Source organism: Pseudomonas neuropathica (genome assembly GCF_015461835.1).
GTDB lineage: Bacteria > Pseudomonadota > Gammaproteobacteria > Pseudomonadales > Pseudomonadaceae > Aquipseudomonas > Aquipseudomonas neuropathica.
In genome coordinates this window covers 1-57,671 of the sequence record NZ_JACOPX010000018.1, presented here as the reverse complement: position 1 = coordinate 57,671, position 57,671 = coordinate 1, and the positions used below count along the sequence as shown (strand labels likewise).

Annotated in this window: 43 protein-coding genes and 2 pseudogenes (1 of these 45 running past the window's edge); 20 read left to right on the top strand and 25 right to left on the bottom strand. The window is 60.8% G+C overall.

Annotated features, from left to right (window positions below):
• Nucleotides 1-76, bottom strand: the 5' end (the start) of a protein-coding gene (locus H8F23_RS29400; protein WP_371857720.1) for a methyl-accepting chemotaxis protein. Its footprint begins 680 nt before the window's first position; 76 of the gene's 756 nt are visible here — the first part of the coding sequence; its start codon is at nt 74-76; the stop codon falls past the left edge of the window.
• 102 nt (nt 77-178) lie between these two features.
• Nucleotides 179-325: pseudogene (locus H8F23_RS29395) on the bottom strand (HAMP domain-containing protein); the annotation flags it as partial.
• Nucleotides 326-1,723: 1,398 nt separating this feature from the next.
• Between H8F23_RS29395 and H8F23_RS24015 the strand changes: the two are divergent.
• The 3 genes and pseudogenes from H8F23_RS24015 (at nt 1,724) to H8F23_RS29385 (ending at nt 4,921) form a co-directional block, all read left to right on the top strand.
• Nucleotides 1,724-3,040 carry a Na+/H+ antiporter family protein gene (locus H8F23_RS24015; protein ID WP_194936034.1) on the top strand — a complete coding sequence of 439 codons (1,317 nt, stop codon included), beginning with the start codon at nt 1,724-1,726 and terminating at the stop codon, nt 3,038-3,040.
• 198 nt (nt 3,041-3,238) lie between these two features.
• Nucleotides 3,239-4,015, top strand: a pseudogene (locus H8F23_RS29390) (cache domain-containing protein); the annotation flags it as partial.
• Nucleotides 4,016-4,099: 84 nt separating this feature from the next.
• On the top strand, nt 4,100-4,921 hold the full coding sequence (locus H8F23_RS29385; RefSeq protein WP_371748313.1) for a methyl-accepting chemotaxis protein: 822 nt from the start codon (nt 4,100-4,102) through the stop codon (nt 4,919-4,921).
• Between the two features lie 208 nt (nt 4,922-5,129).
• Here H8F23_RS29385 and H8F23_RS24005 read toward each other — a convergent pair whose 3' ends face one another.
• The gene (locus H8F23_RS24005; protein ID WP_127929071.1) at nt 5,130-6,065 is read right to left on the bottom strand and encodes a LysR family transcriptional regulator; all 936 of its coding nucleotides are present in this window, start codon (nt 6,063-6,065) and stop codon (nt 5,130-5,132) included.
• Between the two features lie 113 nt (nt 6,066-6,178).
• Here H8F23_RS24005 and H8F23_RS24000 point away from each other — a divergent pair, with 113 nt between their 5' ends.
• The 3 genes from H8F23_RS24000 to H8F23_RS23990 all read left to right on the top strand — a co-directional run bounded on the left by H8F23_RS24000 (nt 6,179) and on the right by H8F23_RS23990 (nt 8,335).
• Nucleotides 6,179-6,664 (top strand): DMT family transporter, encoded by a 486-nt coding sequence (locus H8F23_RS24000; RefSeq protein ID WP_095051024.1) that lies wholly within the window; start codon nt 6,179-6,181, stop codon nt 6,662-6,664.
• A 3-nt stretch (nt 6,665-6,667) separates the two neighbouring features.
• A complete protein-coding gene (locus H8F23_RS23995; RefSeq protein ID WP_194936030.1) occupies nt 6,668-7,120 on the top strand; it encodes a DMT family transporter in 453 nt (150 codons plus the stop codon).
• Nucleotides 7,121-8,167: 1,047 nt separating this feature from the next.
• Nucleotides 8,168-8,335 carry a metallothionein gene (locus tag H8F23_RS23990; RefSeq protein WP_194936029.1) on the top strand — a complete coding sequence of 56 codons (168 nt, stop codon included), beginning with the start codon at nt 8,168-8,170 and terminating at the stop codon, nt 8,333-8,335.
• A 23-nt stretch (nt 8,336-8,358) separates the two neighbouring features.
• Here the strand turns inward: H8F23_RS23990 and H8F23_RS23985 are convergent, their stop codons facing one another.
• Together H8F23_RS23985 and H8F23_RS23980 are read right to left on the bottom strand one after the other, a co-directional pair.
• A complete protein-coding gene (locus tag H8F23_RS23985) occupies nt 8,359-8,631 on the bottom strand; it encodes a hypothetical protein (RefSeq protein ID WP_194936028.1) in 273 nt (90 codons plus the stop codon).
• A gap of 39 nt (nt 8,632-8,670) precedes the next feature.
• Nucleotides 8,671-8,898, bottom strand: a complete 228-nt coding sequence (locus H8F23_RS23980) for a DUF6555 family protein (RefSeq protein WP_093433873.1) — start codon at nt 8,896-8,898, stop codon at nt 8,671-8,673.
• A 136-nt stretch (nt 8,899-9,034) separates the two neighbouring features.
• On the opposite strand from H8F23_RS23980, the gene H8F23_RS23975 reads away from it, so the two are divergent.
• The 3 genes from H8F23_RS23975 (at nt 9,035) to H8F23_RS23965 (ending at nt 11,198) form a co-directional block, all read left to right on the top strand.
• The gene (locus H8F23_RS23975; protein WP_194936027.1) at nt 9,035-9,817 is read left to right on the top strand and encodes an AraC family transcriptional regulator; all 783 of its coding nucleotides are present in this window, start codon (nt 9,035-9,037) and stop codon (nt 9,815-9,817) included.
• 221 nt (nt 9,818-10,038) lie between these two features.
• Nucleotides 10,039-10,212, top strand: coding sequence for a DUF1427 family protein (locus tag H8F23_RS23970; RefSeq protein ID WP_093433877.1), 174 nt, complete (start codon nt 10,039-10,041; stop codon nt 10,210-10,212).
• Nucleotides 10,213-10,241: 29 nt separating this feature from the next.
• Entirely contained in the window at nt 10,242-11,198 is a 957-nt protein-coding gene (locus tag H8F23_RS23965) for a quinone oxidoreductase family protein (protein ID WP_194936025.1), read from the top strand.
• A 122-nt stretch (nt 11,199-11,320) separates the two neighbouring features.
• Here the strand turns inward: H8F23_RS23965 and H8F23_RS23960 are convergent, their stop codons facing one another.
• Together H8F23_RS23960 and H8F23_RS23955 are read right to left on the bottom strand one after the other, a co-directional pair.
• Nucleotides 11,321-12,343: a purine-nucleoside phosphorylase gene (locus H8F23_RS23960; RefSeq protein WP_093433881.1), complete on the bottom strand. Its 1,023-nt coding sequence runs from the start codon at nt 12,341-12,343 to the stop codon at nt 11,321-11,323.
• Between the two features lie 15 nt (nt 12,344-12,358).
• Nucleotides 12,359-13,318: a nucleoside-specific channel-forming protein Tsx gene (locus H8F23_RS23955; protein WP_194936024.1), complete on the bottom strand. Its 960-nt coding sequence runs from the start codon at nt 13,316-13,318 to the stop codon at nt 12,359-12,361.
• A 512-nt stretch (nt 13,319-13,830) separates the two neighbouring features.
• Between H8F23_RS23955 and H8F23_RS23950 the strand changes: the two genes are divergently transcribed.
• From H8F23_RS23950 to mnmH, 3 genes are all read left to right on the top strand, one after another.
• The gene (locus H8F23_RS23950; RefSeq protein WP_194936023.1) at nt 13,831-24,354 is read left to right on the top strand and encodes an autotransporter-associated beta strand repeat-containing protein; all 10,524 of its coding nucleotides are present in this window, start codon (nt 13,831-13,833) and stop codon (nt 24,352-24,354) included.
• A 233-nt stretch (nt 24,355-24,587) separates the two neighbouring features.
• Nucleotides 24,588-25,622 carry a selenide, water dikinase SelD gene (gene selD / locus H8F23_RS23945; RefSeq protein WP_007918229.1) on the top strand — a complete coding sequence of 345 codons (1,035 nt, stop codon included), beginning with the start codon at nt 24,588-24,590 and terminating at the stop codon, nt 25,620-25,622.
• Nucleotides 25,622-26,725 carry a tRNA 2-selenouridine(34) synthase MnmH gene (gene mnmH / locus H8F23_RS23940; protein WP_194936022.1) on the top strand — a complete coding sequence of 368 codons (1,104 nt, stop codon included), beginning with the start codon at nt 25,622-25,624 and terminating at the stop codon, nt 26,723-26,725. Before selD ends, mnmH begins: the two co-directional genes overlap by 1 nt.
• A 136-nt stretch (nt 26,726-26,861) precedes the next feature.
• Here the strand turns inward: mnmH and H8F23_RS23935 are convergent, their stop codons facing one another.
• On the bottom strand, nt 26,862-27,536 hold the full coding sequence (locus H8F23_RS23935; protein WP_093433895.1) for a histidine phosphatase family protein: 675 nt from the start codon (nt 27,534-27,536) through the stop codon (nt 26,862-26,864).
• Nucleotides 27,537-27,940: 404 nt separating this feature from the next.
• Here H8F23_RS23935 and H8F23_RS23930 point away from each other — a divergent pair, with 404 nt between their 5' ends.
• The 3 genes from H8F23_RS23930 (at nt 27,941) to hemB (ending at nt 31,353) form a co-directional block, all read left to right on the top strand.
• A complete protein-coding gene (locus H8F23_RS23930; protein ID WP_228759357.1) occupies nt 27,941-29,347 on the top strand; it encodes a hypothetical protein in 1,407 nt (468 codons plus the stop codon).
• Between the two features lie 84 nt (nt 29,348-29,431).
• Nucleotides 29,432-30,130, top strand: a complete 699-nt coding sequence (locus H8F23_RS23925; protein WP_194936021.1) for a glutathione binding-like protein — start codon at nt 29,432-29,434, stop codon at nt 30,128-30,130.
• A 248-nt stretch (nt 30,131-30,378) separates the two neighbouring features.
• Nucleotides 30,379-31,353, top strand: coding sequence for a porphobilinogen synthase (gene hemB, locus H8F23_RS23920; RefSeq protein ID WP_034154617.1), 975 nt, complete (start codon nt 30,379-30,381; stop codon nt 31,351-31,353).
• A gap of 125 nt (nt 31,354-31,478) precedes the next feature.
• On the opposite strand, the gene H8F23_RS23915 is transcribed toward hemB, so the two are convergent.
• Both H8F23_RS23915 and H8F23_RS23910 read right to left on the bottom strand, forming a co-directional pair.
• Entirely contained in the window at nt 31,479-33,014 is a 1,536-nt protein-coding gene (locus H8F23_RS23915) for an FAD-dependent oxidoreductase (protein ID WP_194936020.1), read from the bottom strand.
• A gap of 307 nt (nt 33,015-33,321) precedes the next feature.
• Nucleotides 33,322-35,526, bottom strand: coding sequence for a TonB-dependent receptor (locus H8F23_RS23910; RefSeq protein WP_194936019.1), 2,205 nt, complete (start codon nt 35,524-35,526; stop codon nt 33,322-33,324).
• A gap of 221 nt (nt 35,527-35,747) precedes the next feature.
• Between H8F23_RS23910 and H8F23_RS23905 the strand changes: the two genes are divergently transcribed.
• Nucleotides 35,748-36,839 (top strand): DUF1615 domain-containing protein, encoded by a 1,092-nt coding sequence (locus H8F23_RS23905; protein WP_194936018.1) that lies wholly within the window; start codon nt 35,748-35,750, stop codon nt 36,837-36,839.
• A 70-nt stretch (nt 36,840-36,909) separates the two neighbouring features.
• Here H8F23_RS23905 and H8F23_RS23900 read toward each other — a convergent pair whose 3' ends face one another.
• The 12 genes from H8F23_RS23900 to H8F23_RS23845 form a co-directional block, all read right to left on the bottom strand.
• A complete protein-coding gene (locus tag H8F23_RS23900; protein ID WP_194936017.1) occupies nt 36,910-37,389 on the bottom strand; it encodes a phage infection protein in 480 nt (159 codons plus the stop codon).
• A 132-nt stretch (nt 37,390-37,521) separates the two neighbouring features.
• A complete protein-coding gene (locus H8F23_RS23895) occupies nt 37,522-38,214 on the bottom strand; it encodes an anti-sigma factor (RefSeq protein ID WP_099756725.1) in 693 nt (230 codons plus the stop codon).
• Nucleotides 38,211-38,744: a sigma-70 family RNA polymerase sigma factor gene (locus tag H8F23_RS23890; RefSeq protein WP_194936016.1), complete on the bottom strand. Its 534-nt coding sequence runs from the start codon at nt 38,742-38,744 to the stop codon at nt 38,211-38,213. Before H8F23_RS23890 ends, H8F23_RS23895 begins: the two co-directional genes overlap by 4 nt.
• Nucleotides 38,745-38,907: 163 nt before the next feature.
• Nucleotides 38,908-39,429 (bottom strand): DUF3455 domain-containing protein, encoded by a 522-nt coding sequence (locus H8F23_RS23885; RefSeq protein WP_093433916.1) that lies wholly within the window; start codon nt 39,427-39,429, stop codon nt 38,908-38,910.
• 166 nt (nt 39,430-39,595) lie between these two features.
• Nucleotides 39,596-41,230, bottom strand: a complete 1,635-nt coding sequence (locus H8F23_RS23880) for an ABC transporter ATP-binding protein (protein ID WP_194936015.1) — start codon at nt 41,228-41,230, stop codon at nt 39,596-39,598.
• Nucleotide 41,231: 1 nt separating this feature from the next.
• Entirely contained in the window at nt 41,232-42,254 is a 1,023-nt protein-coding gene (locus H8F23_RS23875) for an ABC transporter permease (RefSeq protein WP_077573741.1), read from the bottom strand.
• Nucleotides 42,254-43,318 (bottom strand): microcin C ABC transporter permease YejB, encoded by a 1,065-nt coding sequence (locus tag H8F23_RS23870; protein ID WP_093433925.1) that lies wholly within the window; start codon nt 43,316-43,318, stop codon nt 42,254-42,256. Before H8F23_RS23870 ends, H8F23_RS23875 begins: the two co-directional genes overlap by 1 nt.
• 1 nt (nt 43,319) lies before the next feature.
• Entirely contained in the window at nt 43,320-45,185 is a 1,866-nt protein-coding gene (locus H8F23_RS23865; RefSeq protein WP_194936014.1) for an extracellular solute-binding protein, read from the bottom strand.
• 148 nt (nt 45,186-45,333) lie between these two features.
• Nucleotides 45,334-48,045 (bottom strand): TonB-dependent receptor, encoded by a 2,712-nt coding sequence (locus H8F23_RS23860; RefSeq protein WP_194936013.1) that lies wholly within the window; start codon nt 48,043-48,045, stop codon nt 45,334-45,336.
• Between the two features lie 208 nt (nt 48,046-48,253).
• Complete coding sequence (locus tag H8F23_RS23855) at nt 48,254-48,655, bottom strand: ExbD/TolR family protein (RefSeq protein ID WP_093433931.1); 402 nt, start codon at nt 48,653-48,655, stop codon at nt 48,254-48,256.
• Nucleotides 48,655-49,341 carry a MotA/TolQ/ExbB proton channel family protein gene (locus tag H8F23_RS23850; RefSeq protein WP_371748312.1) on the bottom strand — a complete coding sequence of 229 codons (687 nt, stop codon included), beginning with the start codon at nt 49,339-49,341 and terminating at the stop codon, nt 48,655-48,657. Before H8F23_RS23850 ends, H8F23_RS23855 begins: the two co-directional genes overlap by 1 nt.
• A gap of 67 nt (nt 49,342-49,408) precedes the next feature.
• Nucleotides 49,409-50,233 (bottom strand): energy transducer TonB, encoded by an 825-nt coding sequence (locus H8F23_RS23845; protein ID WP_194936012.1) that lies wholly within the window; start codon nt 50,231-50,233, stop codon nt 49,409-49,411.
• A 1,113-nt stretch (nt 50,234-51,346) separates the two neighbouring features.
• Between H8F23_RS23845 and H8F23_RS23840 the strand changes: the two genes are divergently transcribed.
• A complete protein-coding gene (locus tag H8F23_RS23840) occupies nt 51,347-51,970 on the top strand; it encodes a glutathione S-transferase (RefSeq protein ID WP_194936011.1) in 624 nt (207 codons plus the stop codon).
• Between the two features lie 156 nt (nt 51,971-52,126).
• Here H8F23_RS23840 and H8F23_RS23835 read toward each other — a convergent pair whose 3' ends face one another.
• Complete coding sequence (locus tag H8F23_RS23835; RefSeq protein ID WP_008084932.1) at nt 52,127-52,567, bottom strand: CBS domain-containing protein; 441 nt, start codon at nt 52,565-52,567, stop codon at nt 52,127-52,129.
• A gap of 198 nt (nt 52,568-52,765) precedes the next feature.
• On the opposite strand from H8F23_RS23835, the gene H8F23_RS23830 reads away from it, so the two are divergent.
• On the top strand, nt 52,766-55,126 hold the full coding sequence (locus tag H8F23_RS23830; RefSeq protein ID WP_194936010.1) for a DNA polymerase II: 2,361 nt from the start codon (nt 52,766-52,768) through the stop codon (nt 55,124-55,126).
• On the opposite strand, the gene H8F23_RS23825 is transcribed toward H8F23_RS23830, so the two are convergent.
• Together H8F23_RS23825 and H8F23_RS23820 are read right to left on the bottom strand one after the other, a co-directional pair.
• Nucleotides 55,091-55,561: a DUF1810 domain-containing protein gene (locus H8F23_RS23825; protein ID WP_194936009.1), complete on the bottom strand. Its 471-nt coding sequence runs from the start codon at nt 55,559-55,561 to the stop codon at nt 55,091-55,093. The two genes, H8F23_RS23830 and H8F23_RS23825, sit on opposite strands and share 36 nt — an antisense overlap.
• 25 nt (nt 55,562-55,586) lie before the next feature.
• The gene (locus H8F23_RS23820) at nt 55,587-56,408 is read right to left on the bottom strand and encodes an aldo/keto reductase (RefSeq protein ID WP_194936008.1); all 822 of its coding nucleotides are present in this window, start codon (nt 56,406-56,408) and stop codon (nt 55,587-55,589) included.
• Between the two features lie 478 nt (nt 56,409-56,886).
• On the opposite strand from H8F23_RS23820, the gene H8F23_RS23815 reads away from it, so the two are divergent.
• Together H8F23_RS23815 and H8F23_RS29380 are read left to right on the top strand one after the other, a co-directional pair.
• Complete coding sequence (locus H8F23_RS23815; RefSeq protein ID WP_007949952.1) at nt 56,887-57,402, top strand: Hcp family type VI secretion system effector; 516 nt, start codon at nt 56,887-56,889, stop codon at nt 57,400-57,402.
• Nucleotides 57,403-57,529: 127 nt separating this feature from the next.
• The coding region (locus H8F23_RS29380) for a hypothetical protein (RefSeq protein ID WP_194934177.1) at nt 57,530-57,671 on the top strand (142 nt) is incomplete at its 3' end.

The following is a 57,671-nucleotide window of genomic DNA, read 5'->3' as shown; positions in this document are numbered from 1 at the left end:
CGACGTCTTGTGCAGTGGCGCTCATCTCGTGGGACGCGGTGGCGACCTGATCGACCTGACGGTATTGCTGTTCCATGCCAGCACTGGTCTGGGTGGCGATGGCCGAGGACTGGTCCGCGGTGTTGCGCGCGTCCTGCACCGAGCGTTTTACTTCGGCGATGATCGGCTGCAACTTGTCGAGGAAGCGGTTGAACCAACCGGCCAATTGACCGAGTTCGTCCTTTTTGTCATAGGCCAGACGGCGGGTCAGATCACCTTCGCCGCTGGCGATGTCTTCAAGCATGTGCGCCACACCGAGGATCGGTCTGGTCACACTGCGTGCCATCAGCCACACCAGCAGCAGGCCGATCAACGCGGCCAGCACGCCGAGGCCCAACTCGATCAGCGTGCCCGAGTTGTTGCTCGCGTCCAGTTGTTGCTTGAGCGCTTCGGCACGGCTGACCAGGACTTTTTCCGGCACATCCAGCAGTACGCCCCACGACGGGCCGCCGGGAATCGGCTGGAACGGCGACAGCACTTTCAGCTGGCCGTTGCTGTGCAGGCTGCTGACGCTGGTGCTGGAAGCCAGTTTGCTCAGCAGTTCGGCGCCGCTGACCTTGTCCACGGCATCCAGGCGCTGGCTGAGTTTGCCGGCATCCGGGCTGTGACCGGCGAGCAGGCCGGCGGGGCTGATGATGCTCACGGCGGTCTGGCCGTCATAGAGCTTCTTGCTTGCACCTTGGCTGATCGCTTGCAGGCTGTTGAGGTTGATGTCGACCGACAGCGAGGCGATGACTTTGCCGTTGACCATCAGCGGGAAAACGATGCTGGTCATCAGCACGTTTTGCCCGTCGATCACATAGAAGTACGGTTCGATCACACACGGCTTGAGCGTGGCGCGCGGGCAGGTAAACCAGGCGTTGGCCGCTTGACCGCTGGGACCGGTGCTGGTGTCGGCCATGTCGCTTTCCGGCAGGGCCATCGAGGTGACTTTGCCCGGAGTCGGTTGCGACCAGTACAGGGCGAAACGGCCCTTGTCGTTGCTGCCGAGTTCAGCCTGACCGGCAAACAGTTCATCCTTGCCGTCCAGCGCGTTGGCTTCGAATACCAGCGACAGGCCGAGCAGGTCAGGGTTGGCTTGCAGCGCGGATTTGACCTGACGGGTCATGTCTTCGCGCAGGTCGAAGGCATCGAGGAAACGCTTCTCGGCCTGCTCGCGCAGAAACAGTACCTGCCGCGAGAAGCCGTGACCGTACTGATAGGCGTCCATGAACTGCTGGCGAATGCCGGCCGCCTGCACTTCCCCTTGCGATTCGATGCGCGCCTGCGCCGACTCGGTGAGCATTTCCATGCTCGAAGCTTTCACCAGTTCAGAACTGTGCTCCATGCGATACAGCGAAAGACCTACCAACAGGGTCACGATACCGGCCAGGCAGAGGCCGGCGAGCAGGGTGATTTTCCATTGGATGGAAAGTTGTCTGAGCGACATGGAGACGTCCTTATTCGATAAATATCTGAGACTTTGCACTGTAACGGCCGCAAATCGGCTTTCTTTATCGTTGAAACACAATATGACGGATTGCCGCACCCGAAATCGCCCGCTCGCTTTGACACTGCGGCCACTCTGCGGCACAGTGCGCGCCCTTCTAATAAGACCCTCTTTGCAAATCCGCCGGTATTCCGTTGGCGGACTCATTCTGTCTGGCGATGTGTTTTCCATCGCAGTGTTTTTCGAGGAAGTGAAATGAATGCAGTCATAGCGGCGGTTGGCGTCATGCTGATACTCAGCCTGTCCCGCGTGCACGTGGTGATCGCCCTGATCGTCGGCGCACTGGTCGGCGGCCTGACCGGTGGCCTGGGCATCGATGCCACGCTCAAGGCGTTCAACAGCGGTCTGGGTGGCGGCGCCACGGTGGCGTTGTCCTACGCGTTGCTCGGCGCTTTCGCCGTGGCGATTGCCAAGTCCGGCCTGGCCCACGCCTTGGCCGACAAAGCGCTGGCGATGGTTGACCGTCAACATGCGACCGGCGGTGGCAGCGTCAAATGGCTGCTGATTGGCCTGTTGTGGGTGGTGGCGATTGCCTCGCAGAACATTCTGCCGATCCACATTGCGTTCATTCCGCTCTTGGTGCCGCCGCTTCTTTATGTACTGACCAAGCTGCAACTCGACCGCCGCTTGATCGCCTGTGTCATGACATTCGGTTTGATCACGCCGTACATGTTCCTGCCGGTGGGCTTCGGCAACATCTTCCTCAATGAAATCCTGCTGGCCAACGTTGCCCGTAGCGGTGTCGACATCAGCGGTATCAATGTCACCCACGCCATGGGCATTCCGGCGCTGGGCATGGTCTTCGGCCTGGCGATGGCGTTCATCACGTATCGCAAACGGCGCGTGTACGACCTGGCGAAAATCGAGCAGGTCGAGCAGGTTGCGGTGCAGTACAACCCGTTGAGCCTGATGATTGCCCTCGTGGCGATTGCCGCAGCGTTCATCGTGCAACTGCTGCTGGACTCGATGATTATCGGGGCGCTGGTCGGTTTTCTGATCTTCTCGGTGTCGGGCATTGTGAAATGGCGCGAGACCGATGACCTCTTCACCGAGGGCATGAAGATGATGGCGATGATCGGCTTCATCATGATCGCCGCCTCCGGGTTTGCCGAGGTGATGAAGACTACCGGTGAGGTACAGACCCTGGTCGAGTCGTCGGCGTCGTGGATCAATCACAGCAAGGGCGTCGGCGCGTTGCTGATGTTGCTGGTCGGGTTGCTGGTAACCATGGGCATCGGTTCGTCGTTTTCCACGGTGCCGATTCTGGCGGCGATTTTCGTGCCGCTGTGCGTGCAACTGGGCTTCAGCCCGATCGCTATTGTCTGCATCGTCGGCACCGCCGGTGCGTTGGGCGACGCCGGTTCGCCAGCGTCGGATTCGACCCTCGGCCCGACCTCCGGCCTGAACATCGACGGCCAGCATCACCACATCTGGGACACCGTGGTGCCGACGTTCCTGCATTACAACCTGCCGTTGCTGGCGTTCGGCTGGGTGGCCGCGATGGTCCTCTGAATCTTGCCGATCTCCTGTGGGAGCGAGCTTGCTCGCGAAAGCGGTGTATCAGCGACTTAATGGTTGACTGACACGACGCCTTCGCGAGCAAGCTCGCTCCCACAGGGGAATGGGGTAATCCCTTTGCTCAACTTTTGTAATGACGTGCCGTTAAAGCCTTTAACCACGCCAATAAAACCAAAAGAGTGAGCCCCCACAATGCGCCTGAGCCTCAAGGCTAAAGTCCTCTCCCTCGCCGTTCTCCCGGTGTTGCTCTTTGCCCTGGTCATCAGCCTGACCACGCTGTTCATCCTCCAGGAGCAAGCGCACAAAGAGGTCGAACAGACCCGCGAGCGTCTGCTCGGCGATGCCAAAGCCACTCTGCAAAGCTACGTCGCCGTGGCCATGACCACGATCAAGCCGCTGTACGACGCGGCCGCGCCGGGTGACGTTGAGGCGCGGGCGCAGGCGATCAAGTTGCTTTCGGGGATTCGCTACGGCAAGGACGGCTACTTCTTCGGCTACGACTCCGAGACCGTGCGCCTGTTCAAAGCCAACGACCCCGAAGGCGTGGGCAAAAGCTTCAAGGACAACCGCGACCCGAATGGCGTTTACGTCAACCGTGGCCTGGTCAGTGTGGCGAAGGACGGCACGCACTATCTGCAATACAGCTCGCCGCTGCCGGGCAATGCGCAGGTGTTGGTGCCGAAACTCGGTTACACCGAATACCTCGCCAAGTGGGACATGGCCGTCGGTACGTCGGTCAACCTCGACGGCATCGAAGCGCAAGTGGCGCTGGTCGAAGCGCAGGTGCAGGAACGTATGCAAGGCGTGGTGCTGAGCATCGTCGGCGTGGCGGTGGTGGTGCTGTTGGTGATCGCGGCGGCGGGGATGCTGCTGGCCAATACCATTTTGCGTCCGTTGACCCTGATGAAAGCCAACCTTGACGACATTGCAGCGGGTGAGGGCGACCTTACGCGTCGCCTGAACATCACCAGCCAGGATGAACTTGGCGAACTGGCGGGCTCGTTCAACCGTTTCGTCGACAAGATTCATGGTCTGGTGCGGCAGATCACCGAGATGACCACGCAACTGACCGGTCTGGTGACGCAGGTGTCGGATCAGGCACAGCGTTCGGATCAGGCGATGGAGCGTCAGCGCCATGAGACCGATCAGGTTGCCACGGCGATCAACGAGATGTCTGCCGCCGCGCAGGAAGTGGCCAAGAGCGCGCAGAACGCCGCCGTCGCCGCTCAGCAGACCGACGAAGAAGGCCAGAGCGCCAAACGCGTGGTGGCCGGCAGCATCAAGCAGATTCATGCGCTGGTCGATGACATCCGCAGCAGCGGCGTGTCGCTGGACAGCCTGCAGCAAGACGTGACATCGATTGTCGGCGTACTCGGGGTGATTCGTTCGATCGCCGAGCAGACCAACCTGCTGGCGCTCAACGCCGCGATTGAAGCGGCGCGGGCTGGTGAGGCCGGACGTGGTTTTGCCGTGGTGGCGGATGAGGTGCGGGCGCTGGCCAGCCGTACGCAGATCAGCACGCAGGAAATTCAGGGGATGATCGATCGTTTGCAGGCAGGTACGCAGCAAGCGGTTGAAGCCATGCGTCGTTCCAGTGAGGCGGGCGACGGCACTTCACAGCAGGCCAATCAGGCCGGGGCTTCGCTGGATGCAATGGCCGAGTTGATCGCGACGATCAACTCGATGAACGCGCAGATTGCCAGTGCGGCGGAAGAGCAGACGGCGGTGGCGGAGGAGATCAACCGCAGCGTGCATCAGATTGCGGTGGCGGTGGACAGCGTGGCCGATGAAACGCAGTTGGGCGCGCAGACTTCGCGTAGTTTGGCGGAGCTGGGGCAGCGCCTGGGCAAACTGGTCGGGCAGTTCCGGATCTGACAGCCTGAAAAGCCCCTCACCCTAACCCTCTCCCGGAGGGAGAGGGGACTGATTGGGGGATGCTATGGAACTACGCCGACCTGAAACAGCTTTACTGAATCCATAATCGACTGAATCTTTCCGGTCGATGGATGACGCGAGACACCTCGGTCAGTCCCCTCTCCCTCCGGGAGAGGGCTAGGGTGAGGGGCTTTTGATCTTCAAAGACTCAAGGTCTATCCCAGTAGGGCACTTCACCAAAACATTCGACAAAGAAATCAATTACCGTGCGCACCTTCACCGACAACCTGCGGCTCCCCGGCCACAACACCGCAATCTGCTGCGGCTCCAGGCTGTTCGACACCTGATACTCCCCCAGCACCGGCACCAGCGTGCCGTCGCGCACCGCTTCGCCAATCAGCCATGACGGAAACATCACCAGCCCCAGGCCTTGCTCGGCGGCTTGGGTGAGGGTGTCAGCGTGGTTGCCAGTGATCGGGCCTTTCACCGAGTACGGCGTCCAGTCCTCACCATCACGACGGAAAAACCAGCGCTGTTGGCCGGTCGCGCCTTTGTAGGCAAGGCATTGGTGTTGCGCGAGATCTTCGGGTTTTTGCGGTGTGCCGTGGCGTTTGAGATACGCCGGGCTGGCCGCGACCTGAAAGCGGTGCGGCGCCAGGATCCGTGCCTGCATACTCGAATCGTGCAGCGGGCCGATGCGGAACAACAGGTCGGCGCCTTCTTGCAGCGGGTCGACGTAATGGTCGGTCTGCTGGATATCCAGTTGCAGCTTCGGATATCGCGCGCACAACTTCCCCAGCCACGGCGTCAGATGGCGCTGACCGAATACTACCGGGGCGTTGATGCGCACCAGGCCGGTGGGTTCGCTTTGCTGTTCCTGCAGCGCCTGTTCGGCTTCCTCCAGTTGCACCAGCACCAGTCGCGCATGGTGACCGAGCATGCGTCCGGCTTCGGTCGGCGTCACGGCGCGGGTGTGGCGGTAGAGCAATTGCTGATTCAGCGCCTGTTCCATCAACTGGATCTGCCGGGAAATCGAGGAGGGCGCCACGCCTTCGCGGCGGGCTACCTCGGAAAAACTGCCATGGTCGAGCACGGCCACAAACAACCGCAGTGCCTTGAATCCGAGTTCGTTGAGACCGTGCATGGATCATCCCGCTGTGCGAGTTACGCAAAAGTGTTGTCAGGATGCTCCCATTTATCGCACAGCTTCGCCAGTCGATAATCCGCGCCATCGTTTATGTGAGCGGGATTTGGTTTATGCAGACGTTGGATGAGGTGAGTGTCAGTGCACCGGCGACGAAATCAGGGTTGCGCTTGTTGCTGCTGCCGCTGGTAATTCTCGCGGGCATGGGGTTGTCGGTGGAGGCGGGGTTGCTCGGGCCGTTGGGTGTGCAGGTCGGGCATCTGTGGGCGACTTTGAGCATCTTTGGCGTCGGCTCGGCGATTCTGTTTTTACTGCTGTTGTTCGCCGGTCCGCAAAAAGGCCCGGCACTGACGGATCTGCCGCGCTGGCAGTTGATTGGCGGGTTTCTGGGGCCGATGTATGTAGTGGTGCTGACGTTGGCGACGCCGCATATCGGCATTGCCATGACCATGATCGCGATTTTGTCCGGGCAGGTCGGCAAGAGTGTGTTGATCGACCATTTCGGCTGGTTCGGCGCGACGCGCAAGAAGGTCAATGCCGAGCGGTGGCTGGCGTTGGGGTTGATTGTGGCGGCACTTGTTTTGATTGCGCGGGGGTGAGTGATGAGTCTGGTTATTTTGTTGGCGGTGGTGGTGCTGGCCGGTGCGGTGTTGAGTGTGCAGGCGGCGATCAACGGGCGTTTGGGTGAGAGCGTCGGGGTGTTGCGCAGTAGTTTGCTGACATTCGTTGTCGGTGCGGTGTCGACCGGGTTGTTGATTTTGTTTTTTGAGCCGGCGCATGCGGTGAGTCTTTTGCAGGTGCCGAAGTGGCAGTTGACCGGGGCGCTGTTTGGCGTGGTCTACATGATGGTGATGGTCGGGGCGGTGCCGGTGGTGGGGACGGCTGTGGCGACGGTGGCGGTGATTGTCGGGCAGTTGGGGATGGGGATGTTGATTGATAATTTTGGCTGGCTGGGGAATCCGGCGATTGAGCTTTCTTCTAGTCGAATTTTGGCGATGGGGTGTTTGGGGTTGGCTTTGGTGTTTATGTATCGGAGTTCGCGTCAGGCTGGGTGACCTGGGTGACCTGGGTGACCTGGGTGACCTGGGTTGATCTGGGGTGACCTGGGTTGACCTGGGTTGATCTGGGTTGACCTGGGTTGAGTACATATCCATTGCTGCGGTAACGGCTGCTTAGGGTTTCGCCCTGACGGCGACTCACTTTTTTTACAAACGCCTAAAAAAAGTAAGCAAAAAAACGCTTGCTCCTACGTGCGGCCCGCTCGCTGAGGCTCGGGGTTCCTTCGCTGCGGGATCGATCCGGGCGCAGCGCCTACGGTTTGCTTCGCTGCACCTCCTCTCGCTGTGTTTGGCTGCGCCAAACGGTCGCTGCGCTCCCACGCCCGGATCAATCCCTCCACTCAGCCTTCCGACGTCGCCCGTGGATCAAGATCAAGAGCAGGCGAGCTGACACTCGGCCTATTGAGTGGTGAAGAGCGTGGGGTGTTCGGCGTTTGATTTGCGTTGTTGCTGCCCCTCATCTTAACGCCGCCCGCCCAGCCCTCTCCCGAGGGAGACGGAGCCGATCTGTGGGCTTTTCAAAGCCTGAGTTCACCGCGGTATCGCACGTCGGCGTAACTCTTCCAAACACCACCGCCAGTCCCCTCTCCCTCTGGGAGAGGGCTAGGGTGAGGGGCTCTTGATCTGGCTTGTGATCTTGCTTTGGCTTCGGCTTTTGATCTTTTGCCCCTTCGGCAGGCCGAGCGGAGGTGTTCATCTGGGGGTAGGCGCGCAGCGCCGTGCGGCGCAGCCGCATTCATCGAGAGGAGGTGCAGCGAAGCAAACCGTAGACGCTGCCCCCGGATCGATCCCGCAGCGAGGGAACACTGAGCCTCAGCGAAGTGCCGTACGCCGGGGCAAAGCCTTTTGGTTCCTTTTTGCTGGGCCGGCACTCCGGCGTTTGAAAAAGGGACTCGCTGTAAGAGCGAAACCGCCAGCGGCAACACCCGCAGCAACGGATATGCCCCCAACCCCCAAACCCCCCAAATCTCCGACAGCTTCTACACTGGTTATCACGGCTTACCCTTCAAGCCCCAGACAACCCCCACCCAAGGAGTCTGTCCCATGCCCGATAGAAAATGCGATTGTCCCAACTGCAAATGCACTATCAAGGAAGGCGATCATGCCTACGCCGTCCACGGCAAACACTATTGCTGTGAGGCCTGTGCTCACCACCACAAAAGTGGCGAAGAATGTTCAAACAAAGGCTGCCATTGCGCCCATCCGAAATAACAGCACGCATAAAAAAGTGGAGCCTAATCAGGCTCCACTTCCAGTTTCAGACTTTCATCGTCCATTCGTTCGGTATGCCGCACCGTACCTTGCAGCCGGCGGCCTTCAACCCTGACCACCACGGTTTTCGCCTGGTCGAGGTCTTCCGGCAGCGGTGCCGGCACCCGCAGCGCAAAGCGAAACGGATCATCCTCGACCGCCTCCAGCCCAACGCGGCAGTCCACGCTTTTGGTGATACGCCCGAACAACGTATCAAGGCCATAGTCCAGATGCGCCGGGCTGTTGATGTTGGTCATGGTGCATTCCCCCGAATGATGCCGATCGCCAGGCTGAGCTTAGCTGGTCGGTCGCCACACGACGTTTTCCACGCCGAATTTTTCCGCCATCGGTTTGCTGGTCTTCTGCACCTTCTCACGGCCAAAGCGCGGGATGCGACCGACGCCGGCGTCGCAGCTCGCCCAGTGCCACGCCTCGACATTGTCCATCTTGTCCGAGCGGATAATGAAGGACTTGGGCGTGCCGTGGAGGGTGTATTCGATGACATAGAGTTTTGCGTTGTTCATAAAGCCCGTATTCCTCCCTGTAGTATTAGAGGGATCGCGGCGCACCGGGAAAATTCATTCGGATTGTCCGACGGTCTCTATCGTTGGCGATGCCGTGGCGCACTGGGTACCATGGTTTCCCCGCCAACCCCAATGAATGCTCGCCATGGCCCTTGCCGCACCGCCCGATCTCAGCGATACCGATGTGCCTGTGCAACCGCTGGCACGCACGTATCCGCGCGGCTTGTTTATCGAGCCGCACGAGCATGTCTGGGGGCAGTTGCTGTATGCGATGAGCGGGGTGATGTGGGTCGAGACCCCGCACGAAGCGCTGGTGGTGCCGCCGCAGCGCGCGGTGTGGTTGCCGCCGGGGGTGCCGCACGGGATTCGGGTGGTGTCGGATTTGCAGATGCGCAATATCTACCTGCGTCCGGCGCTGGCGGCGACGCTGGATCAGACGGTGCAGGTGATCGAAGTCGGCGGTTTGCTGCGCGAGTTGATTGTCGGGCTGGTGGAGCAGGGCGACAGTGGTGAACCGGCCTACTACGAGGCGTTGGTCGGGCTGGCCTTGCTGGAACTCAAACGCGCCAGGCGTTCACAGTTGAAGATCCCGATGCCGGATGATTCCGATCGGCGTTTGATGAACCTGTGCCAGGCGGTCATGGCAGCGCCGTCGCTGGAGATTCCGTTCGAGCAGCACGCGGCAAATGCCGGGGCCAGCGTGCGTACGCTGGCGCGGTTGTTCAAGGACAGCCTCGGCATGGGCTTCGCCGAGTGGCGGCGGCAGGTGCAGTTGGCGACGGCGGTGGCGGAACTGATTCAGGGCGTGGCGGTGAGTGTGATTGCCCGGGAGCTCGGCTATTCACCCAGTAGTTTCAGCGACATGTTTCGCCGCGAATTGGGTGTCGCCCCCTCGCAATTCATGACTCACAGCGGATGATCAGACTGGCATTAGACCTGTAGGAGTGAGCCTGCTCGCGATAGCGGTGTGTCTGTTGATGCATCGGTGACTGACAGACTGCTATCGCGAGCAGGCTCACTCCTACAGTGGATTGTGTTGGCTCCAAAGGTTTGTCCGAAATTCAGAAGTCCTTGGCCGATGCCATCCCCGCCGGTTCCCTAAACTCTGCCCATTCCCTTCAAACGGCGGAGTTCCTCCCCATGAACTACCTGATTTCGCTGGCCATTGGTCTGGGCGTCGGCCTGTTGTATGGCGCGCTGGATTTCCGTTCCCCGGCGCCACCGGCCATCGCACTGGTCGGTTTGCTCGGCATGCTTGCCGGTGAACAGTTATGGCCGATGGGCCGGCAACTGGTGACGGGCTGGCTGTCCTGAACTCTTTTTCTCCTTTGGTGGATGTCCCCATGAAAGTACTGCAATTCGATAAAACCGGCGATCTGTCTTCCCTACGCTACGTCGAGGTGCCGACTCCGGTACCCAGCGCTGACGAAGTGCTGGTGCAGATCAAGGCTGCCGGACTGAATCCCAGTGATGTGAAAAACGTCCTGGGCCGTTTCCCCTACACCACGCTGCCACGGATTCCCGGTCGGGATTTTGCCGGTGTCGTTGTCGAAGGCCCGCAGGCCTTGATCGGTCAGGAAGTCTGGGGCACTGGCCGTGAGCTGGGCTTTTTTGCCGACGGTTCCCATGCGCAGTTCGTCAAACTGCCGGCCAATGGCGTGGCGCACAAACCTTCGCACCTGAGTTTCACCCAGGCGGCCAGCCTCGGCGTGCCCTACACAACGGCGTGGGATGCGCTGGAACGCAGTCTGGTGACGGCCGAAACCCGTTTGCTGGTGATCGGCGGCGGTGCGGTGGCCTCGGCGGCATTGGCCCTGGCGAAAGTGCGTGGTGCGCAGTTGCTGGCAGCGGCGCGACGCCCGGAGCAGGTGGCGGAGTTACAGGCGCAGGGTTATCAGACGATCCAGCTGGATAAACCTGAGGACCTCGGCGCGCAGGTCAACGCGGTGTATCGCGGCGGCGCCGATGTGATTTTCGACACCACCGGTTTCTGGTTGCCAGCGTCGGTGGCGGCATTGGCCACGTTCGGACGGATCGCGATCATCGCCGCACCAGTGGACGGGCATGTGCAATTACCGGCATTGGCGCTGTATCGCAAGGGCGGTTCGGTGGTCGGGATCAATTCGTTGTTGTATGGCGTTGAAGCGTGTGCGGCGATGCTCGAGCAGTTCGGGCGGTTCTTCGATGAAGGCTTGTTGCCGTTGCCGCAAGGGTTGGTCGAGGCGCCGTTGGGCGAGGGACTACAGCGTTATGCGGATGTGAATCAGGGCAGCGGCGACAAGGTCATCCTCATCCCCTGACACACCCCAAAACCCCTGTAGGAGTGAGCCTGCTCGCGATCGCGGTGTGTCAGTTTAATCATGAGTGACTGACACACTGCGATCGCGAGCAGGCTCACTCCTACAGTTGATTGGTATTGGGTTCAGGATTGCGGGACGCCGTTTTCCCACGCCGACCAGTTTTTCAGGATGTCCTGCACCAGCGGATTCCCCGCGCGATAGAGGTTCTCCAGCGCCGGCACGAAGCCGCCCTGATCGGCGTACTTGAGCAGGTTGTCCACTTCACTGCCGCCCGGCTCTGGACGATCAAAATCGGACCCGGCACGCACCACGGCCAGACGTTGCACGTCGACCAGACCTTCGCGACTGGCACGCAGCAAAGCCTCATAGGTGGAGTTGTCTTCCTGCTGCGTCGTGCAGTATTCGCCCTTGTTATCGGTCAACAACTTGGTCCAGACCTCGGCCCGTTCGCTCAAGCGCGTGCCGGAGAACCAGGTGTTGCCGGCCAGTGTGTCGCAACGGGTAACCACCGGTGGTTGATTGGCCGGGGCCGACGGGTATTTCAGGCGCCACGCGGCGGATTCCCTGCTTTCGCTCAGTTCGACCTTGTGGCTCAGGGCGAACGCCTTGGCCTGCAGTTTCGGGTTGAGTTCAAAGACTTCGGTCTTGTAGTCCAACGGTGGTTTTTCGTTCGGGCCTTTGGTGTTGATGCCCAGGTAGCCGGTCGGCCAACTCGACGGCGCATCGCGCGAATCGATCTCCCATTGCGTGCCGAACTCCACCAGATAATGCGCCCACGCGGCGGTGCCGATAGTCCCGTGTTTCGGGCTGATGCCGGCGATACCGGCGATCAGGAAGTAACTTTTGCGCAGGTCGAATTTCGGCGACAAGGCCAATGCCAGGGTCGAGGCGGCGGCGTTGGTCTGGCCCATGCCGGTGGTCAGCAGGCACACCTGTTGCGTGTTGCAGCGGATGCTCGGGTACTCGGCGGACAGGCCCGGCACGCGGATTTCCTGCTTCAGCTCCAGGCGATCGATCCAATGCTGCGCCTCGGGGGCGAACATGGTGATCAGCACGACTTTCGGTTGCATCGGTGCTTCGGCGGCCCACGCGGTGGAGGAGAGCAGGGCCGCACCGGCCAGGGTCAAACGCATCATTGCTTGCATGGAAAACTCCTTGATTCAGAACTGATAACCGACGCCGGCGTAGTAACCCCAGCCGTTGGAACGTGCGCGGAAATTGCCGTCGCCAAAATTCAGCTCGCTGCCGTCTTCCCAGTTGCCGCCGTTGTGGAAATAACGGCCGACCAGGGTGAAGCGCAAGTGAGTGAACGAGTAGAGCAAGACGTTGGTCGCCACTGTTGCGTTGGCCGTGCGCGCAGGGTTGTCCTTGTGGATGTCCGAGCCGAAATCGAAGTTGGTGAAACCGATGTAGGTCAGCGACGCGCCGTTGCTGAATTTGTCGATCGGCACGATGTACTTCAGTTGCGCGCGATAGCCGTCCCACGAATATTCGTTGCTCGCACCGTAGTTTTCCCACTGGTAGCGACCGTAGAGGTTGGCCGACAGATTGACCCGCGAATGGGTGTCGATGTCGGTGCCGAAACCGCTGTAGAGGGTGTTGGCGCGGTTCTCTTTGCGGCTGCCGTGGTCGTAGATCCAGTCGAACGCCACATACCATTCCTTGAACGGACCGATGGCCAGGCTGCGGCCGGCGAGGTAGTCGATGGAGATGCGCGGTTCGTGCTCCATGAACACCGGCGAGCCGTGATCCCACACGCCTTTGTCGTGGCTGTTGCCGATGTTGAAGATCTTCGGGATGTCGATGTAGCCGTATAACTCGAACGGGCCTTTGCGGCCGAAGTACTCGTATTCCAGATAGATGTCATCAGCCGGTTGCGGGCCGAAGCTGATGTCCTTGCTGCCGATCAGCATCAGATCCTGGTTGTACCAGTCCGACAGGTACGCGCCTTGTTTCGGCGGGCTGGCTTCGGGGCTGAGGGCTTCGCCCTGGGCGGATTCTTCCTTGGCGACCGGTTGCGCCAGAGCGCTGGGACTGAGAAGTCCGGTAACGCCGGTCAGTAGCAGGGAAACAGCAAACGTGCACGGTAAAGGTGCGCGAAAAGGGCATGCGATGGGCATTCAAAGTCCTTTTTTGCGGATCAGGGCCCGGATTCCGTGGGCTTGTACGGTTTTGTTACGAAAACGCTGGGATTGCCATTGCGCAAACGTTTGCACAAGACGTACCAAAACCTTCAAAGGGCTGAAAATTCTGTCCTTTTTCAGTATTTCCTGATGGATCGGTCAAGCGCGGGTTTGCAGACCCTGCGGTTCCCTGTGGGAGCGAGCTTGCTCGCGAAGGCGGGGTATCAGAAAAGTATCCGCAAGCTGACACAACGCATTCGCGAGCAAGCTCGCTCCCACAGTTTTTAATCTCATTACAGGCAATGAATACGGGCTGAAACGCCGATTCCAGACGCCTCTAGTATTAAAGTATTAACACCATTTAATCCGTGCCCCATTGCCGGGCGTCTACTAGCTTTGACCCCAATAACGCGGTTTTGTGATGACCGTCGCAGTCTTGATTCGCGTGTGGAATAAGCACGTCTCTGCGCGCCCTCAAGGAAGAAATTGGCCACGACAAGGAGCAGCCCGTGGAAGCAAGGTTTGGTGTCGCCCTCGTTTCGCGTTTTTCCCCTCTTTCCCTTGCTGTGCACCTGAGCGTCGCCGGGCTGTTGTTCGGCGGGGTCAGCGCACCTGCGCTGGCCACGTGCTCCACGGCCGGTTCAATCGTGACGTGCACGGGGGTGCCGCCACTGCCACTGGTTCCCAACGACTTTGCCAGTGCCTCTAATAACCTGACGGTCAACGTCAACAGCGGCGCGCAGATGAACGCGACCCTTGGCGGGCATGTCATGGACCTGACGGGGGTCAACATCACCCTGAACAACTCCGGCATTATCGACCCGGCAGTCCTCGGTCTGGTGTCGGTTTTGAGTGGCGGGGCATTCATCGGCAGCGGCGCTACCAGCACGGTCAGCGTGCTCAACAACGCTGGCGCGATTATGCGGGGCACCGGGATGTTACTGGGGCTGAACCTGACGAGCATCGACGGCCTGGCCCTTTCGGTTAACAACGCGGCAACCGGCACCACCAGCATCACCAACAACGGCACCATCACCTCGACAGGACTCTCGATCGGCGGCATCACGTTGGCGGATACCCCGGTGATCGGCGTCTACGGTGGTTCGCAGGTCAACATGACCAACAGCAACACCGGCGTCATCAACGGCCGAATCGCGTTCGAAACGTCGGCGGCGGGCAATACCTTCACAAACGCCGGTGCGATTACCGGCGGTGTGTCGATGGGTGCGGCGAGTACCAACACCTTCACGGCAGTGACGGGCTCCAGCGTCAACGTCGGTGACGGTGTACAGATCAGCGTGAGCCTCGGCGGTTTGATCGGCATCAACCTGACCTTCGCCCCGACCGGTACGGTGGATGGCGGTGCGGGCGGCACCAACAGCCTGATCCTGCAAAACCCGGCTGGCGTCGGCGGCGGTATCACCGGGACTGGCACGGCATCGAGCGCCACCTACATCAACTTCAACAACCTGACCCTCAACAGCGGCACCTGGACCTTGCAGGGGCCATTGGTCAGCGGCGCGACCACACTCAACGGCGGTATCGCGAATTTCAACAACAACGCCACCTTCGGCAGCGGCGTAATCACCTCCAACGGCGGGACTCTGCAGGCCAGCAATGCCGGGTTGAACATCAGCAATCTGATCTCCCTCGGCGCGGGTGGCGTGACCGTGCAAGGCACTAACGCCACCACCCTGAGCGGCGTCATTTCCGGCAGCGGTGGCCTGACCAAGGTCGGTTCCGGGCAACTGAGCCTCAGCGCCGCCAACACCTACCTGGGCAACACCACGCTCAACGGCGGCACCGTGCAGTTGGGCAACAATCTTGCGCTGAGCACCGGCACCCTCAACGTCACCGGCGCGACAACATTGAGCGCACCGGGCACGATCAGCCTGGCCAACGCCATCAGCCTCGGCGGCACCCTGACGGCTGGCGGCACCGGAGCACTGACCCTCGGCGGTTTGATCAGCGGCAGCAGCGGCCTGACCAAAACCGGCAGCGGTAGCCTGACCGTCAGCGGTGCCAATACCGGTTTCACCGGCACCACCACCCTCAGCGCCGGTAGCCTGTTGGTGACCAACAATGATTCGCTGGGCAGTGGCGCGCTGAATACCGCCGCCGGTACCAGTCTGGACAGCACCGCCAACGTCACTCTGGCCAATAACATCGGTATGACCGGTGCGCTCAACGTGCTCGGCAGCAATGCCCTGACACTCGGCGGCGTGTTGTCTGGCACTGGCGGGATTACCAAATCCGGCAGCGCCGGCCTGACCTTGAGCGGCAACAACACCAACAGCGGCAACACGCTGCTCAATGCCGGCAGCCTGTTCGTTGGCAGCAACACCGCGCTGGGGACTGGCGCACTGAATGCGGCGGCGGGTACCACGCTGGATGCGACTGCCGCAGTGACATTGGCCAACGCCGTTGCGCTGGCGGGCGGGGTGACCATCGGCGGCACTCAGGCATTGGGCCTGAGCGGCGTTGTCAGCGGCGTCGGCAACCTGATCAAGAACGGCACCGCCAACCTGACGCTCAGCGGCAACAACACTTTCTCCGGCGGTACCGCGCTCAATGCTGGCACGCTGATTGTTGGCAGCAACACCGCGCTGGGCACTGGCGCCTTGACCACGGCGGCGGGCACTACGCTGGATGCCAGCACCGCAGTGGCGCTGACCAACGCGGTCTCCCTCGGCGGCAACCTCAACGTCGGCGGCAGCGCCAACCTGACCCTCGGCGGCATCGTCAGCGGCAGTGGCGGATTGACCAAAAACGGCGCGGCCAATCTGATTCTCAACGGCGCCAACACCTTCCTCGGTGCCGTCGCGTTGAACGCCGGCACCATCACCGCAGGTGCCAACGCGGCGCTGGGTAGCGGCAACATCACCGTGGGTGGTGTGGCGACGCTCGACAGCAATGCAGCGGTAACGCTGAACAACAACATCATTGTCAACGACACGCTGAGGATTGGCGGCAGCAACGCGCTGACCCTCGGCGGCGTCATCAGTGGCACCAGCCAATTGGTGAAAAACGGCACTGCCAATCTCACCCTCAATGGGGTCAATACTCACAGCGGCGGTGTCGTGCTCGATGCCGGCAGCCTGACCGTCGGCAATGGCGCAGCATTGGGCACTGGTGCTTTGACGGTGGAAGGTGCAGGGACCCTCAACAGCAGCTCTGCCGTGACCCTGAACAATAACGTGATCCTCAACGCCAACCTCACGGCGGGCGGCGCCAACGCACTGGCCCTCGGCGGTGTAATCAGTGGCAGCAATGGCCTGATCAAGACCGGTGCATCGAGCCTCACGCTTACCGGGAATAACACCTACGCCGGCACCACCGCGCTGAATGCCGGTTCGCTGATTGTCGGCTCCAACACTGCCCTCGGTACCGGCACACTGAACGCCTCGAACGGCACCACCCTTGATGCCAGCACTGCGGCAACGCTGGCCAATAACGTCAACCTCGGCGGCACTCTGACCTTGGGTGGCAGCAATGCGCTGACCCTCGGCGGCGTAGTCGCCGGTATCGGTGGGCTGACCAAGAACGGCGCTGCCGACCTGACCCTCAACGGCGCCAATACTTATTTTGGCAACACCGCGTTGAACAGCGGCAAACTGATTGTCGGCAGCAACACCGCGCTGGGTTCCGGTACGTTGAACGCGGCGGCCAACACCACGCTGGACGCCAACACGGCGGTCAGCCTGAACAATGCCGTGGCACTCGCCGGTGCCTTGAATATCGGCGGCACGGCGAATACGACCCTGACCGGTCTGGTCAGCGGCGCTGGCAGTCTGGTGAAGGACGGCGCGGCCAATCTGATTCTCAACGCCGCCAACAACTACCTCGGCGGCACCACGCTGAATGCCGGCACCCTGACTGTCGGCAACAGTTCGGCGCTGGGTTCCGGTGCGCTGACCGTTGCCGGTGCGGCGACACTGGACAGCAACTCGCCGCTGGTCAGCCTCAACAACGCCGTCGCCCTGAATGCGGCGCTGACCGTGGGCGGCACGCAGAATCTGACCCTCGGCGGCGTCACCAGTGGCACCGGTCAACTGATCAAGGACGGCGCGGCCAACCTGACACTTAACGGCAATAACACGTTCAGCGGCGGCACCACGCTCAATGCTGGCACGCTGACTCTGGGCAATGCCAACGGTCTGGGCAGCGGCGCATTAATCGTCGGTGGCGCGGCAACGCTGGATAACAGCGCTTCGTTTGGCATCGGTAACGCGGTTACTTTGAACGCTGGGCTGACCGTGGCCGGCAATAACGATTTGAGCTTGAACGGCATCATCGACGGCGCCGGTAGCCTGACCAAAAACGGTCTGTCTGACCTGGCTCTGGCCGGCAACAACACCTTCACCGGCGCGTTGAATATCGTCTCGGGCAGCGTCACCACGCTCAATACCAACGCGTTGGGTAATACCTCCGGTGTCAACATCAGTGCCGGCGCCGGGCTGAATCTGGGCAGTGACGCCAGCCTCGGCGCGCTGAGCGGCAGCGGCAGTGTGCAACTGACCGGCAGCAACACCCTGACCGTCGGCAGCGGCAACGTCACCAGTACGTTTGACGGTGACCTCAGTGGCAGCGGCGGTCTGGTCAAAGTCGGCACCGGTACCTTGAACCTCAGCGGGATCAGCGGTATCACCGGCAACACTGCGATCAATGGCGGCATCGTCGACCTCAGCGGTTCGCTGGCCAGTGCACAGGTCAACGTCAACACCGGCGGTACGCTGACCGGCACCGGTTCGGCGCTTGGTAGCGTCAACGTCAATAGCGGCGGTCATCTGGCGTTGTCGTCGGGCAACCAGCTGTCCGCCGGTGCGCTGACCCTCGGCGCGGGCAGCAATGTCGATGTGGCGTTGGGCACGCCGTCCACCACTTCACTGATGAACATCGGCGGTAACCTCACCCTCGACGGCAATCTCAACGTCACCGATGCCGGCGGTTTTGGCGTTGGTGTATATCGCCTGTTCAACTACACCGGCGCCCTGACCAACCTCGGTCTGGACGTCGCCAGCGTGCCGGTCGGCTACGGCCTCGGCGATCTGCTGGTGCAAACCGGCGTGGCCAATCAGATCAACATTCAAGTCTCGGCGCCGAACAGCAACATCCGCTACTGGGACGGCAGCCAGACCATTGCCAACGGCGTGGTCGATGGCGGCAGCGGCACGTGGAGTGCGGTCGGTACCAACTGGACCGATGCCAACGGTCTGGTCAATCAACCATGGGCCGGCGACTTCGCGGTGTTTCAGGGCACCGCCGGCACCGTGACGGTGAACGGCACGCAAGCCTTCACCGGCATGCAATTCCTCACCGACGGCTACAACGTGGTCAACGGCGCGGCGGGGCAACTCACGGCGGTCAACGGCACCGGCGGCACGACTTCGTTGCGCGTTGATCCGGGCGTGACGGCGACGATCAATGCCAATATCGATGGCAGCGGCATCCTCAATAAACTCGACGCCGGCACCCTGGTGCTCGGTGGTGCCAACACTTATACCGGCGGCACGCAACTGGACGGCGGCAAGATCATCGTTGGCAGCAATACTGCGCTCGGCACAGGTACGTTGACGGCGAATGCCGGTACGCAACTGGACAGCAACGCAGCGGTGACACTGGCCAACGCGGCGACGCTGAACGGCAACCTGACCATCGTCGGCAGCAATGCACTGACCCTCAACGGCGTGATTGGCGGCACCGGTGGCCTGATCAAAACCGGCACGGCCAACCTGACCCTCGGCGGCAACAACGCCTTCCTTGGCCCGGTAGCCTTGAACGCCGGTGGACTGATTCTGGCGTCGAACTCGGCGCTGGGTTCCGGCACGTTGAACGCAGCGGGCGGCACCACGCTGGATGCCAGCACTGCCGTTTCGCTGAACAACGCGGTCAACCTGGCCGGCAATCTTGGCATCGGCGGCACGGCGGATCTGACTCTGACCGGTACGGTCAACGGCGCCGGCAGCCTGAGCAAAAACGGCGCAGCCAACCTGACCCTCAGCGGCAACAACAACTTCCTCGGCGGCACCACTTTGAACGCTGGCACCTTGACCGCCGGCAGTAACTCAGCGCTGGGTCTGGGCAATCTCACCGTAGCCGGCGCCTCGGCGCTGGACAGCAACAGCGCGCTGAGCCTGGGCAACAACGTCGTGCTCAACGCCAATCTGAGCAACATTGGCAGCAACAACCTGACCGTCGCGGGCGTCGTCAGCGGCGCGGGCGGGCTGATCAAGAACGGCGCGTCGAACCTGACCCTTAACGGCATCAATACTTACTCCGGCGGCACCACACTGAATGCCGGTACGCTGACCCTTGGCACTGGCGGCTCTCTGGGCAGTGGCGCACTGACTGTGGCCGGTGCTTCGACCCTCGACAATTCCGCGCCACTGGTGCTGGCCAACAACCTCAACGTCAACGCGAATCTGGCCGTGGCCGGTAACAACAACCTGACCCTTGGCGGTGTGATTGCCGGCGCCGGTACGCTGAGCAAAAACGGTCTGGCCGACGTGACATTGAGCGGCAGCAACACGTTCAGCGGCACGTTCGATGTGCTCGCTGGCAGCCTGACCACGCTCAGTGGCGGGGCGCTGGGCAACAACGCCACGGTCAATCTCGCTAGCGGCGCAGCGCTCAATCTCGGTGCTTCGGGTAGCCTTGCCAGCCTCACCGGCAGCGGCACTGCGCTGGTCGGCACTGGCAATACGCTGAGCCTCGGTGGCAACAACGTCAGCAGCACGTTTGCCGGCATACTCAGCGGTGATGGCGGGCTGAGCAAACTCGGCACGGGCACCCTGACCCTCAGCGGCATCAGCGACCTGACTGGTGATACCAACGTCAACGCCGGCAGCTTGCAGGTCAACGGTTCGCTGGCCAGCGGCAATGTGCTGGTCAACAACGGCGGCACCCTCGGTGGCAGCGGCACCTTGACCGGTGCCGTGACGGTGGCCGATGGCGGTCATCTGGCGGGCGTCAGCGGCAGTACGCTGAGCGTCAGTTCACTGGTGTTCAACGGCAATTCCAACTTCGACGTCGGTCTCGGCACACCGGTGTCCGGCGGCGGCAATGCGCTGGTCAATGTCGGCGGCAACCTGACTCTCGACGGCACCCTCAACGTCAGTGACATCGGCGGTTTCGGCAGCGGCGTCTATCGCCTGATCAACTACACCGGCGGCCTGACCGACAACGGCATGTTGATCGGCACCGTGCCGGGCAGCGTGACGCCGGGCGATCTGACTCTGCAAACCGCGCTGGCCAATCAGATCAACCTGCTGGTGACTGCACCGGGCGTTACCGTGCAATTCTGGGACGGTAATCAACTGGTGGCCAACGGTTCGGTCGAAGGCGGCAGCGGCACCTGGGGCACCGGCACCACCAACTGGACCGACGTCAACGGCACCACCAACCAGGCCTGGACCAACAACTTCGCGGTGTTCCAGGGCGCGGCCGGCACGGTCATTGTCAACGGCGCACAAACCATCACTGGCATGCAGTTCGTCACCGATGGCTACAGCCTGGTGAACGGCACGGCGGGTTCGCTGAATCTGGTCAACGGTTCGCTGGGCAATGCCACGGTGCGGGTTGACCCGAATGCCACGGCAACCATCGGTGTCGCGCTCAATGGCAGCGGCACGCTGGGCAAATACGACACGGGTACGCTGGTGCTCAACGCAGCCAACGGCTACACCGGCGGCACCGCGCTGAACGGCGGCAAAATCGTGGTCGGCAACAACGCCGCGCTTGGCACGGGTGTGCTGACCGCTGCTGACGGCACGGCGCTGGACAGCAATGCGGCCGTCAGCCTGGGCAACGACGTGGTCGTCAACGGTGGATTGACCGTTGCCGGCTCCAACGCCTTGACCCTCGACGGCGTGGTCAGCGGCAGCGGCAGCCTGATCAAGGCCGGCGCATCGAGCCTGACCCTCAACGGCAGCAACACTTACACCGGTGGTACTCAACTCGCCGGCGGTACGCTGATTCTCGGCAACAACAGTGCACTCAGCAGCGCTGCGCTCAACGTGAGCGGCAATGGCACCCTCGACAGCACCTCGGCGCTGCAACTGGCCAACGCCATCAACCTTGGCGCGCAACTGACCCTCGCCGGCAATCAGAACACCACGCTGATCGGTGCGGTGACCGGCACCGGCAGTCTGCTGAAAAATGGTGCCGGCGATCTCGTCCTCAGTGGCGCCAACACCTACAGCGGCGGCACCACCCTGAACGGCGGCACGACGCGCGGTGACACCAGCAGCCTGCAAGGTGCGATCGTCAACAACGCGACGCTGACCTTCGAACAAAACACCGATGGCAGTTACACCGGCAATCTCACTGGCGCCGGTACGCTGAACAAAACCGGTACCGGTCAATTGCTCCTGACCGGCAACAACACCTTCACCGGCAACACCTCGGTGCAGGCTGGCAACCTGATCGTCAACGGTGTGCTCAACAGCGCCAACGTCAACGTTGCCAGCGGCGCGAGCATCGGCGGTGGCGGTCAGCTCGGTGGCGCTGTGCAACTGGCCGACGGTGCGACGCTGGCCGGTGGCGGCACCGCGACGCCGTTGTCAGTCGGTTCGCTGGCCCTGTCGTCGGGGACCAATCTGGACTTCAGCCTCGGCTCGGCGGCCAGTACGACTACTGTGGTCAACGTCGCCGGCAACCTGACCCTCGATGGCACGCTGAACATCAGCAATGCCGGCGGTTTCGGCACCGGCGTTTATCAACTGTTCCGCTACGGCGGCAGCCTGACCGACAACGGTCTGGTGTATGGCAGCCTGCCGGTGTCGGCGGCCAATCTGACCCTGCAAACCGCTATTGCCAATCAGATCAACCTGCTGGTGCAAGGCACGCCGGGTGAGGTGCAGTTCTGGAACGGTGGCACCACCAATCCGGACGGCAGCATCGGTGGTGGCAGTGGTGTATGGGGCCCCGGCACCAACTGGACCGATCCGAGCGGCACTCAGGCCTTGGCTTCAAATGGTCAGTTCGCGGTGTTCGGTGGTCAGGCGGGTACGGTTACCGTGCAGGGCAGTCAGAATTTCACCGGCCTGCAATTCCTCTCCGGCGGCTACAGCCTGGTTCCGGGGGCTGGCGCTACGCTGACCCCGGTCAATGGCGCGGACGGCAGCCTTGCACCGGTGCGCGTCAACGCCGGCGCGAGTGCGGAAATCTCCGCACCGCTGGTGGGCACTGGCGGGATCGAAAAACTCGATTCCGGCACGCTGGTGCTCAGTGGCGCCAACACCTACAGCGGTGGCACCACCGTCAGCGGCGGTACACTGGTCGGTAACACCACCAGCCTGCAAGGCAATATCCTCAACAACGCTTCGCTGTTCTTCGTGCAGAACTTCAACGGTCAGTTCAATGGATCGTTGCGCGGACTTGGCGCGATGCTCAAACGCGGCACCGGCACCTTGCTGTTGACCGGTGATAATCCGTTCAGCGGCACGGTCGCGGTCGATCAAGGCGTGCTGCAAGTCGGCAGCCGGTCGGCGCGGGCTTCGCTGGGCGGGCAAGTCACCGTGGCCAACGGCGCGGGGTTGAGTGGTAACGGCAGTGTCGGTTCGGTGGTCAACCATGGCGTTGTCGCCTCGGGCTCCGAAGCAGGCATCCTGAGCGTGGCCGGTAACCTGACCAACGCCAGCGATGGTGTGCTGGCGCTGACCGTCAGTTCGCCAACCGCGACACCGCTGGCCGTCGGTGGCACCGCAACGCTGGGCGGCGCTTTGCAAGTGAACTCGCTGGCACCGTTCACCGGCAACACCACGTACTCGCTGATCACCGCAGGCGGGGGCGTGAATGGCACCTTCAGCGCTGCGGACCTGCCGCAATACGCGTTCCTCAACACGGCACTGGTGTATGACGCCAATGCAGTGAACCTGGTGGTCAGCCGCAATGGCAATTCGTTCGCCGATGTCGCCGCCACTGGCAACCAGTTCCGGACTGCTACTGCGCTGTCGAACAATGGCCCGGCGGGCGCGGCGTTGCAGAACGAGATCGTCAACCTCAGTGTCGCCGGTGCGCGCAATGCCTTCGACAGTCTGTCCGGTGAGATCCACGCCAGTACCGCCAGTGCGATCCTTGAGGATTCGCGCTACGTGCGTGACGCGGTCAACGATCGCATGCGCCAGCCGTCGTGCAGCGCGGCGGATGATCCACGCCGTGCCCTGGCGCCAAGTGACAACCAACTGAGCAGCAACGGTTGCCACGGCGAAATGGTTGGCTGGGCGCGTGCTCTTGGTTCGTGGGGTGAGTCGGATGGCGACAGCAACGCGGCGAAACTCGACCGTAACCTCAGCGGCTTCATGCTCGGCACCGACAAGCAACTCGATGACCAGTGGCGCGTGGGCATGGCCGCCGGTTACACCCGCAGCGACCTTGATGCCCATGATCGTCGCTCGGACGCCACCGTCGAAAGCTACCACCTGGCCGCGTACCTCAACTCGCAGTTCGATGCCCTGGCCGTGCGCCTCGGCGCGGCTTACAGCTGGCACGACATCGAGACCAAACGCAACGTTAGCGTCGGCAGCTACAACGACCGCTTGAAAGCCAACTACGACGCGCGCAGTGCGCAGGTGTTCGGTGAAGTCGGTTACACGATTGACGCCGGCGGCATTGCCCTTGAGCCGTTCGCCGGTCTGGCCTACGTCAACTACGACACTGACAAAGCCAAGGAGAAAGGCGGAGCAGGGCGCCTGGAGGCCGATGCCGATCAGGACATCACCTTCTCGACCCTCGGCGTGCGTGCCGGCAAAGTCATCACCCTGGCCAACGGCGGGCAATTCACCCCGCGCGCGGCGCTCGGCTGGCGCCATGCGTTTGGTGACACCAAGCCTGACGCCGATCTGACCTTCATCGACGGCGGCGCCTCGTTCAGCACCCAAGGTGTGCCGATCGCCAAGGACAGCGCCATCGTCGAAGCGGGGGTCGACTTCCAGATCAGCCCGACCGGCAAACTCGGGGTCGGCTACTCGGGCCAACTGTCGAACGACAGCAACGACCATGCGGTGACCATCAGCTTCAGCCTTGGCTTCTGATTTAGGGTCGAAGCACTTTTAGCCGCCCGCGAGGGCGGTTTTTTTTGCCTTGCCTCAAGCTGCTCGTTCCCACGCTCTGCGTGGGAATGCCTCTAGGGACGCTCCGCGTTCCGGCTCCGGAAGGGACGCGGAGCGTCCCGGTCTGCATTCCCACGCGGAGCGTGGGAACGATCAAAAAACTGCTGCCTCGCGCTCTGCTAGAATCGGCCCCATCAACAGCCTGAGACTCCCCCATGAGCGAGCCGATTCGTCTGACCCAATACAGCCACGGCGCCGGTTGCGGCTGCAAGATTTCCCCGCAGGTGCTGGAAGTGATTCTGGCCGGCAGCGGTGCCCAGAACCTGGATCCGAAACTGTGGGTCGGCAATGCCTCGCGCGATGACGCGGCGGTGTACGAAATTGATGCCGAGCGCGGTGTGGTCTCGACCACCGACTTTTTCATGCCGATTGTCGACGATCCGTTCGACTTCGGCCGGATTGCCGCGACCAACGCGATCAGTGACATCTACGCGATGGGCGGTGATCCGCTGATGGCCATCGCGATTCTCGGCTGGCCGGTCAATGTGCTGGCGCCGGAAGTGGCGCGTGAAGTGATTCGCGGTGGCCGTGCCGTGTGCGACGCGGCGGGCATTCCACTGGCAGGCGGGCATTCGATCGATGCGCCAGAGCCGATCTTCGGCCTCGCCGTCACCGGACTGGTGGAAAAGCGCCACATGAAGCGCAACGACACCGCCACCGCCGGTTGCCTGTTGTACCTGACCAAACCGCTGGGCATCGGCATCCTCACCACCGCCGAAAAGAAAGGCAAGCTGCGCGCCGCCGACGTCGGCGTGGCCCGCGACTGGATGTGCACCCTGAACAAACCCGGCAGCCGCTTCGGCAAACTTGCCGGTGTCACGGCGATGACCGACGTCACCGGTTTTGGCCTGCTCGGGCATCTGGTGGAAATGGCCGATGGCAGCCAGCTCACCGCACGCATCGCCTATGACCGCGTACCGCGTCTGGACAGCGTCGAGTATTACCTCGATCAGGGCTGTGTCCCCGGCGGTACGCTGCGCAACTTCGACAGCTATGCGAGCAAGGTCGGCCGTGTGCAGGAGTTGCATAAACGCGTGCTCTGCGACCCGCAAACCAGCGGTGGTCTGCTAATCGCCGTGACGCCTGAAGGCAACGAAGAATTCCTCGCTGTCGCCGCCGAACTGGGTCTGAACCTTGCGCCAATCGGCGAACTGGTTGAGCGACAGACGAACGCAGTCGAGGTGATTTGATGCTCCGCGACTGCACTGACTACCGAGACATTTTCCTCAACGACCGGCCGCTGATGGATGCCCGCGCGCCGATCGAGTTCTCCCACGGTGCGTTCCCCGGGGTAGTCAATCTGCCGCTGATGAACGACGTCGAACGGCAGAAGATCGGCACTTGCTACAAACAACACGGCCAGCAGGCCGCCATCGAGCTGGGCCATCAATTGGTCTCGGGCACGGTGAAAGCCGAGCGCATCCAGGCCTGGGCCGATTTTGCCCGCGCCCATCCTGAGGGTTATCTGTATTGTTTTCGTGGCGGCTTGCGCTCGCAGATCACCCAGCAATGGCTGCGTGACGAGGCCGGCATCGACTATCCGCGCATCGGCGGTGGTTACAAAGCGATGCGCAACTTCCTTATCGACACCCTTGAACAGGCCATCGCGCAATGTGATTTCGTCCTGCTCGGTGGCATGACCGGCACTGGCAAGACCGAAGTGCTGGTGCAGTTGCGCAATGGCCTGGACCTGGAAGGGCACGCCAATCATCGTGGCTCAAGCTTCGGCAAACGCGCCACCGGACAGCCGTCGAACATCGATTTTGAAAACCGCCTGGCCATCGACATTCTCAAGAAACGCGACGCGGGGTTTACGCAGTTCGTGCTGGAGGACGAGAGTCGGGTGGTCGGCAGTTGCGCCTTGCCGCTGCCGCTGTATCAGGGCATGCAGCAGTACCCGATGGTCTGGCTGGAAGACAGTTTTGACGATCGCGTGGAGCGGATTCTGCGTGATTACGTGGTGGATCTGTCTGCGGAATTTACGGCTGTGCACGGTGAAGAGGGCTTCACGTTGTTCTCTGAACGCCTGCTGGAAAGCCTCAACAATGTGCAAAAACGCCTCGGTGGCGAACGTCATCGGCGAATACTGTTGGTGATGGAAGAGGCGTTGATCGAGCAGGGGCGCAGCGGCGCGGTGGATTTGCATCGCGGCTGGATCGAAGGCTTGCTGCGTGAGTACTACGACCCGATGTATGTGTTCCAGCGTGAGAAGAAGGGCGGGCGGATCGAGTTTGCCGGGGAGCGTGGGGCGGTGCTGGAGTATCTTCGCGAGCGGGTGAGCCGGGAGGCTTGAGGTTGTGGCGGCTGGCCTCTTCGCGAGCAAGCTCGCTCCCACATTGGATCTTCATTTAACACAAATGGTATGCCTGACTCCGATCCCTGTGGGAGCGAGCTTGCTCGCGAAGGGGCCCGGTCAGGCCACACAAAACTCAGGTCGGGCAGGTTTCCTTGCCATGATCCAGCCCCTGCTTGTAGCTGTGGCTCTGCAGACTGGCCTTGCCGTTGTGCCAGGTCAGCGTCAGCACGTACAGCGAGTCAAAATCGTTGCCCGCCCAGTCATCGGTGATGTTCTGTTTCTCGCCGACCGCGTTACCCGCCACCTTGTTGATCAGCTCCGGCAGATAGCCGTGGGACCAGGCGGTGTAGATCGTCGAGTTGTGATACTTGTCTTCCAGCAGTTCGCGGGCCAGATCGCTGGTGTCGTTGGCCGAAAATTCGATGTTCACCGGCAGGCCGAGCTTGATCGCGGCGGGGCTGATGGTCATCAGCGGGCGAATGTAGCTGTAGGAATTATCCAGCTCACCTTCCTCGACATTGCGCGTCGGGTTGGCGGCAAACACGTAATCGGCCTTGCCGAATTTCTCCGGCAGCAGCGTCGACAGGTCGATGGCGCGGTTCAGGCCCTGACAGTTGAGCTGGCCGAGGCCACCTTCAGGTTTCTCCGCATGGCGCAGGAACACCAGCGTCTGGGTACCGTCCACCGGTTGCGCGCGGCTTTCGCTGGACTCCAGCGACAGGAACAGCGCACTGACGGCCAGCAGGGAAGGCAGGGCCACATATGCGCGGTGTTTGAAACGTTTGGCGAATCGCATAAGGATCGTCATGAAATAAAAGGTTCTTCAGCAAATTCGGTTAAGGCTGACAAACCTTTACACCGCGGGCTCCCAGCGCCGGGTGTTTTCCCTGTCGTGAACGGCTTCCTCTGCAACAAAGCCATAGCTCAGAGTCCCTTGGGGCCGATTTGGTTCGATCCGTACGAGTGCGTGGCACTTTAGCGGCAAACTTCAACGGCTTGGGCACAGGTTAGCGACAGGATGTTACGGTTCGACGCAGCAGACGTTTTTTTGCGCCGGCTCCTCGAGAATGCATAAAACTCCCTTTTATGTGCGATATCCATGTACCGCACCCGATGCTGCTCAGTCGATTGCAATGGCGCCTGTGTGATAGACGACTATCGCGACGTCTGCCTGGTTTTTCATTGGGCAGCACTCTTAAAAAAAGGATTTTTATGGGCATTGTTCGCAAAACCGCCACCCACTCGCTGTCCAGCCCTGGACTGGCAGACGCAAACCCGTCTCGTAAAAGAAGCAACGGTGTGCTCGCCGACGACGGGCCGGTGAAGAATTCGCGGCTTGATGAGCCGCAAACGCAGGTGGCGGCTGCCAATCAACCTGAAATGTCCACTGCACCTTTCACGGTCTCAGCATTGCCGTCTGCCGGGGTTTTACCTATTCGTCCTGTGGTCGGATCACTTGAACACTATCGCTTGAAATCACCGGCCAGCTTGCCTGCGGCCGATGCCCAGGGCTTGAGGATCTTCAACGGGCGCCAATACGTCGATATTGCTCGCGACGAGATCGTTCAGGTTCGGCAAACAGCAGCAACCGGCGAGTATCGGGCGACATTGGCATCCGAATTGGCAGCTTCCGGGCCGGCGCTGATCTTTGATCCGCAAAACAGGCTGTGGAAGCTCGCCGCTGCTCAGCCTTCCTCTGACTTAGTCAACGTGATTGATATCGATATAGATGAGCTGATTCGCGGCATCAGAAATGAGTCGAACGCAAAAAAACGGATTCATGATGGCAGCGAAGACATGATCGAGCGTGACACGTTGATCGGTGCCACCCTGGTTGCGCGTGGGTTGAAGCAGTTCAAGCCAAAACAAGCAGCACTCATTCGTTCGGAGTTGCGGGCGATCGAAACGGTTTTCTCTGATGCCAATTACGCCATAGGTCAAAATCTGCAAGATGCCGATGCGATTTACACAAGCTTCTTTGGCGCTGATCATCGAGTCGTTGCAGGGCAATTCGCTGAGTCAGTCTCGCGAGGCCTGGCGCTGTCCAGGGAGTATCAGGGCGTGTGGGGGGAGGAAAAATTTATCGGCGTTGATGTCGATAATGACGCCGCCGCCTGGATGTACAAAAGAGATTTTCATGGCCGGTTCTTCATCAACCGAAAGTACATGCGACGTGGAATTTTGAGTATGTCGCTGGGCCATGAAATGTTGCACACCAACAGAGTTGACCGGTTTCAGGCCATCGGGCCCAACGCCGCAGATTTCTTCTATCTGAACAACCATCTGCAAGGTTTGTTGAACCCGGATTTGCCAAGCATTTATGACGTGCCGGAGCGCGGTGTTTCCGAAGCGATCATGCGTGGTGGATTGACGGTCGACTACTTGAAGGCCTTCGGGGACGATCACGAGAGCTTTTTGTTCGGTGTCAGTGATTACCTGGGCGTCGACGACGATCTGGATCTTCATACGGCGGTTGACCTGTTCAATGCCAATTCGCAAATGCGCGCGCACATGGCCGCGAACAATGCTGACAGCGTTGTTTACGCGGCGAAAAGCCTGCAGACGTTGCAGCGCAACAAAATTGAATATGCGTGGCTTGACCGCCTTATCGAGGATTGATGTGGGCGAGCACTGGCCAAAAGATCACAGGCTGCGGCGGCTCTGAATTATGATCTGGCTTTAAATTGTGACTGGATGCTTCCCATGACCGATCTGTCCGCGTTCCCGATCACCCAGAAGTGGCCGGCGCAGTACCCAGACTGGATTCAGCTCTATTCCTTGCCGACGCCCAACGGCGTCAAAGTCTCGATCATGCTCGAAGAGATCGGCCTGCCGTACGAACCGCACAAGGTCGCTTTCGACAGCAATGATCAATTGTCTGCCGAGTTCCTTTCGCTGAACCCGAACAACAAGATCCCGGCAATCCTGGATCCGCATGGCCCCGAAGATCAGCCACTGGCGCTGTTCGAATCCGGTGCGATCCTGATTTATCTGGCCGACAAAAGCGGCCAGTTGCTCGCGCAGGAAGGTGCGCAGCGCTACGAAACCCTCCAGTGGCTGATGTTCCAGATGGGCGGCATCGGTCCGATGTTCGGCCAGCTCGGTTTCTTCAACAAATTCGCTGGCAAGGATTACGAGGACAAGCGCCCGCGTGATCGTTACGTCGATGAAAGCAAACGTCTGCTCAAGGTGCTCGACGGCCGGCTCGAGGGCCGTGACTGGATCATGGGCGAGCGCTATACCATTGCCGATATCGCCACGTTCCCGTGGGTGCGTAACTTGATCGGGTTTTATGAGGCCGGTGATTTGGTCGGGATCAACAACTTCCCGAATGTCACCCGCGTACTGGAACGCTTCCTCGCCCGCCCAGCGGTGGTTCGCGGCCTGACCATTCCCTCCTGACTACATACAAACCCATGTAGGAGTGAGCCTGCTCGCGATAGCGGTGTATCAGTCGATATCAATGTTGACTGACACACCGCTATCGCGAGCAGGCTCACTCCTACAAGGGAATGTGCAAAAACCGGATGATTATTACACCCCCGGTAATGCACTCTTGATTGATCCAGGTTTGTACCGCGCGCCCCGCAAGGCATAAGCTTCGCCCCCTACGACTTTCGTCTCATCTGCCGTTTTCAGGAAAGACCCCCATGTCCAGTCAGTTCCCCGAAGCACGTCCCCGCCGTCTGCGCCGCAATGCGAGCCTGCGCAGCCTGTTCCAGGAAACCGAGTTCAGCCTGAATGATCTGGTGCTGCCGATTTTTGTCGAGGAAGAAATCGATGACTTCGTGCCGATCAAGAGCATGCCCGGGGTGATGCGCATTCCCGAGCGCAAACTGGCCAGCGAAATCGAGCGTTATGCCCGTGCTGGCGTCAAGTCGGTGATGACCTTCGGCGTGTCGCATCATCTGGACAGCAACGGCAGCGACACCTGGCGCGAAGACGGTCTGGTCTCGCGCATGTCGCGCATCGCCAAGGACGCTGTGCCGGAGATGATCGTGATGTCCGACACCTGCTTCTGCGAATACACCGATCACGGCCATTGCGGCGTGATGCACAACCATGAAGTCGACAACGACCAGACCCTGATCAACCTCGGCAAACAGGCTGTAGCCGCTGCTCGCGCCGGTGCCGACGTGATCGCGCCGTCGGCGGCGATGGACGGTCAGGTGCGAGCGATTCGTCAGGCGCTGGATGCCGCCGGTTTCACCCAGATTCCGATCATGGCTTACTCGACCAAGTTCGCTTCGGCACTCTACGGCCCGTTCCGCGAGGCCGGTGGCAGTGCGCTGAAAGGCGACCGCAAAAGCTATCAGATGAACCCGATGAACCGCCGCGAAGCCCTGCGCGAATCGTTGCTCGACGAGCAGGAAGGCGCCGATGCGCTGATGGTCAAACCGGCCGGCGCTTACCTCGACATCATCCGCGACATTCGTGAGGCCTCGAACCTGCCGCTGGCGGCGTATCAGGTCAGTGGCGAGTACGCGATGATCAAGTTCGGCGCGCAGGCCGGGGCAATTGATGAGGATCGCGTGGTGCGTGAAAGCCTGGGCGCGATCAAGCGGGCGGGGGCGGATCTGATCTTCACTTACTTTGCGATGGATCTGGCATTGGCCGGGATCTAAGTAACACCGCAAATCCAAACTGTAGGAGTGAGCCTGCTCGCGATAGCGTAGTGCCAACCGACATCAATGTTGACTGATACGACGCTATTGCGAGCAGGCTCACTCCTACAGGGGATTGTGGTGGGTCAGGGGCAGTTGAAGTAGGGCCGGATGCCGTGATCGCGGAAGTAGCGTTCAATCACTTTCGGATCCGCACTGTTCTCGGCAATCGCCACATAAGTATCCGGGCGCAGCAGATAAAAACCGTTGCGCCCTAATCCCGCCGCTTCAAACGCGGGGCGCCAGTCGAACACATGCAGCGGTAAATGGTGTTCATTGCACCAGGCGATCATTTCGTCGCTGGTGTCGCCGTACACATGCACCTGCCAGCACGGTTGCCTTAGCGGTTCGTAATTGTCCCCCTCACCATCATGCGCCCACGGCAAGCGATCGCCGCCATGCACCTGGCCGGCGGCGCCCTGGCTCAGCGGCATGCCGCGATAGTTGAGGGTGACTTGTGACACGGTGCGAAAAAGGAACTCGCGACTGGCCTCGAACGAAGCCATTTTCGGGATCAGAAACGGTGCCACACGCATGCGCAGCAGATCGGCCATGCGTCCCTCGGCGGTGACAAAACTGAAGACTTTGTCGGTGGTCGACACCAGTCGGCGGGCGAAGGCAATGCGTTCGGTTTCGTAGCTGTCGAGCAGGCTTGGTTCGGCGCCACCGCTGAGCACAGCGGCGAGTTTCCACGCCAGATTGATCGCGTCGCCAATGCCGGTGTTCATGCCCTGACCGCCCGCCGGGCTGTGCACATGCGCGGCATCGCCGAGCAGAAACGCACGACCGCTGCGAAAATGCTCGGCCACGCGGTGATGCACGCGATAGGTCGAGAACCAGTGCACGTCTTCGATATGCACTTTCAGATGTTCGATGGCACGGCTGCTGACGTCGGAGAATTCCAGGCTTTCGGCGCGATCCGCGCGCTCATCACGCACCGTGCCGATCAGCCGCGCGCGGCCTTCGCCGGCCAGGGGAAACACGGCGAGGAAGTCCGCCTCATCCAGATCCAGGTGCAACTCGCCGTTCATCGCCGGGCCGCTGGCCTTGACGTCGGCGACGTAGAAAATCTGCTGATAGGTGCCGCCGGGAAAACCGGTGTCGAGGGTTTTGCGCACCACTGAGCGGGCGCCATCACATCCCGCCAGATAACAGGCCTGGCAGATTTCCTGCTCGCCATCGGGCAGGCGCAAGTGCGCGGTGAGGCCGTCGCCGGTTTCCTCGAAGCTTTCCAGCGTGGTGTCGCGTTCGACCGTGACGCCGTAGTCTTCAAGACGCTCGATCAGCAGCCGTTCGTGTTGATCCTGCGGGAAGATTTCGACGAACGCGTACGGCGTCAGGCCTTCGCCAATGCGGTTCAGTGGCAACTGCGCGACCGGTTTGCCGTTGACCCAGAAATTTGCCGCCGCCACCCGATGGCCGTTGCGCACCACGGTGTCGGCGAGGTCCAGTTGCCGGTACAACTCGAGGGTGCGCGCCTGCACCGCCAGCGCTCGCGACGTGGTACCGGGCGCGGAGGCCTTGTCGATGATCCGCACGCGCACCCCCAGTTTGCTCAGCCACAGGGCCAGCACCAGCCCGGTCGGGCCGGCGCCGATGATCAGAACGTCGCTGCGGTTCATGGGCCTGTCCTCCGTTTGCCGTGCAGCAAGTATGGATCAGCAGGCGAGGCTGGCCAGTTGATCGGCCAGACGGAAAAAGGCTCCGCAGCGGTGAGGCTGTGGGGCCTTTTTCGGGTGTTCGGCGGGAGATTTTGGTAACAGTGAAATTTACCCCCTCACCCCAGCCCTCTCCCCCAAGGGGGCGAGGGGAAAGGGAGCCGATTGGGGGCTTTTCAGAACCTGAGTTCGACTCGATATTTCAGGTCGGTGTAACTTGCAAGAACACCACGGTCAGTCCCCTCTCCCTTTGGGAGAGGGCTTTTCAGCCTTAGAAATCAATAGTGCCGGACAACTTGGCCACCCGCGGCTCACCCTGAGTCAGATACCCACCCTGAGCCGATTCCCAGTACTTCTTGTTCGCCAGATTCTCCACGCCCAGACGCACGGTCACGTCCTTCTCTGACACCTTGAACGCATAACGCGCACCGGCATCGAAACGGTTCCAGGTCGGCAGGCTGAGGTTGTTCGCCGCATCCGCGTATTGACCACCGGTACGCAGCATCCGCGCATTCAGCGCTACACCTTGCAGACCCGGCACATCCCAATCCGCACCAGCGTTGAACTGGAAGGTCGGCACACCGATCGCACGGTTGCCGTCGTTGGCGCCATTGAGGGTGTTCTTCAGTTCGGTGTCCATCAGGGTCAGACCGCTGATCAGGCGCAGACCATTGATCGGTTCGCCGAACACGTTCATTTCCACGCCTTTGTTGATCTGCTCGCCTTCACGCACGTAGGTGCAGGTGGTCGCACTGTCGATTTCGCAGTAACCATCGCTCGGCTGCTCGATGCGATAAACACCGAGGCTGGCGCCGTAAGTGCCCATGTCGACTTTCACCCCGACTTCGGTCTGCTTGGAACGCGCGGGTGCATAGACTTCGTTGCCGTTGGTCACACGGAAACCACCGGAACTGGTCGGCGAGGTCGGGCCCTGGGCCAGGCCTTCGATGTGGTTGGCATAGAACGACACATGGTCCCACGGCTTGAACACCACGCCGTAGACGGGGGTGGTGATCGATTCGTCGTAGCTCGACTTGCGACCGCCGCTGCCCCAACTGGCGTAGTTGTAGCCTTGCACCACCAGTTGCTGACGACGCAGGCCGGCGGTCACCAGCAGGCGATCATCGAAGAAACCAAGGGTGTCAGAGAGTGCGATGCTGCGGTTGAAGGTCTTGCCGACGATGCCGGGATCATTCAAGTCGCCGCCGGCAAAGTTGCCCACCGGCGACGGCGTTTGCACCGGGTGGTAGATGTTGTTGGCGTATTGGGTCAGGTCAAAATCATAGGCGCTGCGCTGTTCGGCCCAGATGCCGGTCAGGCCGAAGTTGAGCTTGTGGCTGACCGAACCGGTGTTGAATTTACCGTTGAGGCCGGCCATCACGCTGGTGTTGTCTTCGTCGTGCGGAATGAACGAGCCGGTGGTGAACGACGCGCCGTTGTTACCGACCAGCGTGGTCGAGTTGTAACGCCCGACTTCGCGGGTGTGCTTGGCGCCACCGGCCGCGTAGGCGGTCCAGTTGTCGTTCAGGTCGTACTCGGCGCGGAGCATGCCGAAAGTGTCTTCGATGTCGGTGTAACCCCACTTCGGCGCGTAGTTGGTGTCGGCCGATGGCGCGTCGGGAATGTGCGTGGTGGTGCCGAGGTTGACCGAGTTGCGGCCACCGTTGACGCGTTCTTTCTGATAGGCGAAGTCGCCGGAAATGCGCAGGGCGTCACCGCGATAATCGAGGCCGATGGCGAACAGTTTCGAGCGCTGGTTTTCGTGATCGATGCCGGTTTCGCCTTCGCGCTGGGACAGGTTGATCCGTGCACCGAAGCGGTTGTCTTCACCGAAGCGCTGGCCAATGTCGAAGTGATGACCGATGCGACCTTCGCTGTTGATGTCGGTGGTGTAACGACGCAGCGGCACGTCGCCGGCGCGTTTCGGTTGCAGGTTGACGCCGCCACCGATGCCGGAACCGGTCGGGGTCACGCCATTGATAAAGGCGTTCGGGCCTTTGAACACTTCCACGCGCTCCAGCGCATCGGTGGAAATGATCTGCCGTGGTAACACGCCGTACAGGCCGTTATAGGAAATGTCGTCGCCGGTCAGCGGCAGGCCGCGGATCATGAAAATCTGCGCCTGGTTAGAGAAACCGGAGGCCTGACGCACCGACGAATCGTTGAGCAATACGTCGGCGACGTCTTCGGCCTGCTGATCCTGAATCAATTGTTCGGTGTAGGAGGCGGCGCTGAACGGCGCGTCCATCATGTCCTGATTACCCAGCACGCCGAGCTGGCCGCCACGGGCGACCTGACCACCCGCGTAAACCGGGGGCAGGGCGTTAGGCGTCGGGGCTTGGGCGTTGACGTTGACGTCGTCCAGCACCAGCGCCTTGTTATCGCCGTCTGCGGCGTGAGCGGTGACAGTCAGGGAGCACAGCAGGGCGAGAAGCGTCGGGCGAAACGGGACGGCGAGTCGAGCTGAAGCGGACATTTAGATACCTGGAGGCGCACGGCCGGTGAGAAAAATAAGGGCGGCGCGGGAACTCCTTGCGCAAATGCGACTCCAGGCACAAATGATAGGATTTCTCAGTAACGTTTTGCAATCAGTTTGTCATCACCCCTTCAATACCCGCATTCCTGTGCAGGAGCCTGCGGCAGCGCCTACACGGATTGTGTATGGTGGTTCTGGCTTACTGGACTGGATGGAGCAACATGCACAACCCTCGATTACCGATCACGCTCGCCGCACTGCTGGTGCTCGCCGGTTGCGCCGGGCAACGCAGCCAGGAACCGGTGCCCCGTGCGCCTGCTGAAGTGAAGGCCGAGATCGTGCGGCTGATGCCGGCCAAGACTGCCGATCGCCAAGGCTGGGCCACCGATATCTACGCCGCGTTTGCCGCGCAGAACATCAGCCCGACCACACAGAATCTGTGCTCGGTGCTGGCCGTTGCCGAGCAGGAATCCACCTTTCAGGCCGATCCCACCGTGCCCGGCCTGGGCAAAATCGCCCGCGACGAAATCGACCGTCGCGCCGCCAAAGTGCACATCCCCAGCCTGTTGGTCAGCGGCGCGCTGCAAGTGCGCTCAACCAACGGCAAGACCTACAGCGAACGCTTGAATGCGGCGCGCAGTGAAAAAGAACTCAGTGGCATATTCGACGACTTCATCGGTCGGGTGCCGATGGGCCGTACGCTGTTCGGCGGTTTTAACCCGGTGCACACCGGCGGGCCGATGCAGGTCAGCATCGAATTTGCCGAACAGCACGCCAAGGATTATCCGTATCCGGTGGACGGCACGATCCGCCACGAGGTGTTCAGCCGCCGTGGTGGCATGTATTTCGGTATTGCCCACTTGCTCGGTTACCCGGTGAGTTATCGCGAGCCGCTTTATCGCTTCGCCGATTTCAACGCTGGGTGGTACGCCAGTCGTAATGCCGCATTTCAAAACGCGGTGAGTCGCGCCTCGGGCATCCCGCTAGCGCTCGATGGCGACCTGATCCGCTACGACTCGATCATGCCCGGCGGTACGGAACTGGCGGTGCGCACCCTCGGCAAGTCATTGGGCATGCGCAATCCGAGTATTCGCGATCAGCTAGAGAAGGGCAAGACCCTGGAGTTCGAAGAGACCAAGCTCTATCAGCGGGTGTTCGAACTGGCGGAGCAAGCGGAGGGGAAAAAGCTGCCGCGCGCGGTGTTGCCGGGGATCGTGCTGCAGAGCCCGAAGATCACCCGCAAACTCACCACAGCGTGGTTCGCCAAGCGCGTGGACGAGCGCTACAAGCGCTGCATGGCCAAGGCCGGATAAATCAGACAGACATAAAAAACCCGGCCAAGGGAGCCGGGTTTCTCTGGGTTGTTGCGCTTACAGCCAAACATCAGGCAACGCGACGTTCGATCAGACGATCCGAACCACCTTCAGCAACGCGGCGTTCGAGCAGACGATCCGAACCACCTTCAGCAACGCGACGTTCGAGCAGACGATCAGCGCCACCTTCAGCAACGCGACGTTCGATCAGACGATCCGAACCACCTTCAGCAACGCGGCGTTCGAGCAGACGATCCGAACCACCTTCAGCAACGCGACGTTCGAGCAGACGATCAGCGCCACCTTCAGCAACGCGGCGTTCGAGCAGACGATCCGAGCCACCTTCAGCAACGCGGCGTTCGAGCAGACGATCCGAACCACCTTCAGCAACGCGACGTTCAAGCAGACGATCCGAACCGCCTTCAGCCAAACGGCTTTCGATCAGTTTGTCCGAGCCGCCTTCGGCGATCATGGTGTGGGCCGGGGTAGCGGCGAAAGCGTTGATAGCGAAGACCGAGAAAGCGATACCGAGAAGAGTTTGGCGTTTCATGATGGTGTGCTCCGGGGTGTTGTTGGTTGGTATGGAGCAGATGTTACGCCCGGGATTTTTTATGAGAACTTCATTGCCGTGATGGTGAACATCGATGCCGATGATGGTAGCCAGGAGCCGCAGAGCAGAGCCTCACAGCACCTTCACAGCGCGCCCGATCGCCTGAATCGGCCCGGTCGGTTTGCCGATCGGCGAGCCATTGGCGCCCTCAAGTGTCAGCTCGAATAGCTGATTGGGTTGCAGCGGCGGTAACTTGTCCAACGGCACCGACAACGCCTGTCCAGGCTTGACCAACCCTAGCGAAACCGGCCCTTGCCAGCCATCAGCCTTGGTCCAGAATTCCAGCGCCTTGTCCGCCGGCACCTCAACCACACCGAGCGGAATCAACTGGATTTCCCGCGAGTTGCTCGCCTGAATCACCCAGCCCGGGGCCTTGTCCTGCGGCGCGACCAGCACCACCAGATAGCTGGGTTTCGGCGTGGTCTGGGTCAGCAGGATCGAACCCAGAATCAACGTGGCAGCCAAACCGGCTGCGCTCAACCCACGCCAGAGCGGCAGCAGATTCCACCATGAAGTCGAAGGTGCTTGCCGCGCCAGTCGCCCGACACTGCGCTCGATGCGCTGCCACAACTGCGCCGAGGGTTGCTGCGGTTCGGCCAGATCCGTCAGCTCCAGCAGACGCCGTTCCCAGGCGTCTACCGCTGCGCGCAATTGTGGATCATTCGGCAAGCGCCGTTGCACCTCGCTGCGCTGTTCGAACGACAGCGTGCCGAGCACATATTCGCCGGCCAGTTCGTCCCGTTCCTGCGCTGATTCGCTGGTCATCCCATGCACTCCCGCAAGGCATTGAGGCTGCGCTTGATCCACGCTTTGACGGTGCCCAGCGGCGTGTCGAGGCGCGCGGCAATCTGCGCGTGGCTGTAGCCGTCGACGTAAGCATGCAGGACGCAACTGCGCCGTTGTGGCTCTAGCTGGTCAAGGCAATGGTGGATGCGCGCCGAATGCGCGTGGGCGTCGAAGCTGGCATCGTCCGCAGCGGTTTCGTGGGCCTCGCTGAACGGCGTTTCCCGGCCGTGATCACGCAGCAGATTCAGCGCCAGATGCCGGGTCACGCTGAACATCCAGCCACGCGCCGAACCGCGCGCCGGATCAAACCCCGCTGCACCGTTCCAGATCTTGATAAAGGCCTCATGAACGATGTCCTCCGCCAGCGCCGTATCGCGCACCAGGCGCTTGGCCACGCCGAGCAGACGCGGACCTTCCTGCACATACAAATCGCGCAGGGCCGAACGCTCGCCACGGGCACAAGCAGCGAGGCGGGCTTCGTAATCGAAAACGGATTCGGCTAAAGGCATGTCGTGCAATCTAGCTCACATTCCGCAAACATCCAGAACACATAATTCCCCTTGTAGGAGTGAGCCTGCTCGCGATAGCGGTGTATCAGCAGCATATTCTTCACTGATACACCGCTATCGCGAGCAGGCTCACTCCTACAGGGGATTTGTGGTGTTCCGGAGATCAGTTCGCCGCCCAGAAAATGTAATCGGCCTGGTACTTCACCACTTCCTGCTTGCCCTTGTTCGCCGTTGTACATTCACTGCCCGGTGCCACGCCGCCCTTGAGCGCGACACGCTGGATGTAACTCACGCCGCTCATCGCGCCTTTACCCTCGGCGGGGTTGGCCTTGACCAGTTGATAGGGCAGGTTGCCAGGAGTCGACGGTGCCACGGCCAGTTGCGTGCCGGTGACTTTCGAACCGTCCTTGGCCTGCCAGGTCGCTGGCGGGCCGAAGTAGGTGCCGACCTGCTTGCCGCTGCGATCATTGAGCACCGCTTTCGGACCGACAAACGTCCACTCGGTCTGCCCGGCCGCGTTGGGCTTGTCGCGGCACTCGTAGGTGATCTCGCCGACGCCAGTGGTTTCCATGGCGATCTTGTGGCCGTCCGGCACTTTGATCGCGTCGGGGTAACTGCTTTGGGCGAAGGTTGTCGAGGACAGGGCGAGCAAACCGGTGAGGCCAATCAGTTGAGTGATGTTCATCAGTGTCATCTCCGAAAAGGGTAAACCGCTGACAGCCGAAGAGGGCTGTTACAGGGACTACCCATGACGGAGGCGTTTGGATGCAGTGACTGAAAAATAAATTTCAAACCCCACCGATCCCCATGTAGGAGTGAGCCTGCTCGCGATGGCGTCGTGTCAGCAAAATCTACGTCACTGGAATACCGCTATCGTGAGCAGGCTCACTCCTACAGGGTGTTGTGTCGGGCTTTAGGCCGGAGGCTTTCAGGAGTTCCTGGGTGTAGGGGTGTTTGGGCACGGCAAAAATCTCGCGCGACGAACCCTGCTCCACCACCTTGCCATCCTTGATCACCATCAAGTCATGCGCCAACGCATGCACCACCGCCAGATCATGGCTGATGAACAAATAGGTCAGCCCATGCCTGATCTGCAATTGCCGCAACAACTCCACCACCTGTTTCTGCACCGTGCGATCCAGCGCCGACGTCGGCTCATCGAGTAGAATCAGCGCCGGTTCCAGCACCAGTGCGCGGGCGATGGAAATGCGCTGGCGCTGGCCGCCGGAAAACTCGTGGGGATAACGATGGCGGCTCTGCGGGTCGAGACCGACTTCCTCCAGCACCCGGATCACCGCCGCTTCCCGCTCAGCCTCAGTGCCGATACCGTGAGTCAGCAAGCCTTCGGCAATGATCTGCTGCACCGACATCCGTGGGCTGAGGCTGCCAAACGGATCCTGAAATACCACTTGAATCTGCCGCCGCAACGGCCGCATCAAACGTTGATTGAGCAAGCTCAGTTGCTTGTTACCAAAACGGATATTGCCCTCGGACTCGACCAGTCGCAGGATCGCCTGACCCAGCGTCGATTTACCCGAACCTGACTCCCCGACAATCCCCAAAGTCTTGCCCCGTTGCAGGGTGAAACTCACGCCGTCCACGGCTTTGATGTAATCCTGCTGGCGACTGAACAACGCTTTGGGCAACGGAAACCAGACCTTCAGATCGTCGACCTCAAGCAGATTGTGATCGTACTCACTAGGCACCGGCGCACCGCTCGGTTCAGCCTCGATCAGCAAGCGACTGTAAGGATGCTGCGGCGCGCGAAACAGCGTTTCGCAATCGGCCTGCTCAACGATCTCGCCTTTACGCATCACGCACACGCGCTGAGCGATACGCCGGACCAGATTGAGGTCATGGCTGATCAGCAACAGCGACATGCCCAACCGTTGCTGCAACTCGATCAGCAGCTCAAGAATCTTCTGCTGCACCGTCACATCCAGCGCCGTGGTCGGCTCATCGGCGATCAACAGTTCCGGCTCGTTGGCCAGCGCCATGGCGATCATCACCCGTTGCCGTTGACCACCGGAAAGTTGATGCGGATAGGCTTTCAAACGCTGCAACGGCTGGCGAATGCCGACCAGTTCCAGCAGCTCCAGAGTCCGTTCGCGGGCAGCGCGGCCCTTGAGGCCTTTGTGAATTTCCAGTACTTCGCTGACTTGCTTTTCCACGGTGTGCAGCGGATTCAGCGAGGTCATCGGCTCCTGGAAAATCATCGCAATGCGGTTGCCGCGCAGGCCGCGCATCTGCTGCTCGCTGGCGTGCAACAAGTCCACGCCGTTGTAGCGAATCGCGCCGCTGCTGCTGACGTTCTTGCCCGGCAATAAACGCAGGATCGAATGTGCGGTCACGGACTTGCCCGAGCCGGATTCACCGACCAGTGCCAGGCACTCGCCGCGGCGGATATCCAGGTTCAAACCGTGCACCACTTCTTGTCCGGCGAAGGCGACGCGCAGGTCGCGGATCTCGATTAAATGGTCTTGCATGTCAGCTCCTAGGATCAAAGGCATCTCGGCACGCTTCACCGATGAAAACCAACAAAGACAGGATCAACGCCAAAGCAAAAAACGCCGTCAGCCCCAGCCACGGCGCTTGCAGATTGCGCTTGGCCTGACCGATCAATTCGCCCAGCGATGCAGTACCCGCCGGCATACCGAAACCAAGAAAATCCAGCGCAGTCAGGGTGGCGATGGCGCCGGTGAGAATGAACGGCAGATAGGTGAGGGTGGAGGTCATCGCGTTGGGCAGGATGTGTCGGCACATCAGTTCGTTGTCGGTCAGGCCCAGTGCCCGCGCAGCTTTGACGTATTCCAGATTGCGTCCGCGCAGAAACTCGGCGCGCACCACATCGACCAGCGCCAGCCAGGAAAACAGCGCCATGATCCCCAGCAACCACCAGAAACTCGGCGAGACGAAGCCGGACAAAATGATCAGCAGGTACAGCACCGGCAACCCCGACCAGATCTCCAGCACGCGCTGCCCAAGCAAGTCGACCCAACCGCCGTAATAACCCTGCAACGCGCCGGCAACGATGCCGATCAATGCACTGATGCCGGTGAGAATCAGCGCAAACAGAATCGATATTCGCGTGCCGAAAATCACCCGCGCCAACACGTCGCGCGCCTGATCGTCGGTGCCCAGCCAGTTGCTGGAAGAGGGCGGACTCGGCGCCGGTTCGCTGAGGTCGTAATTGACTGTGTCGTAGCTGAACGGAATCGGCGGAAACAGCATCCAGCCGCCCTGATCCTCAATCAGCTTGTGTACGTAACTGCTGGCGTAATCCGGTTGAAACGGTAGCTCGCCGCCGAAATCGGTTTCCAGGTAATCACTGAGGATCGGGAAGTAAAAGGCGTCGTGATAACGGATCACCAGCGGTTTGTCGTTGGCGATCAATTCACCGCCCAGACAAATCAGGCACAGACCGATAAACAGCCACAACGACCAGCGCCCACGGCGGTTGGCCTTGAACTGCGCGACACGGCGCTGACCAAGAGGGGAAAGAGTGAACATCAGGCAGTCCTCGCCGAGAAGTCGATGCGCGGGTCGAGCAGGGTGTAGCAGAGGTCGCCGATCAGCTTGATCAACAGGCCGAACAGGGTGAACAGGAACAACGCACCGAACACCACCGGATAGTCGCGCGACACTGCCGCCTCGTAGCTCATGCGCCCCAGACCGTCGAGGTTGAAGATGGTTTCGATCAATAAGGATCCGGCGAAAAACACCTCGATCAGCGCCGACGGCACACCGGCCACCACCAACAGCATCGCGTTGCGAAACACGTGGCCGTAGAGCACGCGCCTCTCCGTCAGGCCCTTGGCCCGCGCGGTGATCACATACTGGCGGCTGATCTCGTTGAGGAAGCTGTTCTTGGTCAGGATCGTCAACGTGGCGAAACCGCCAATCACCAGCGCCGTCACCGGCAACACCAGGTGCCAGAGGTAGTCGCCGACCTTGCCCAACGTGCTCAGGCTGTCGAAGTTATCCGAGACCAGCCCCTGCACCGGAAACCAGTTGACGTAGCTGCCGCCGGCAAACACCACGATCAGCAAAATCGCGAAGAGGAACGCCGGCATCGCGTAGCCGATGATGATCGCCGTGCTGCTCCAGACATCGAAGGCGCTGCCGTTCTTGATCGCTTTGCGAATGCCCAGAGGGATCGAAATCAGGTAGGTGATCAGCGTCGCCCATAAACCCAGCGACAGCGACACCGGCAGCTTCTGCACAATCAGATCGGTGACCTTGGCGCCGCGAAAGAAGCTGCTGCCCAGATCCAGCTGCGCATAGTTTTTCAGCATCAGCCACAAGCGTTCGTGCATCGGTTTGTCGAAGCCGTAATGGTGTTTGATCTCCTCGATCAGCGCCGGATCGAGGCCTCGGCTGCTGCGCCCGGCGCCGCCAACCGCAGCGACCTCGCCACCACCGCCCATGCTGTGCCCGCCGAAGCCTTGCAAGCGTGCGATGGCTTGCTCCACCGGGCCACCCGGCGCGGCCTGCACGATGAGAAAATTGACCACCAGAATGCACAGCAGCGTCGGGATGATCAGCAGTAAACGTCGACTCAGATAACGCAGCATGTCACTGGCCCCCCGCAAGCTGGCTGTGCATTTGTTGCGTGGTCAGCGCCTTGGCCGATACCTCCCACCAGGTGTTGAGGCCTTCGTCGTAGGCCGGTTGCACGGCCGGCATGCCGAAGCGGTTCTGATACACCGTCGGCGTGCCTTTGGAGTAATAGTTGGGAATCATGTAGTAACCCCATTGCAGCACCCGGTCGAGGGCGCGGGCGTAATGCACCATGGCTTCGCGGGTGTTGGCCTGGACCAGTCCGTCGATCAGTTGATCGACCGCCGGATTGGCCAGCACCATCGAGTTCGAGCTGCCGACTTGCGTGGCACTTTGCGAGGCGTACAGGCTGTACAACTCGCGGCCGGGGGAGACGATCGGATCGCCGCTGCGCGGGAAACTGGTGACGATCATGTCGTAGTCGCGGGCGTTGAGGCGGTTGACGTACTGCGCCGAATCGATGCGGCGCAAATTCAGGGTGATGCCGATCTGCGCGAGGGTGCGTTTGAACGGCAACAGCATGCGATCGAAGCCGCCCTGACCGTCGAGAAAGGTGAACTCCAGCGGCTCGCCGTCAGCGTTGACCAGGTGATTGTGTTGCGGCGTCCAGCCCGCCTCGGCGAGCAGCTGCAACGCTTGCAGTTGCTTGTCGCGGATGTAGCCGCTGCCGTCGGTTTTCGGCGCTTCATAGACCGTGGTGAATACCTCGTCAGGGATCTGCCCGCGCAGCGGCTCGAGGATCTTCAATTCTTCGGCGTCGGGCAGGGCGGTGGCAGCCATTTCACTCTTCGGCCAGAAGCTGTTCTGGCGCACGTAGAAGCCGCGCATCATCTGTTTGTTGGTCCACTCGAAATCCCACAGCAGGCTGATCGCCTGACGCACGCGGCGATCCTGGAAGATCGGGTTTTGCAGGTTGAACACGAAGCCCTGAGCGGCGGTGGGTTTCTCCGGGGCGAGGATCGACTGCTGCAAGCGGCCGTCGCGCAATGCCGGGCTGTCATAGCCGACCACGTAACCGGACGAGGAAAACTCGCGGTTGTAGTCGAACGCGCCGGCCTGCAGCAGTTGGCGGGCGACGTCGGTGTCGCCGTAGAAATTCACCGTGAGGGTGTCGAAGTTGTACATCCCGCGACTGACCGGCAGGTCTTTGCCCCACCAGTCCGGATCACGTTGAAAACTGATGCTGCGCCCGGCGTCGACCTTGCTCACCCGGTACGGGCCGCTGCCCAGCGGTGGCTCGAAACCGCCGCCATTGGCGAAGTCGCGGGTTTTCCACCAGTGCTCAGGCACGATGCGCATCGTCGCCAGATCCAGCGCCAAGGTGCGGTTGAGGTTGTTCTTGAAGGTGAAGCGCACCTGCCGTGGGCCTTCGATGAGCACGTCCTGCACATCGGCGTATTGCTGGCGATAACTCAGGCTGCCCTTGGTCATCAGCAGGTTGAAGGTGTAGCGCACGTCTTCGGCAGTGATCGGCGTGCCGTCGGCGAAACGTGCTTTTGGATTGAGGGTGAAGCGCACCCAGAGTCCATCGGGATCGCGCTCGATCTGCTGCGCGACCAATGCGTAAACGGTGTAGGGCTCGTCCAGCGAACGGAACGCCAACGGCGAGTACACCCAGTCATTGACCTGCACCACGGAAATGCCCTGATCGGCATACGGGCTGATGTAGTTGTACTGGCCGATCTCCATCGACGCGCGACTGAGCGAACCGCCCTTGGGCGCGTTGGGATCGACGAAATCGAAATGCTGGAAGTTCGCCGGATACTTCGGCGCCTCGCCGTACACCGTCAGCGCATAACTGCCAGCGGCCAGCGCCGAGGTGCCGGTGCACAGCAGCGCACTGCCCAAAAGCAGGCCAGCCATGTTGCGCAAAAAACTCATGAAGTCACTCCTTAATTCCTGAATGCACACAGGTCAAAACTGTAGGAGTGAGCCTGCTCGCGATGAGGCCAAGTCAGACCCTGCAAGGTTGACTGAAAAAACGCTATCGCGAGCAGGCTCACTCCTACAGGAGGTGTGGTGCTCTCAGTTAGAAGTGGTAAGTCATGCGCGCAAACAACGTACGGCCCAGCGGGTCGGTGTAGCGCGGGTCATAGCCGCTCTGGAAGTTGTAGGCCTGGTTGGAGAACGGCGGGTTGCGGTCAAACACGTTCTTCATCCCGGCATCGACATCCAGCACCTTGTTGAAGGTGTAGCCGGCCGACAGGTCCCACACCGAATACGACGCCACGCGTGCGTGGGTGTCGCGGTCGTAGTCGTTGTAACCGGTGGTGAAGCGGTTGGTCAGTGCCGCCCGCGCCGCGCCGAAGGTCCAGCTGCCGGTGAGGTTGTGCTTCCAGCGCGCGATCACGCCGTCACCCTGGAAGTCGCCGACCTTATCGGTGAACGGGCCTTTGATGGTGCTCTGGAAGTCGTACTCGTCAACATAGGTGCCTTGCAGGCCCAGACCGAACTGACCGTACGGCGTGTTCGGGAAGCGGTAATCCAGTGACACATCGACGCCGTTGGTTTCGACGATGCCGAGGTTGGCGTTGCCGGTGACGATGTAGTTGAGCGTGCCGTCGGCGTTGCGCACGAAGCGATCCGGGTAGGAACCGGCCTGATCAAACACGGTGGATTCCGGGAACGGCTGGATCTGGTTGGAGATGTGGATCCACCAGAAATCCAGACCCACCGAGAGGTTGTTGATCGGCTGATAGACGAAGCCGAGGGTCACGTTGCGCGCCTTCTCCGGGGCCAGGTCTTCGTTGCCGCCAATCTGGTTGAGGAACTGCTGACCGCAATCGCGGCCGCCGTTGCCGCCCGGTTGCACCACGCCGCCGGTACACAGCACCGGATCGTTGTAGTAGCCCTGGGTGTAGGTGATGCTGCGCGGCGAATACAGTTCGTACAGCGACGGCGCACGGAAGCCTTCACTGTAGGCGCCGCGTACCACCAGCTCTTTCAATGGCTGATATCGGAACGAGTATTTCGGGTTGGTGGTGCTGCCGAAGTCGCTGTATTTGTCGTGACGCACGGCGGCGGACAGTTCGAGGCTGTCGAGCACCGGCACGTTGATTTCGGCGTAGGCGGCTTTCACGCTGCGGTCGCCCTCGACACTGCCGGCCGGGTCGATGCCGAGGCTCTGGATATCGCCGGCGAACGACTCGAAGTCCTGATGGAATTTCTCTTTGCGGTATTCGCCGCCCAGTGCCAGACCGGACGGGCCAGCGCCGAACCAGTCGCCGATTTCGCGGCTGATACGACCATCGAAACCGGCTACACGGCCCACCGCAGTGGAATAGGCGCCGTGATACGCCGCGTTATCAATGTACTGCTGACCGGCGGCGGACTGCGGGCCGAACGGGTTGAGCAAACCGCTGGCCAGTCCGTTGATCATCGCTTGATCGCTGACATACCCACTGGTGACGCTGGAGACGATTTTGTTCTGGTTGTACGACGCGCCGACGTTGTAATCCCAACCGCCGACCAGGCCATCGAAACTGAGCAAAAAGCGCTGGCTGGTGTTCTGGTCTTTCGATTCGCGCGGGCCCGCAGCGGTTTCGCGCCAGTTCACATCGACCGGTTGGGTCGGGTCGAGGGCGAAATCGGTCGGCGCCGGGGTGATGCCGTTGCCGGGGTAGTAGGGCGACGAGCCGTCGAGGCTCAGGCCGGTCAGTGGCGCCGGGCCGACCGCCGTGGCGTTGTTGTTGCGCGACCAGAAGTATTCGAGATTGACGTTGTGATCGTCGCCGAGTTTGCCGGTGGTCTTGCCGAAGAACGAAGTCTTCTCGGTCTGTGGCACCAGGTCGATGAATTCACGGGTGCTGAAGCGGCACAAGCCGTCGCGGGCGATCAGGTTGGGGCCGTTGCAATTGCTGTTGGCCAACGGGTTGGTGGCGTTGCCGTTCTGGCTGTAGTTGCCGGGGAACGCAGTGCCGGAGGTCTGATCGAGGCCGCGACCGGGGGCGTAGTCGGTAGCGAAGGAGCGGTCGTTGGCGTCGAGGTTCTGCTGCTTGTTGTAGTTGAACACGCCGAGGACGTTGAAGCGGTCTTCTTCCAGATCGCCGTAGCCCCAACTGGCGCTCATGTCTTTGGTTTGGCCGCCGCCGCTGTGGGTCGGGGTTTCGCCGCCGAGGGTCAGTTGGCCGTCGGTCAGGGATTTCTTGGTGATGAAGTTGATCACGCCGCCGATGGCGTCGGTGCCGTACAAGGCCGAGGCGCCGTCACGCAGGACTTCCACGCGCTCAATGGCGGCAAACGGGATCATGTTCAGATCCACCGCGCCGCCGGCCGAGTTGGTCCCGGACAAGGCGTTGTTGGCCAGGCGTCGACCGTTGAGCAGCACCAGCGTCTTGTTCGCACCGATGCCGCGCATGTCGGCGAACGAGGCACCGCCGGTGGCTGCGCCCACGGAGCCGGCGCTGTTGTTGATCGACTGGCTGCCGGTGATGCGCTGGACCAGTTCGGCGGTGGTGGTCACGCCCTGTTTGCGCAGCTCATCGGCCTTGAGAATGGTGATCGGCACCGCCGTTTCCGCATCGACCCGGCGAATCGCCGAACCGGTCACTTCCACCCGTTGCAGTTGCGTGGTCGGCGCAACTACCGCCGCAGCTGCCGGGACGTTAGCGTTGTCGTCCTCGGCCGCCTGCACAGTCCCGGCGCCCATCCCCATGGCCACCAGATACAACGGAACAAAACGGTGGCGAGAAATCGTTGCCACCAAGGGTTTGAGCGTGAAGCGTGGAGTGTTCATCAGCATGGTTATTTCCGACTTTTTAGACGTTATCGAATTGGCCTTGTGAGCCCCTCATTGCTCCGCTATCGGTGATACCGCGTGCGGAAAACCACTTTCTTCAAGCAAGCCGATCCCCTCCGAAGACGCGTGGCGTTTTTTCGGTCGGCCGTTTACGACGGGATTTGGTCAGCGGTGCCGGACGCGTGTTTTCAGTACGCGGCCGCCACCGCACTCAGTGGGTGGTCATCACCGAAATCTTGGTAATGCCCGAGCGTTCGATCGACGCCATGGCTTTCGCCACCTGGCCGTAATTGACGGCGGAGTCGGCCTGCAACTGCACGCGCACTTCGCTGTCCTTGGCCTTGACCTCCTTGAGGCTGGCCTCCAGCGATTCCGGGGCCAGCTCGGTTTTCGCCAGATAGAACTTGCCGTCCTGATCGACGCTGACCACCACCGGGTCTTTCTTTTCGGCGGGGGCGACGGCGTCGGTTTTTGGCAGGTTGACCTTGATTGCGTTGGTCATCAGCGGCGCGGTGACGATGAACACCACCAGCAGCACGAGCATCACGTCGACCAGCGGCGTGACGTTCATTTCGCTGAGCACTTCATCGCTGTCTTGAGTGGAAAAGGACATCAGCTGGCCTCCCGCACGGCGGCTGTGGTTTTGCTGGCGATGGCCTGACGGCTGATGGAAAACGCACTGCGCGAGGCGAGGGCGTCGAAATCGTGGGCGAAGTCATCCATGTCTGCCGAGGCGAGTTTCAAACGGCGCAGGAAGAAGTTGTAAATCAGCACCGCCGGCACCGCGACGGCGATACCGACGCCGGTGGCGATCAGCGCGTGACCGATCGGCCCGGCGACCGCTTCAAGGCTGGCCGAGCCTGTTTCGCCGATGCTTTTCAGGGCTTCCATGATTCCCCACACGGTGCCGAACAGACCAATGAACGGCGCGGTGCTGCCAATACTGGCGAGGATCGCCTGGCCGTTTTCCAGGGAGCGGCGTTCCTTCTGGATCTGCTGGCGCAGGTTGCGTTCCAGGCGATCCGAACGGTTGATGGTGTGCGCCAATTGCTGGGTGGTACGCGGCGAATCTTCCACCAGCAGCGCTTCGAAACCGCTGCTGGCGATACGCGCCAGCGAGCCCGGATACTGGCTGGCGTGTTCGGCGGCGGTGAGCAGATCCGGCGCGCCCCAGAAGGCTTTGCTGAATTGTTTATTTTGCGCTTTCTGCCGCAGGTACTGCGCCGACTTGACCAGCAGGATCGCCCAGCTGACCACGGAAAACAGCACCAGACCCCAGAGCACGCCGGGGACAATCATCGAAGACAAATCGTTCATGGTGACACCTCGCTTGCGTTATTCGGTTGTGCGTTGATTGAGCGTTCGGTTATTGCGGCAATTTGAAATCGATGGTCTGGGTGGCGAAGCCGTCGATCGGCGTATCACCGCGTTTGGCCGGAATAAATTTCCAGTTCTTCACGGCGGCGACGGCGGCGTCATCCAGTTGCGGCTTGCCGCTGGATTTGGTCACCGTCACCGTGCCGGCGCGACCGTTGGCGAGTACCTGAATGCGCAGCACCACGCTGCCCTCCCAGTTGCGCCGCAGTGCCAGCGACGGGTATTCCGGCGGCGGGTTGCCAAGGCTGGCGAGACCGGAAATCGCTGCCGACTCCTTGACCGGACCCGGCGCGGCGGCAGGAGCCGGTGGCGCGCTCGGGGTGGCCGGGGCAGCAGGCGCGGCAGGTTGTGCCGGAGCGGGCGGCGCTTTCGGTGGCTCGACCTTTTTCACCGGTTTCGGCTTCTCGACCGGTTTCGGTTTTTCGATCGGTTTGGGTTTCTCCACCGGTTTCGGCGGTGGCTTGACCGCGTCCTCGTCTTCCACCGGTTGCTCCGGTTCAGGAGGCGGTGGCGGAGGAGGCGGTGGTGGCGGTTCCGGGGTCGGCGGTGCCGGTGGCGTCGGGCTGGTCAGCTCGACGGTCATTTCCGGAATCTGCGGTGGCGTTGGCAATGGCTCTGTTTTGGACTGCTGGAGAAACCACCAGGCGCCGCCATGTATCAGCGCCGACACAGCGACCAGCAACACCATTTGCTGTTTATTCAGACCGCCGGGTTGCGAAGTGTTGGCTTTAAACGCCGGCCTGCCCGGAGGCGGCGGAATTGGCGCTTCCCGCAACGACCCCGGCAGGGTTCTGTGCTTTACCGCATCGTTCATTAAAGCTCCCTCGGGTTGATGAAGGGCAATAAGGTGCCGTCCGAACATCCAGGAGATGTTCGAGTGGGTGGGTGCAACTTTCTTCAAGGTGAGCAGAAGCCGATAGTTGAACTATCCGGTTAACAAGGCTTGTGCAAACTTACTGGCTTGGCGTCATCGACTTCGAGTGTTCATTGGCCATTCCCTGGTTGTTCTTCTATTGCGTAAGACAACGGTCGGTGTCTCATGCTTGTTACACATAGCAACCGCTGTGCCACATGTTGCTGAAATGTAGAGTGCGTATTTCATGAGTGTTACCCATGTCGCATTTATATAAGTTTTACCCTTGTCGTGGTTTTTCCATGGCGCGCAGATTGCCGTTACTCCGGGCGAGGGAGCTTTTTCACAGGCGAGTCAGGCTGTGCGCCATATCACGCTGATCGGCGGGATAGAGCGGCGGCTTGGCTGGCGGCCAGGGCACTTGCTGGTGCGCGGCGGACTGAATTGGTGCGGGTCAATGTTTTAGCGGCTCACGGGGCATGTTCCTTGTTGTTGTTTAAATAAAATCACTGTTTTAAGTATTGAGTAGTTCAAACTCGTGGAGCAGTTTTGGTGCACTTGTAATGGCGCTGAAAGTTATTGTTCGACAATCCTGCTGTCATTCAATGCACACTGCGTTTGTGCAATAACTGCTCGAGTGTTATTTAAAAAATAAATAGCACGCTGCCGTCGGCCAATAACTCATTGGCGAACGCAGTGCGCTGTCGAGGTGTCAGGTAATAAAGTAAGTGTGAAGGCAGCCGGGACTGTTCGGATGAACTCGGCGGCGAACGGATAAATGCAAAGAGGCTGTGATGCGGCAGAGCGTTTGAAGATTCACGCGGTGAACTCCTTGTTGCCAGCTCGGATACGCGAACTTTTGGTTCGGTATCGCACCTTACAAGAACGCGGATAGCGTTCGATGATTGCTCTTGGTGCGGGATGGGCACCGCCAGCGCTGTTTTGCGAGGTTTGAATTCGCAAGTCGCGAGTGCATGGGAAAACCGTGCCAAAACCGATACACAGACAGATTATTTCTACATCCACGCTACAGCCATCTACCCTGTGGCAATGGCTTTTTCGGGGGGATTGGATATGTACCAGCTCTATGGGCACAGAAATTCAGGCGCGGCGGCCATCGAAGCGGCGCTGGAACTGTGCCAGATCGCTTACCGTTTCATTGATGTCGAAGCCAGCACCGAAGCTGCCGAGGCGTTGGCGCAGCTCAATCCACTCAAGCAGATACCGACCTTGCAACTGCCCGACGGCAGCGCCATCACCGAGAGCGCGGCGATCCTGATTCATCTGGGCCTGACATTTCCCAAGTCTGGTTTGCTGCCTGCCAAAGCGGAGGACCGCGACCAGGCGATTCGCGGTCTGGTCTATATCGTCAGCAACTGCTACGCGGCGATTGGCGTCATCGATTATCCGGAGCGCTGGCTGCTGATGCCCGACGAAGCCTCGCGGCAGAATCTGGTGGCCGGCGCGCGCGAGCGTTTGCACTGGAGTTGGGAGGTCTTTGCCGATCAGTTTTCCGCCGAGCTTTATCTGGATGACGAAACGCCGGGGGCGCTGGATGTGCTGGCGGCGGTGGTGACACGCTGGGCGGGCAGTCGCGAGCATTTGCGCCAGACGCGACCGGGGTTTTATGCGTGGTTGCAGCGGATTGACCGGCATCCGGTGCTGGCGCCGGTCTTCGCCCGGCATTGGCCTGCCTGAGCACCAAAGAACCCTGTGGGAGCGAGCTTGCTCCGGGCGGCGTTCCGACGATAGCGGTCTGTCAGTCACCTTGTTTTTAGCTGACAAACCGCTATCGTCGGAACGCCGCCCGGAGCAGGCTCACTCCTACAGGGGGGGCGGCGGTGTCTTTGGGATTTATTCCCCGCGAATGTACTGCTCCAGCTGTTTGATCAGCTCCGCCTGTTCGGCAATTGCTTCCTTGACCAGGTCACCGATCGACAGCAAGCCGATCAGCTTGCCGTTCTCGACCACCGGCAAGTGGCGCAGGCGTTTGTCCGACATGATGCCCAGGCAGGTGTCGACGGTTTGGTGGGTGTCGACGGTGATCACGTTCGCCACCATGATGTCGCGCACCGGCGTGCCCACGGATGAGCGGCCATGCAGCACCAGTTTGCGTGCGTAATCGCGTTCGCTGATGATGCCGACCACTTTATCGTCTTCCACCACCAACAAGGCGCCGACGTTTTTCTCGGCCATCTTCATCAGCGCTTCGAGCACCATGTGATCAGGCTTGATCTGGTGCACTTCCTGATTTTTCTGATCTTTGAGCTTGAGCAGTTGGGCGACGGTCTTCATGGCGGTTACTCAGGTGTTGTCGTTGTTATCCAAGCATCGTAGACGCAAGCGCGCAGGGCAAGGTGGCAAAGCGGCAGATAACACGCAAAAAACGTCATTCGCCGGTTTTTTCCGTGGTTGACGCCGATTTATCGCCAGGGTCATCCGGTGCAATGCCGCGTAGAATGCCCCTCTGTTTCAATTCCTGAGGTTGCAGTGGTGGATTTACCGCAGGGCTTCGTCCTGACCCGGCATTGGCGCGATACCCCGGCCGGCACTGAAGTCGAGTTCTGGCTGGCGACTGACGCCGGGCCGCGCCGTGTGCGTTTGCCGCATCAGCCGTCGGTGGCGTTTATTCCCGCCGAGCAGCGCGCAGCGGCCGAACGTCTGCTGCACGACGAAAAGAATGTCGAACTGCGCCCGCTGGCCCTGCAGGATTTCGAGCATCGCCCGGTACTGGGTCTGTATTGTCAGCAACACGGCCAATTGATGCGCCTGGAAACCGCGCTCAACCGCAACGGGGTCGACGTCTTCGAAGCCGATGTGCGCCCGCCGGAACGCTATCTAATGGAGCGCTTTATCACCGCACCGGTGCGGTTCAGCGGCACGCCCGATGTCGACGGCGTGTTGCTCAACGCCCAGCTCAAACCTGACCCCGATTACCGACCGAAGCTGCGCCTGGTCTCGCTGGACATCGAGACCACCGAAACCGGCGAGCTGTACTCCATCGCCCTCGAAGGTTGCGGCGAACGTCAGGTCTACATGCTCGGTGCGCCGAACGGCGACGCCAGCATCGTCGATTTTGACCTCGAATACTGCGACTCACGCACGGTCATCCTGAAAAAACTCAACGACTGGTTCGCCCGCCACGACCCTGACGCGATCATCGGCTGGAACGTCGTGCAGTTCGACCTGCGCATCCTCCACGAACACGCGCGGCGCCTCGGCGTGCCGCTGAAGATCGGCCGTGGCGGCGAAGAAATGCAATGGCGCGAACACGGCAGCCGCAATCACTACTTCGCCTCGGCGGCGGGACGGCTGATCATCGACGGCATCGAGTCCCTGCGTTCAGCGACCTGGAGTTTCCCGTCGTTCAGTCTGGAAAACGTCGCCCAGACCCTGCTCGGCGAAGGCAAGTCCATCGACAACCCGTACCAGCGCATGGACGAAATCAACCGCATGTTCGCCGAGGACAAGCCGGCGCTGGCCAAGTACAACCTCAAGGACTGTGAACTGGTCACGCGAATCTTCGCCAAAACCGAACTGCTGACCTTTTTGCTGGAGCGCGCCAGTGTCACCGGATTGCCGGCGGATAGAAGCGGCGGCTCGGTGGCAGCGTTCACGCATTTGTACATGCCGTTGATGCACCGACAGGGCTTTGTCGCGCCGAACCTCGGCACCAATCCGCCGCAGGCCAGCCCCGGCGGATTTGTCATGGACTCGCAACCGGGCTTGTACGAATCGGTGCTGGTACTTGATTACAAGAGCCTGTATCCGTCGATCATCCGCACCTTTCTGATTGACCCGGTGGGCCTTATTGAAGGCCTGCAACACCCGGACGATGCCGACTCCGTGCCGGGCTTCCGAGGTGCGCGGTTCTCGCGTACCCGGCATTGCTTGCCGTCGATTGTCTCGCGCGTTGCCGAGGGCCGCGAGACCGCTAAGCGCGAACACAACGCACCGCTGTCGCAAGCGCTGAAAATCATCATGAACGCCTTCTACGGCGTGCTCGGTTCCAGTGGTTGCCGCTTCTTCGATACGCGGTTGGCGTCATCGATCACCCTGCGCGGTCACGAGATCATGCTGCGCACGCGCAAGCTGATCGAAGAGCAGGGCCACGCGGTGATCTACGGTGACACCGATTCCACGTTTGTCTGGCTGCGTCGCCCCCATGGGCAGGAAGAGGCAGCGAACATTGGTCATGCGCTGGTCAAGCACGTCAACGATTGGTGGCGCGCGCATGTGCGTGAAGAATATGGGCTGGAAAGCGCCCTCGAACTGCAATTCGAAATTCACTACAAACGCTTTCTGATGCCGACCATTCGCGGCGCGGAGGAGGGCAGCAAAAAACGTTATGCCGGCCTCGTCACCCGCGCCGACGGCAGCGATGAAATGGTCTACAAAGGCCTGGAAACCGTGCGTACCGACTGGTCGCTGCTGGCCCGGCAATTCCAGCAGGAACTCTACGAGCGGATTTTCCAGCGCAAGCCCTATCAGGATTACGTGCGCGACTACGTGCGCAAAACCCTTGCCGGCGAATTCGATGATCGGCTGGTTTACCGCAAACGCCTGCGCCGCACCCTCGACGATTACGAACGCAACGTACCGCCGCATGTGCGTGCGGCGCGGCTGGCCGACGACTACAACGCGCAGCACGGGCGCCCGCGCCAATACCAGAATGGCGGCTGGATCAGCTACGTCATCACCCTGGCAGGTCCCGAGCCGCTGGAGGTGCGCCGTGCGGCCATCGACTACGACCACTACATCACCCGGCAGCTGCAACCGGTGGCGGACGCGATTCTGCCGTTTGTCGACGACGATTTCTCAACCCTGATCGGGGGGCAACTGGGCCTGTTTTGAGTCGAGCAGTTGCAGCGTCCACTCATCAAGAATGCCGTGGAAGTAGCGTTCCAGCGCTTGGGTGAACACGCTGTCTTCCGCGGAAAATTGAGCGAACAGCGTCATCGAGGAATGAAATTTCAGGTCATCGGGATGGCCGAAAATCTCCGCGATCGAGCGCTGTTTCACCTTCAGCACTAACTGCGTGCAGGTACGCAGGCGCGCGCCGAGCAGCTCGTGGGCCAGATAGGCCCGGGCTTCCTCGGCTGAACCGATGGCGAAGCGCCGGGACATTTCACTGCCGCCCAGGCCGGCGAACTGCGGAAAGACAAACCACATCCAGTGGCTGCGTTTGCGGCCATCATCAAGTTCGCGTTGCACGCGCTCGAACACCGGGTCCTGGGCCTGGACAAAACGTTGCAGGTTAAACGGGTCGTACTGATCAGTGCTTCTCATCGCGAAGCCCTCGCCAGTCGGCGGCTCAGACCATGGCCAGCCGCTGCTTGCGTTGTGGCGCTTTAAAAACCTGGTCCAGCGCCGCCAGATCCCCGGCCTCCAGTTGCAGTTGCGCGGCTTGTGCATTGAGTTGCACGTGTTCCGGTCGCACAGCCTTGGGAATCGCAATCACACCATCCTGACGCAGAATCCACGCCAGCGAAACCTGCGCGGGGGTTACGCCATGACGAGCGGCAATTTCATTCAGCACCGGTTCAGCCAGCATCGCGCCGCCCTGGCCGATCGGACAGTAGGCCATCAGCGGCATCCGCTGGTGTTGGCACCATGGCAGCAGATCGAATTCGATACCGCGCTCTTCGAGGTTGTAGAGCACCTGATTGGTCGCGCAGGCGGAACTGGAGAGTTCTTCGAGGTCGTCGACATCGAAATTCGACACACCCCAACGGCCGATCTTGCCGTCCTCGCGCAGGCGTTCGAAGGCCTCGACGGTTTCTTCCAGTGGATACTGACCGCGCCAGTGCAACAGATAGAGGTCGATGTAATCGGTATCGAGTCGGCGCAGACTGCGCTCGCAGGCTTGCGGGATGCCTTTGCGGCTGGCGTTGTGCGGGTAGACCTTGCTGACCAGAAACACCTGATCGCGCAGGCCGGCAATGGCTTCGCCAACGACCGATTCGGCGCCGCCCTCGGCGTACATTTCCGCCGTGTCGATCAGGGTCATGCCCAGCTCGATACCGCTGCGCAGTGCTGCCACTTCACGCTTGTGCGCCGAGCGGTCTTCACCCATGCGCCAGGTGCCCTGGCCAATGATCGGAACCTGGACGCCGGCCAGTTCGAGGGTACGCATGCAAACCTCCTTGCTGAATGTGTCGATACCTTTTAGTGGGCAGCAGGATAGCGCAGGGGTTCAAAAAGCAAAGTGATCGCGGCCTTCGGCAGCGCTTTCCTTATGGATACCGGTTTCCCATGTAGGAGCTGCCGAAGGCTGCGATCTTTTGATCTGGCGCTCTTCTTTATCCATCCACGTGCAAGTGCGCAAGAAGTTGCGCAGTGATTTGCCTGTTTTCACCCGGGTAAGTCTCTACAGGCCGCGTAGCTCTTGGCCTCCAGCCAAGTGCGCAACTTCTTGCACACCACTGCGCAAGAAGTTGCGCACGTTCCCTTGTTTTTCATTGGCTTAGTCACAGGAAAAAATCAGTCGATGAGCTCCGGGCCTTTGTCTGTATGGGTTGTATAAAAGCTGGCATGAAGTTTGATGGCGCATGGCCATCCTTTTCGGGCAATGGTGCCTGAGAGGTATGTCTTTCAAGCAAGGAGAGCACCCCATGGCAACACCAGCGTACATGTCGGTTACCGGCGAAAAACAAGGCCTGATCACTGCAGGCGCTTTCACCGCTGACTCCGTAGGCAACACCTACCAGGAAGGCCACGAAGACCAGGTCATGGTTCAGGCTTTCACCCACGACGTGATCATCCCGCGTGACCCGCAATCCGGTCAGCCAACCGGTCAGCGCGTGCACAAGCCAGTTGTGATCACCAAGGTCTACGACAAGGCTTCGCCGCTGCTGCAAGCGGCGCTGACTTCCGGCGAGCGCATGAGCGAAATCGTTATCCAGTGGTACCGCACTTCGGCGCAAGGCACCCAAGAGCACTACTACACCACCAAACTGGAAGACGCGATCATCGTCGCCATCAACAACAAAATGCACAACTGCCAGGACCCTGGCAACGCGCACTTCACCCACCTGGAAGAAGTGCAGTTCACCTACCGTAAAATCACCTGGACCCACGAAGTATCCGGTACTTCGGGTTCCGATGACTGGCGTGCTCCAGTCGTTTAATCGCGGCTGACAGTTGTACCGCCCCGGCCGGCATCGCTGGTCGGGGCGCACTCACTTTTAAAGAATTTTTGCCAATAGCCCCTTGAGGGGCTGTTGCGCGTCGCAGCACTGCGCGAGGGACAAGGGAATGTTCTCACCGGCCAACCAGCCTCATTTCAATCTGACCGTCGATGGCATCGACAGCGACTTTCAAGTGCTGTCGTTCACCGGTCGTGAGGCCCTCAATACGCCGTTCGAATTCGAGCTGGAACTGGTCAGCGAAAAGGCCT

What these genes read in the sequence shown, in the direction of transcription:
- H8F23_RS24015 (WP_194936034.1), top strand. Translation starts at nt 1,724, where the DNA reads ATGAATGCAGTCATAGCGGCGGTTGGCGTCATGCTGATACTCAGCCTG.
- H8F23_RS29385 (WP_371748313.1), top strand. Translation starts at nt 4,100, where the DNA reads ATGACCACGCAACTGACCGGTCTGGTGACGCAGGTGTCGGATCAGGCA.
- H8F23_RS24005 (WP_127929071.1), bottom strand. Translation starts at nt 6,065, where the DNA reads ATGCACGGTCTCAACGAACTCGGATTCAAGGCACTGCGGTTGTTTGTG.
- H8F23_RS24000 (WP_095051024.1), top strand. Translation starts at nt 6,179, where the DNA reads ATGCAGACGTTGGATGAGGTGAGTGTCAGTGCACCGGCGACGAAATCA.
- H8F23_RS23995 (WP_194936030.1), top strand. Translation starts at nt 6,668, where the DNA reads ATGAGTCTGGTTATTTTGTTGGCGGTGGTGGTGCTGGCCGGTGCGGTG.
- H8F23_RS23990 (WP_194936029.1), top strand. Translation starts at nt 8,168, where the DNA reads ATGCCCGATAGAAAATGCGATTGTCCCAACTGCAAATGCACTATCAAG.
- H8F23_RS23985 (WP_194936028.1), bottom strand. Translation starts at nt 8,631, where the DNA reads ATGACCAACATCAACAGCCCGGCGCATCTGGACTATGGCCTTGATACG.
- H8F23_RS23980 (WP_093433873.1), bottom strand. Translation starts at nt 8,898, where the DNA reads ATGAACAACGCAAAACTCTATGTCATCGAATACACCCTCCACGGCACG.
- H8F23_RS23975 (WP_194936027.1), top strand. Translation starts at nt 9,035, where the DNA reads ATGCTCGCCATGGCCCTTGCCGCACCGCCCGATCTCAGCGATACCGAT.
- H8F23_RS23970 (WP_093433877.1), top strand. Translation starts at nt 10,039, where the DNA reads ATGAACTACCTGATTTCGCTGGCCATTGGTCTGGGCGTCGGCCTGTTG.
- H8F23_RS23965 (WP_194936025.1), top strand. Translation starts at nt 10,242, where the DNA reads ATGAAAGTACTGCAATTCGATAAAACCGGCGATCTGTCTTCCCTACGC.
- H8F23_RS23960 (WP_093433881.1), bottom strand. Translation starts at nt 12,343, where the DNA reads ATGCAAGCAATGATGCGTTTGACCCTGGCCGGTGCGGCCCTGCTCTCC.
- H8F23_RS23955 (WP_194936024.1), bottom strand. Translation starts at nt 13,318, where the DNA reads ATGCCCATCGCATGCCCTTTTCGCGCACCTTTACCGTGCACGTTTGCT.
- selD (WP_007918229.1), top strand. Translation starts at nt 24,588, where the DNA reads ATGAGCGAGCCGATTCGTCTGACCCAATACAGCCACGGCGCCGGTTGC.
- mnmH (WP_194936022.1), top strand. Translation starts at nt 25,622, where the DNA reads ATGCTCCGCGACTGCACTGACTACCGAGACATTTTCCTCAACGACCGG.
- H8F23_RS23935 (WP_093433895.1), bottom strand. Translation starts at nt 27,536, where the DNA reads ATGACGATCCTTATGCGATTCGCCAAACGTTTCAAACACCGCGCATAT.
- H8F23_RS23930 (WP_228759357.1), top strand. Translation starts at nt 27,941, where the DNA reads ATGGGCATTGTTCGCAAAACCGCCACCCACTCGCTGTCCAGCCCTGGA.
- H8F23_RS23925 (WP_194936021.1), top strand. Translation starts at nt 29,432, where the DNA reads ATGACCGATCTGTCCGCGTTCCCGATCACCCAGAAGTGGCCGGCGCAG.
- hemB (WP_034154617.1), top strand. Translation starts at nt 30,379, where the DNA reads ATGTCCAGTCAGTTCCCCGAAGCACGTCCCCGCCGTCTGCGCCGCAAT.
- H8F23_RS23915 (WP_194936020.1), bottom strand. Translation starts at nt 33,014, where the DNA reads ATGAACCGCAGCGACGTTCTGATCATCGGCGCCGGCCCGACCGGGCTG.
- H8F23_RS23910 (WP_194936019.1), bottom strand. Translation starts at nt 35,526, where the DNA reads ATGTCCGCTTCAGCTCGACTCGCCGTCCCGTTTCGCCCGACGCTTCTC.
- H8F23_RS23905 (WP_194936018.1), top strand. Translation starts at nt 35,748, where the DNA reads ATGCACAACCCTCGATTACCGATCACGCTCGCCGCACTGCTGGTGCTC.
- H8F23_RS23900 (WP_194936017.1), bottom strand. Translation starts at nt 37,389, where the DNA reads ATGAAACGCCAAACTCTTCTCGGTATCGCTTTCTCGGTCTTCGCTATC.
- H8F23_RS23895 (WP_099756725.1), bottom strand. Translation starts at nt 38,214, where the DNA reads ATGACCAGCGAATCAGCGCAGGAACGGGACGAACTGGCCGGCGAATAT.
- H8F23_RS23890 (WP_194936016.1), bottom strand. Translation starts at nt 38,744, where the DNA reads ATGCCTTTAGCCGAATCCGTTTTCGATTACGAAGCCCGCCTCGCTGCT.
- H8F23_RS23885 (WP_093433916.1), bottom strand. Translation starts at nt 39,429, where the DNA reads ATGAACATCACTCAACTGATTGGCCTCACCGGTTTGCTCGCCCTGTCC.
- H8F23_RS23880 (WP_194936015.1), bottom strand. Translation starts at nt 41,230, where the DNA reads ATGCAAGACCATTTAATCGAGATCCGCGACCTGCGCGTCGCCTTCGCC.
- H8F23_RS23875 (WP_077573741.1), bottom strand. Translation starts at nt 42,254, where the DNA reads ATGTTCACTCTTTCCCCTCTTGGTCAGCGCCGTGTCGCGCAGTTCAAG.
- H8F23_RS23870 (WP_093433925.1), bottom strand. Translation starts at nt 43,318, where the DNA reads ATGCTGCGTTATCTGAGTCGACGTTTACTGCTGATCATCCCGACGCTG.
- H8F23_RS23865 (WP_194936014.1), bottom strand. Translation starts at nt 45,185, where the DNA reads ATGAGTTTTTTGCGCAACATGGCTGGCCTGCTTTTGGGCAGTGCGCTG.
- H8F23_RS23860 (WP_194936013.1), bottom strand. Translation starts at nt 48,045, where the DNA reads ATGCTGATGAACACTCCACGCTTCACGCTCAAACCCTTGGTGGCAACG.
- H8F23_RS23855 (WP_093433931.1), bottom strand. Translation starts at nt 48,655, where the DNA reads ATGTCCTTTTCCACTCAAGACAGCGATGAAGTGCTCAGCGAAATGAAC.
- H8F23_RS23850 (WP_371748312.1), bottom strand. Translation starts at nt 49,341, where the DNA reads ATGATTGTCCCCGGCGTGCTCTGGGGTCTGGTGCTGTTTTCCGTGGTC.
- H8F23_RS23845 (WP_194936012.1), bottom strand. Translation starts at nt 50,233, where the DNA reads ATGAACGATGCGGTAAAGCACAGAACCCTGCCGGGGTCGTTGCGGGAA.
- H8F23_RS23840 (WP_194936011.1), top strand. Translation starts at nt 51,347, where the DNA reads ATGTACCAGCTCTATGGGCACAGAAATTCAGGCGCGGCGGCCATCGAA.
- H8F23_RS23835 (WP_008084932.1), bottom strand. Translation starts at nt 52,567, where the DNA reads ATGAAGACCGTCGCCCAACTGCTCAAGCTCAAAGATCAGAAAAATCAG.
- H8F23_RS23825 (WP_194936009.1), bottom strand. Translation starts at nt 55,561, where the DNA reads ATGAGAAGCACTGATCAGTACGACCCGTTTAACCTGCAACGTTTTGTC.
- H8F23_RS23820 (WP_194936008.1), bottom strand. Translation starts at nt 56,408, where the DNA reads ATGCGTACCCTCGAACTGGCCGGCGTCCAGGTTCCGATCATTGGCCAG.
- H8F23_RS23815 (WP_007949952.1), top strand. Translation starts at nt 56,887, where the DNA reads ATGGCAACACCAGCGTACATGTCGGTTACCGGCGAAAAACAAGGCCTG.